The sequence below is a fragment of the Streptomyces sp. M41 genome (assembly GCF_043673425.1).
GTDB lineage: Bacteria > Actinomycetota > Actinomycetes > Streptomycetales > Streptomycetaceae > Streptomyces.
In genome coordinates this window covers 1-56,435 of sequence record NZ_JBIMKE010000038.1, presented here as the reverse complement: position 1 = coordinate 56,435, position 56,435 = coordinate 1, and the positions used below count along the sequence as shown (strand labels likewise).

Here is a 56,435-nt window from a genome sequence, read left to right as displayed (position 1 = left end):
GGAAGCCATTGGCACTGTGTGGCCTGACCTCAGAGAGCGTGGGACAGACAAGGAGCCCGGCGTTTCCGCGGCCCCTGGGATTCAACTCACCGAGCAGCAGGCGGAGCTGGTGTCAGTGGTTACTGAGCGAGTCGGGATCTCCTACGACCGGTCACAGAGGTTCGTCTCTGCTGCGCCGGCGTTCGCCGCCTGGGGACGCAGCGCTGAGCCTCGTGTCTAGTCACTCGTCATCTCGCGCGTCCTGAGCGCCTTGACCCTACGCTGGGAAGTGACACCACCGTCGCTGCGCGGAGGTTTCACGAGTGCCTGCGGATTTCCTGATCGGTACCGACGAGGCTGGTAAGCCCGTCCATCTTCCTGATGCCATCCGCCGCGAGCACGTAACGATCATCGGTGCCACCGGCACAGGTAAGACCACACTTCTCGAACGGCTCATTCTTGCTGACATCGAGAACCAGACGTCTTGTGTACTTATTGATGCCCACGGAGATCTCACCCGTGGAATTCTTTGCAAGGTTCCAGCCGCATCGACGGACAGAGTCCACGTCGTTGAGCCATGGTTTGATCGGCCTTTTGGCCTCAACCTTCTCGACGTTCCAGATAGAACAAACCCTCATGTGGTCGACAAGGCCGCATCCGAGTTGTTGCTTGTGTTTAAGCGAATGTTTGAGGGTGAGGCGGAGTTTCGTCCACAGCTTGACAACGACTTGGACTTGATACTACGGACGCTTCTCGTCAACGAGGAGTGCACGCTTGCCGAAGCTCCCTTGCTCCTCTGGGACGATCCGTTCTATCGCCGACGTCTTGCTGTGAAGCTTACAAACGAAGCACTGATCGATAGCATGCGTGATTTTGATACCGCTTTCGCTCGTCCTGTCGATAAGGCTCAGCGCATCGCACCTCTTCGCAATAGGCTGAATCCCTTTCTTGTTCCTGAGACCATACGTTCGATCGTTGGCCAAGCCAAGACAACGGTTCCCCTTCAAGAGACTATGGATACTCCTGGTCGGGCGTTGCTTATCAGCCTTCCTACAGGAAGTGGTGGGGGCTCGGAGTCTCAGAGCAAGTTTCTTGGCAACCTATTCACGTGTCTTCTGACGCGGATGATCTTTGATCGTGTCGGCACCTTGGAACCAATGCGCAATAGAGTGCACTTGTACCTAGATGAGTATGGCCGCTATGCCACACCTGCTACAGCTCGCCTCTTTGGTGAAGGCCGTAAATACAATTTCAGCTTGATTGTCGCCCATCAGGCCCGGGTTGACATAGAGGGTACGAGCAATGAGACGGCGGAACTCCAGGCCGGTAGCCTTATTTGCTTCCATCCATCGTCTGGCAAAGATGCAGAGGAGTTGGCAAGTTCAATGCCGGTCACTCCTCGGCCCGCAGAAGAAGCGCCTCGTGCTATTTCTCAAGCACCAGTTCAGCAGTTGCTAGAGGGCAAACACGAGTCTCGGTTCGCGCAGGGCTTTGCATTTAAATTTCTGCACTCTCTCACTGAAGACCCTAAAGGGTATATCGGGTCTCATGATAGGAAGCAGATGACTGAAGGTATGGAATTGCTCAATACTCTTTTGGTAGACGTCATGAAGGGCGACCTTGATATCGCTTCATCGGATTTCTCCACCAGGTCGGCCGAGGTTGCGTACAAGTGCAGGAGTTTTGTTGGATTGTCTTATCGTACATCCCTCCTTACTATCTGGAATTGGGACCAATGGGCAGCAGCACTCGTTCGCCGGATTGTCAGGCGTGATCCAGAGCCATGTCATGATCCGGATATACAGGATCGCATCAAGAAGCAGTATGAGACAGACTTGCGGGAGTTCCTATATGTGGAGGGAGCCCACGACTGGTATGCGGAGCGCAAGGAGATAATTCGAAACGAGACGAACCTCGCCTATCCATTCTTTGTCGATCTAATTCGATTGTGTGAGCTCTTGCAGCGAGAGCCTGTCTATGTTTCCATACCTGGTCACACAGGGCGCCCACAACAGACTTATGCTGATGCTCGGGCAGAACTAGCCGACCAGATTAAACGTCTACCGAAGTATCATGCCTACGTTCGACTGCGTACAGGCGACGGTATCTATGTTCATCGTGTTCGGATGGCAGAACCTGCTTCGGAGGTTCGGGATGACTTTATGGGTTTTGTCAGCGAAGATCCTATTGACTACGGCGACGAGATCGAGACGGCCATTAGTGTGTATCGTGCAGTTCCGGAATATATCAATGCTCGCAGTTTTCAGACGCTTGGTGTACCCCGCAAGGTTGTAGACCAACAGATAGCCCAGAGGCGCCGAGGCCATCTTGACGACGATGAGGATGGCTCTGGCCAGCCAGCTCGCAAACCCAACGGTGGTGGACAGCCGCCAGCGTCTTCCGCGTCATCACGACTTTCTGCCCCACCTCCCCCAAGACCGACGATCGGCCGGAGGTCGCCAAAGCGCGAATAAGCAGCTTCTCTTACGCAAGCCTTACGGTCAGGACCAGGAGTTCTCACACCTCTTTGGCAAAGTGTTGCAATGGAGAAACGTCCCCACATTAACCCACGGCTATCATCCGATCCGCTACGGATCGGTGAGGCTGATGGCGCCATTCTTCGGGCGGTCAACCGGCTTCAGTACATGACCGCCGCCCAGGTCAGCCGGCTCTTGTATCCCGATGCTCGTGACGAGAACCGCTATGTACAGCGTCGACTGCGTCGACTGGCCGAGGCCGGCTACCTCCTCAGATTGCGGGAGCTTCCCTCACCTCGTGTCGGTTCCGCCCCGCACGTCTTCACCCTGGCTGACCGAGGTCGTCAGTACCTCTCCGGCCGTGGTGTCGGACTCGCGAACATGTACTACCGCCCCTCTGAGGAACGCCGGAAGGCACAGGACAACCCGTTTATCGAGCACGCACTCGCCGCGGTTGACGTCCTGGTGGCCGCCGAGCGCCTTTGTCACGAGGCCTATGTCTCGATGCCTAACCTTCGCACGGAGCGCCAGCTCAAGAGGAATCCTCTTCGGGTCCAGCCAGTGGGCCGCCCTGATGCTCCACGTACAGCGGTGATCCCGGACGCCTGGTTTCAGCTCATTGTGGAGGGGCACCCCCCAGCTTCAATCGCACTGGAGTTGGACCGCAGTACCGAGCACCAGAAGCACTGGCGCCGCAAGGTCGCCTCGCTTGCGGCCTGGGCCATCGGGCCCTATCAAGAGGCATTCGAGACCGACAACCTCACCGTGGCCGTGGTCACGCCGACGGCCGCTCGTCGAGAGCAGCTCTCGCGCTGGACGTGCCAAGAGCTTGAGGTAGCCGGCCACCCCGATCTTGCTGGCATTTTCCTCTTCACCGCGGCTTCCCCCATCACGACACCACCCAAGCAGTTCTTCTTTGCTCCCCTGTGGTCTCCAGCCGGAGGAACCGAGCCGGTAAGCATGCTTGACGCTCCCTCGGTGGTCGTCAACGCAGGACCGGACGCGTCACCCTCGCCGCAGTGGCTGGACATTGATCTTCCATGGGGAGGAGGTGTGCAGCAAGAAGAGGCCCGTCATGACCGGCAGGAGAACAAGCCTCTTGTGAGAGGTCCTTCCGAAGCCCCAGCAGCTCCGAAACGAGATCGCTCGTATGTCACTTGGGAGGAGGTGCGGCAAGAGGCCGAATGACGCTCTTCCCTGCCCACCAGCCGCGCATCCCGCTTGGCACCTATTGGCGCTGGTTCATGCCGCGGACTCTGTACCTGCCACTTGAAGCGGCCCGCACCCACATGCACGTGCTCGGCAAGACCGGCTCAGGCAAGAGCTATTTCCTCGCCTCCCTCTTCCTCTCCTTGTATCTCGCCGGACAACCGGTGACGCTCATCGATCCTCACGGCGACCTCGCGCAGCTGGTCCTCTCTCACCTCGTCGCCCGAGGCCAGCTTGAGACGAAGGAGCAGCGGCAGCGGATGATCTATCTGGATCTTCCAGCAGCAGCCGCGGAGGCCCGGTACCTCCCTTTCAATTTCCTTGCCCAGCCCTACGACGACCATGCGATGGCCGAGCACGTCACCGAAGCAGCCAGACGAGCGTGGCCCGAGCTGGCCCATGGTGCCCCGACGTTCGAGAACATCCTCAAGCACTCAGTCGTGGCCCTGCGGGAGGCAGACCTTCCCCTCACGCGCCTCTCAGACCTTCTCACCGACAAGGACTTTCGCAACGAGCTGCTGCGCACCCGTGTTCGTGACCCCCAGGTCATCCGCTTCTTTCGACTGCGTATGGACCAGTGGGGACGAGACGCGCCCGTGATGAAGGAGTCCACCCTCAACAGGGCGGATCTGTTGACCCTTTCCCCCATCCTTCGCTATGCCCTCGGGCACCAGGACAACGTCCTGGACTTCCGGCGACTCATCGACTCGGGGACATCCCTGATCGTCAATCTGTCAGTCGCCTCGCCTGACACGCGCCGGCTCTTTGGGTGTCTGCTCACCGTTGGTATGGAGACAGCAGCCCTTAGCCGAGCCAACCTCCGCGCTACCGGTCGCCGCCGGCGCACGCCCCATGTCCTGATGATCGACGAGTTCTCGCAGTTCATGGCGCAGTCTGAGGAGAGCCTGACTCGGATGCTCTCTGAGACGCGCAAGTACAAACTGTTTTGTGTGATGGCGCACCAGAACTGGAGCCAGGCATCAGACCGGCTCAAGGGAGCCCTTCAGAACGTCGGCATCGAGGCCATCTTCAAGGCAGGCCGACCTGACGCGGAGTATTCGGCACGACTCTTCGGGACAGTCGACACTGAGGCCGTCAAGCACGTGGTCTCAGACGAGGCCGCCGAGAAGCGCACACACCCCGCCTTCTATCCCCTGCCAGAGCAGTGGGAGCACCAGACCCAGGAGATCCAACAGCTCGAGGTAGGCGAAGCCTTCATCCGTCTGCCAGACGACCGCCTCCAGCGCGTTCATACGCCAAGGCTCCCCGAGTTCCCTCCCATCCTTCACGGCCTGGACGAGATCGAGCGGTACTACCTTGATCACTACTTCGAGCCAGCGCCTCCCATCGAGGCCGCCGCTGTCCCCAGTGTGGAGCTCCGTGCCCACATCACTCGACGGCGAGGACCCCCGAAACCCAAGCCCACCGCTGCCTCCAAAACTCTTTTTGATTATTCAGACCGGAAAAGCGGACGTTGACTTTAGGGTGTCCAATTTGATATAAGCAAAGCATATGTTGCAATCGTCTCTAAATATCGAACATTCGGAGCAGCTACGCCGCGAGTTGAATGCTCCGATTGCCTCTCGCCAGAAATCACGGGAAACCGCTGGCGATGTGCTGCTGCGGTTGGCAAAGCTCGGCGAGGATTTGAAGGTCGCGGGACCAGCTGACCTTTCGTCCCGTATCGACGACTACTTGTATGGAGGAAAGTAGCCCCAGAATCATCATCGCCGATACCAGCGGACTCGTATCCCTTTTCCATCCGTCGGATAGCAACCACGCAAAGGCAGTGGAGGCCGCCAAGCGTCTCCGCAATAGCGACACCATAGTTCTCGTACCAGTCGCGGTCTATCTCGAACTACTCAACATCCTAGGAAGAATTATGGGACATGATACGGCGGTCCGCGTGGCCGAAGAGATGGCCGATCACTTCGTGATCCTCAACAACGTCAGCTCCTGGTCACTCAAGGCCTCGTTGGAACTCTTTGCCGAGGCGTCTGGGGGCATCAGTCATACAGACTGCGTAGTTATGGTGTCCTGCGATGAGTACCACACACATGAGATCTTTGGATTTGATAGGGCGTTTACACGCCTCGGCTACCGCATCATCGCTTAACCCAGCTCCCGCACTACCCGTCGAGCAGCAGATGAGCTGGGAAGTAGCAGTTCCCTGTCTCATTCGCGTGCCGCTTCTTACGAGCCAGCAAATCGTCGAGTCTTACTCGGTCATCCAAAACACAGAACAGATCAGTACCGTCCACAGTAAGGAAAGAGGTGCCTTCACGGAAGGCAGCGCGAGCCCCTGATGTGAAACCGTTGACGCTGATGAACAACCCAAGGGCGTTTTTCCCCTTGCGGCGGACCTTGTCATTAAACTCTCTCAACTGGCCAGCCTCTACAGCTTCTTTCCACCATTTAGCTTCCAGCACATAATCATCCGTGTCGAAAGTGAAGGAGCCATCGATCTGCTCGTAGTCGAGCTCATACCCCAGACGCGGTTGCATGTCGAACAACTGGAACAAGCTGTTGAGGAATGTTTCAAACTCGCGACCAGCTCGCTGTCGGTTCGGCTCCGCTTGAAGCCTCAGAAACTCTTCTTTTAGTTCAGAGAGCTTCTGAGAGAATCCGCGTCGATGCTGTTGCCGCTCCTCCTCTTGTGCTTGTTCCGCTTCCACTTTTGCTCGCTCTTCCAGCACCCCCTGAAGCCGCTCAATCCACCCCTTAAGTTCAACTACTGCCTCATTGGCCTGTGCTAGAAGTTTTTCCCCATCTGGCTGCCGCTTCAGACTCGGAAACGAAGTCATCTGCGCGATCTCAAGCATGAGGGCCAGCGTGATATCGCGGTATCGGTCTTCGTGTTCCATCAGCCGATCGACGAACTCGTCTGCGAAGACACGCTTATAGGCATCGAAGTCCAGTCCAGAGATAAGCTCCGGGTGCCCCGTCGACCGCCGTCGGATGAACTGGGCGAGATCCTGCTTATACCAGTAGATCGTTGCCAGCGCTTCTGTCAGAGCGCCATACGCTGCTGGATGAATCCGCTGTGCCCGCATGGACGTCACGCTTGTCCGGCCCCCTCCCTACATGTCAGCTCCCAAGCTGACCCTTCCTCATGATGCTACCCAGCGGCTCCCGTTCATTGCGCAACGTACAGACAGGAGGCAGGTCCAACGCAACGGGGATACCCGATGGGTGATATGTCTGATATTTTATTTTTCCTCCCTTAATTGACAGTTTTGTGCGGTCTTCCCTCTCGGGTCAAGGAACGGCGGAGCCGGCGTGCGCAGTCCTTGACGCGCAGGGAGGCAGCGGCATCCTCACGTCAAAAGGAGGGAAGGGCCTGTAGCCAGAGGCCTCACGAGAGTGCCATGTCGCAGAACAAATGTCTGGCGACGGGCTTGTGAGGCTGCGTAGGGTCATGGCTCATGATTTATGTCCTGTAGATATTTTGGCAGCCTTGAGTTGTCTTACATTAGGGCTCACCAAGCGTATATATTGGCTTACTTTGATCGAACCCTATAAGGTTATGGAGTGCCCGGTGCGTGCCGTATGGCTGCTCTATCACACAGAGCCAGATTTCCTGCAGCCTGCTGAGCTGCCAGCACAACTAGATTGTAGTGCTGCTTCTCCAAAGCTCCAGCAATGGGAGCGTCAGCTACCAGGACTCCATAAGCTCGCCCGGGAGCGCGGACCGGGAAGAATGCTAGAGTTTGGAAGTTTCTTGGCGTTGGCCAACGCAGTGCACTCTTCGAGCTTTTTAGGTTTCGCTCCAGCCCACCTACATTGTTACTAATGGCATCAAGAACGTAGTCAGCGTGTCTCGTGCCAGCGACTAGGTCGCTCAAGACGCCCCTAGGGCTTTCAGAGTGGTGGGCCACACTCAACCTATTCGCCCCTTCGAAGTGAAAAAAGGTGACCCGTAGGTCCGGGACGTCTATTGCACACTTTTCAACACTTCGAACAGCCCTTTCCTTGACGGCCTGTTCGAATCCACTGCGCCGTTCTGCCGGTAGTCCTGTCAGCCTTTGCGTGTACTCAGCCGCCTTGAACAAAGGGTCAAGGTACTGGTACATGCGCTGGAGCGCATACTCCTCTCTTTCCTGCTTCAGAGCAGCAACCTCTTGCTGTAGATCGTTAACCTGTTGAGCCTCGCGCTTTTCCCAATTCAGCGGGAGCCACACAGCGAAGAAGGCTCCTACAACGCCAGCTCCCGTGATGATCGCAAACAGAGCAATGCCTAGGGAGTCAAATCCCGCTATCGATTGAAGGGCGAATGCGGCTGCTGCTGCACCAGCAGGGATACCGAGCTTTATCCCTTTGGGCCAGGTCTTTGGTTTCAATAGAGCCATACCTCAAGCGTAGGGCTGGCCCATTGCTTGCGCTCGATGAAGTCTGAGTTAGCACCCGTCCAGCCCTTTCCCACTTGACACGATTATTTACCGATGTTATAAGTACCAAGGGCGGATATGCCCGAAATATGGGTAACCCCGAAAGACACCACAAACCCAGCGAAGATGAAGCTCCTCTCATCTTTGATGAACCACCGATCTCTTATGAGCACTTCCAGCATCTTCGCGAGTCCATCGATGATGACGCTGAATTTGTTGATACCTACTTAATCGCCGCAGGCATATCAGCTAACGACGAGCAGCGAGCTGCTCTCGTTGAATTTGCCCAATTTTCATCTAGCCTACGAGAGGCCTTGCTGCTTCAGGGCTCGGAGCCGGATTTGCAAACGCCGATTTTAACCCCGGATACAGACCGTCGAAAATCTCCACTCCGACGCGCGGTCCTCTTTGTCAGGCAGAAAATGTCCTACCGGAAGGCAGGGGCCTGAGGCTTTACCCACCTATTTCGCGCTGGGGCCCTACGCCAGGTCGACCACGTTCGGGCTTTAACGGGCAGGTGTGCTGCCCGTACGGCGGGATAAGCCTGCGGCCGACCTGGCTCCCAGCACGATACAGGCCACCGGCCAAACCCTCAGGGCGACAAGCCGGTTGAACGGAGCGGTCTCGTCATAGCGGGAGGCGCTTCGTGTACTCCACGAAGCGCGCCCAGCTGGCCGGCCGCAGGTCCATACGGCCGTACTCTCGGTGTTTGGTGTCACGGACCCTCACGATGGCGGGCTGGTTGTCGGCTACCTCGACACAACTGTCGTGTGACGTGTACGAGCTGGTTCGCCAGTTCGGCAGGATCTTCAAGACCACTATCTCCTAGTCGGTTGGCATCCGGTCGAAGTGTTGGATTGCAGTGAAGATGAGGTCTCGGACAGGCGTTCCGTAGACCGCCGACTGCTGCAAGAGGGCGAACGCCTTGGCGTACAGCTCGATTTCACGGGGTTGCGTGACGGAGAACTCCGCGGAGTACGTCTCAACCAGGACGAGCTTGTCATCGAACATCGAGAATGAGTTGCCGGGCCAGATATGTACGGGCGCTGACCTGGGGATGATGCCCAGGCTCAGTCGAGCAAGCCTCATCACGGCCAACAGCCGGTCGAGCTGCCCCTTCATCACCTCCGGACCGCCAAAGTTCGTGTAGAGGGCCTGCTCGGCGAGGAGTACGTTGAATATTCGGTTGCCCTGATAGAGGTACTGCTGTCGTTCGAGTCTCTTGGCCGTGGCCGCTTCCGTATCGTCGGGAATGTCAAAGAAGTCCACGACCTGTCTGAAGGTTGCTGCGGCGTACTCCGAGGTTTGAAGCGTTCCCCACACGAGCGTCGGGTGCCAGATCCGGAAGACCTTGGTCCTGGCGTAGACAGGTATGGCCTTGCTTTGTCGCTTCTCTGCTCCGCCCTGGAACTGCCGCCGCCATTCAAGCCACAGCTCGTCGATGTGACGCACCGTCGCGATCAGATCATCAGTCTGGTCCTGCCTGTTGGTCGCGATGCACCAGGTGCGGATGTCCTCCTCGCTGGCGTTCTGCTTCCCGTTCTCGATGCGGGAGACCTTGGACTCTGCCCACCTGGTGGCAAGAGCGAATGCCCGGCCGCTCACGAACCCCGCATCCTTACGGAACCCGCGAAGCCGGGCACCCAGTGCCTCTCGTGCTTCTTGTGCTTGGTTGCTCACGGATAGGTCAGGGCTTGTACTCGGTGTGTGGGATGGCGGTAGCCCAGAGGAGGTCACGCAGGCGGACGCACTCAGCCACAGCGCCGGGGTTTTCAACCAGCTCTGATCCCAACACCCGTCCCTCAGGGTCGAAATGACCCACCGCGAGAAGCCGATCGTCGTAGAGCCACCAGTCGTTCCCGCCGAGCGGGAACGTGATGCCCTCGGGCAGCTGGTGTCGCGGCAGCCACCTGATGTCTTCGCCGGCCTCAAGGTTGAGATGGGTCAGTGAGTGCTCCCATGTGACGTACTCGGAGTGGGGTTCATTGATCACCCGGACACGTCGCACCGTCTTTCCCTCGCCAGTGACCCGCTTCATGAGCGTCATCCAGGGGTCGAGCCAGGCATAGTCATCTGACTCACCCCGCTGCCAGCGGGCGTATGGAGTGTCCTCGACGGGCGAGCCGTAGTCGTCCCGCAGCTCCAGATGGAACGCGTCACGCTCGAAGCTGTTGAACAGCTCGTCACGCTGTGCGGGGGTGATCAGGTCCACTGTTCTCCTCCAATAGGGCCGTGATCGAGGACTTGGGAACCTCGATGCAATCTTCGTAGTCGGGCAAGCGCATCTGGCTCAGGGCCTCGTCGTCACGCATCATCGGACCCTGCACAACACACGTGCCCTGTTCGGTGACAAGCAGGATCGGAGCCTCGAACCTCTTGATCTCACCAGACGTGAGACCGTCTTTGGTCAGGTGCTCGAAGAGTTCGGTTGGTACCTCGATGGCCGTCTGACCCTCTGGCACGTCCAGCCGCATCAGCAAGTCTTGGGCATAGATCTTCCAGCCTTGGACGACGTAGCTGTCCTGATCGCTGGCGTACAGGGTGGGGCTGTCTCCAGGAGTGGAGTTCTTTCCAAGGAACCGTAGCTTCATGGTTGCTCTCCCGTCCGCTGCCTTGCACCGGATTGCGCGACCCTTTGATGGTCGGCGACGCGTTCAGGGCCGTCAAACAGCTTGCTGCAAACTGGCGCAATCTTCTTGGGACTTGGGCAACCACCGCTCTACGTTCGTGTTCGAACCCAAGCAATCAAGGCCGCTCACAGTAAGCCTTCATTGACCGGGTCATAGACAGCGAGGTGAGGAGCGTGGTGGTGAGTGTGACCAAGGACCGGGTAACCACAGAGGTCGAAGCCAGCGGTCTGCCCGTCCACGTGGAGACGATCTCTTCGACCATCGACACGGTCTGGGACATGCAGCTCAGTACGTCCACGCGCAAGGACATCGACACGAGAACCGGAGAGCTCGTCGGACACCTGCACGTTCTCATCGGACAGCCTCTCGGCGAAGACGATAGCTACGACACCTTGCGACTGCTCCGCATGGTGGAACGCCATGTGGCCATGAGCAATCGGCCGACAAGTCGCTCTCCCGCGCACGACGCGTACGCCTATATGCGTGACTCGGCCGTCCTCGCCAGCTCCTTGTTGTCGCTCTACCAGAAGATCGCTGGACGCACGCGGGGATGACTATCAACAGGTGGGCTGTCGGTCTCTGTTGGCTCTGCCGGAGTTCCGATCAGGCCGTGGTCTTCATCGGGCCTGTCACAGTCAACGGCGTCACTGCCCCTGGCTTTGCCTGCCGAGGGTGCTGCGACTGGTCCCGGCACTATGTCACCGCTTACAACACCCAGCGGGACGCGCGGCCCGCCTCATAGCTCCCATCCCGGCTCCGCTCCCCCGTAGAGCCGGGATGGGGTAAACCTCCGCCCGTCTGAACGTTCTAAGGCAGTCGGCCAGATGGCCAGGTGGGCGGGGTTCCACACCCTCACTACACGACGAGAGGGCACAACGATGACCGTTCTGCTTGAGACTCCCGAGGCCACCAAGGTCCGGGACCCCAAGGCCATCCTGGACAAGATCGGCGAGACCAACCCCTACCTGATTCCCGATCCCGGCATCGGCTTGTGGGAACGCGAGGTACAACTCCTCATGCGCGACATCGTGCGGGTCCGCAGCCTCGCCGAGCGCATCCTCGGCCAGGGCGTCGCCTATCTGATCACCGCCATGGAGAAGCCGGGCAACGACATGGGGCCGGGCTTCGAGGTCGACCAGGGCGTACACCAGATCATTCTCGACACCCCCGTGTACTTCGCCATCTGCGAGCAGTACAACGCCGGCCGGTACAAGCACCACGCACCGCTGATCCAACGCCGTCGCGACGGGATCGTCATGCGTACGGCGGAGATCATTCGAGGGAACGGCTTCGAGGTCGACACGGAGCTGTGGGAGGTCGACGCCTCGGACTGCGGCCCGTGCGACGACAAGGTCCCCGACTCTCACTGACCGCCCGGCCTCAATCCGGCTAGATTCGCCCCGCCCTCAACTACCACACCCCGAGGGCGGGGTCCCTGCATACCGAACCAGAAGGACGGCTCGTGCCTGCACGTCACGACTACGCCATGGAAACCGCGGTCTGGGACACCTACGCGGAATCGGCTTTCGAGCCCGAGGCTGAACCTGCGTTCCGCTGGACGCAGTACCAGGACCACGGCCCAGGATCAGAGGTCCTCGGCCAACCACAGAAGACGCTGGAGATCGGGTGTGGAACCGGCCGTGCGGTTGCCTACCTCGCCCAACGTGGGGTTGAAGCACACGGCCTCGACCTGTCTTCCATCATGGTCAAGAAGATCACGGACAGGTGGTCGGACACAGGGGCCGTCTTCCACCAGGGCGAGGCGTTGTCTTTCCTGGCCACCATCGGCGAGCGGTACGACGCCATCTACTCGATCTTCGGGTGTGCCTGGTTCGCCGACCCGACGAACCTGCTCCCGCTGGTGTTTGATCGCCTCAACCCCGGAGGCGTTTTCGCCTTCTCGCATCCGCCGGCCATCCCAGGTGCCTACGGACCCCAAGGCATGTACAAGGGCGGCTTCGCAGGACGGCCCGTCTATACCTATCGGTATAGCTACACCCCTCAGAAGTGGAGGCACCTCCTCCTGGAGTACGGCTTCCAGCGAGCAGGCGCCAAGATCATCGATGCTCCCACCGAGGGATATATCGGCACCCTCTTTGGTACCGCTGTCCGACCCCGATGAGTACCTTCGCGAGCGTTCTTCCACTGACCATCGAGAACAACTGAGACCCAGCCCCCTCATCGGGAGCCAGCCCCTATTTCCGCGAACTTTATTGCCATATTGACAAATTGCGCTAACTTTGCCATATTCATTAGTAGTTACGCAATATGGACATAAACGCAATTGTCAAATACTTTGGACTTATAGAGCATCCGTTCATTACAAGTCCTGACCCGCGCTTTTTATACTTCTCATCACAGGTGCGCGAAGCATTGGCCAAGTGTGAGTTCATGGCTCGCGACCGCATCGGCCCTATTTACATGTACGGTCCGATTGGCTCAGGCAAGACTTCACTCGTCCGACGACTGCATGAGAAACTGAGCCAAGATGAGCGCTTTAACGTCAAGCTACTCATCTCTCCTAACCTCAAAAGCAGTAACGCGTTCCTCCGTCTGGTCATGGAGAGCTTCGACGTGAAGACAGAACGCTCTTACGCCGCCTCTTTGGGAAACTTCGAGGCCTTCCTACTTCAGCAGTTCCACGAAGGCAAGATACCCGTACTCTTGGTCGATGAAGCTCAATACATGACCCGCGAGCAACTTAAGCTCGTTCATTATTTGCTCAACTTCGAGACCAACAAGACTAAGCTTTTACAGATCGTTCTCGTCGGACAGGAGGAGCTAGGAACCAAGATTGTGAACTACCGCGAGCTTGCCTCTCGTATGTTCCCCATTGCCATGAGCGCCATGTCGCTTGAAGATCTACGCGACATGATTCAGTTCCGCCTCACTGTCGCCGGCCGTCGAGATTCGCTTTTTGACGACGCGAACGCCGAGGAGGCGTATCACCTCCTATACGCCTACACCAAGGGCCTTCCCCGGGATGCCATCAAGGTGTGCTTTGAACTTCTTATCGACCTTGCTGTGCAGGGTCGTACTCACGCGATACCTCAGCAAGTCGAAGAGATTGCCAGAGCGCAGAACCTGCGCATCTAACACCATGGGACGATTCGACCAACTCACATCACTTTCAAATAGCCCAAGCCAAGCACCGGCTCCGGTATCGGTACTGGATCCGGTACCGGTACCGGTACCGGTACCTCTATTTAAGAAGCGTCTTATTGTTCGCCGATACCCTGTGGATCCCTATGAGGATCAAATTGTGGCTCTTGACGAACTTTCCAGTATCGAGAAAGAACAAGGGCTCACTGGCAGCCGAGCCGCCATGGTACGAGACGCGCTGGATTTATACTTTACACTTCGACCAGTCTTCGACTCTCAACGTGACAGTGGTTTCCGTGGCACCATTACAGAACTACTCAAGGACATGATTCAAACATCTCCACCGGCAACCCGGTAATGCCCCCCGGCTCCTCCTCTCTTGGATCATAAACTCTAAACTCTGTTTCTTTCCCTCCCTAATTGACAGTCTCTTGCGGTTTTCCCTCTCGGGTCAAGGAACGGCGGAGCCGGCGTGCGAAGTCCTTGACGCACAGGGAAACCGCGACATCCTTTCGTCATAGGGAGGGGAGGGTATTTTTGTTCTATGCGTACCGGTACTAGAACCGGTTCCGGTATCGGTACCGGTACCCGTCCCGGTGCCGGGCGGGTACCAGGGGCCGGCCCCGGTGCCGGGACTGTTCAAATGGTGTTTTGTTTTGCTTTCATCAAATAGCAGACAAGGCAGCCGCCGTCTCCCCCGTTTTGGGGTTTGCGACTAAAGACGGACTAGCCTGCCGTGATCAAGTGACCGAGTAACCGAAGCAACGGGATCAATCCATTGAGTAATGGATCGATCTAAGACGCTGGGTATCACCAGTTGATCCGAGTCACCTCATCGACTTCTGCTGACGTGTATGGCTTCTTTGAAAAGCGACGCGTCAGCGTCGATAGGAAAGGCGAAGGGAAACGAGGGAGCGAAGAGAGCGGGGAATAGGGGAGCCTCCAAGGGGGAACTGAGGGGGTTTCATTGCCGTGTCAAAAACGGCAGCGAGGCTGAATGTGAGTTCCAAGCACGGCCGGGCGATTCACTTTGTACCACCCGATGTTGTATGGGCGAGTACAGAAGTTGATCGCAAAAGGTGATCGAGTAGTTTCTGTACCCGTACCGGATGGTGGTCGGGTGTCGTACCGGTTCAGGCCGGTACACCAACCGGTACGAGTACCGGGGTTGTTCGAGGAGTGCGGTTGCACATTCATAGCTGGAAGGAACGGCACGCTGACCAGCGTGTCTGGGGGTGACGAAGACGGGGGGAGTCAGCCCCACCACAGGGTTGGATCGCGACTCCCGTGCGGTCGGTGGCGCGGCTGACTCCCCCCGTCCTCTCCGCCTGCACACACAGGTTCCCTGTGGCCCTTCGGGGTGTGCCGGCTCCGAGGCCACCCCCAAGGGGGGACATAGTGGCGACGCGGCGGCATTCCTTCCAGACCTTCCTTCCGCCGCGCCGCAATGGACCGCTCACGCGGTGAGTTGGAATCCTTCGGATCCAACGAGATGGAGGGCTTCGCCATGAGGACTGTGGCTTGGTATCCAAGCTGACGAGCTGGCGAGACAGGCCTGCCGGTCTTCTAGGTGGTCGGCACGGAGATCTACTCGTTGACCATGGAGATCTCGGAGTTCTTGATGGATGTTGATCTCGACTTTGTGTGGTGTGCATGAAGTTCGAGCAGATCTCCATGAAAAACGAGACGCCTCTGGCATGCCTCCTCGCGCTTTTGCAGCGTGTCACATGGCTTTCACAGCTGCGTCAAGATGCCGCCAGGTGGCGGCCCGCTGCGACGGCTCGCGATCTTGACTCGCCAGTGCGCCATGTGCTTGTGAGTTTCTGCGCGAAGAGGCGCAGAAAGGAGGTGAGATCAATGGAGTACACGATCATTCGTGTCTATCGGGTTCCGGCAGATACACAGCCGGAAGCCACAGACCGGTTCATGGAGGCTGTGGAATCAGGAGTTGAGCGTGACTTTCATGTCCGCGACTACGTGAAGGGTCCGGCGGGTCAAAGCCCGCGGATGTCTTCGCAACGTTCGTGGTGGGAGTTGGTTCGGCGCCAACTCGTGGGGAGATGATCTCTCCACACATGTCTGGTTCGACCGACTGAAGTCGGCTCGGAAATATCCTGTCCTTATTGCCTGGATCCGTAGCTTTTGATGCTTTTGCCTCTTAAAATGAGAGTACCCTCGCCGGTGAGCCTCTTCGTGCGAACCTGCGATCGTCTTTCAAAGTCCTCGGCCTCCGTCGTGATCCGACGCGGGCCGCCTTGGAGGATGATCCTTCATGAGACCCACCCTTGATGAGATCCGTTCATGGGCAGCCACCGTTGACGTCTGTCAGGCTGCTCACGCCTTGGGTATCTCCCGTTCCCACCTCTACGAGTTGATCAAGAGGGATCAAGCGCCCTTTCGAGTTGTTTCTTTCGGCACTAGGTATCGAGTGATCACGGCATCGTTGGTTCGATATCTCGAAGCAGAGTAGGAAGTAGAAGCAGTCATCTACACGGTGTGTTGTAATCCCGGAGGTGATACACGTCCAATGACTGATCCCATAAAGAAGCTGGTACTGCGGGACGGCACGGTGCGATATCGCTTCGTAACGGATGGCCCCCGCAAGGCCGACGGGAAACGTCGGCAGATCACTAAAACCTTTGACACACGTCGAGAAGCTCGGGACGAACTCGCTCGAATCCGTCACCAGTCCAAGACAGGTGAGTACGTCGCCCCGACCAAGTTGACTGTTAACGAGCTCCTGGATATCTGGTTGCGAGCAGCCACACGTGATGTCGAGGAGGCGACTGCGTCCAACTACGACAACGCGGTCCGTCCAGTTCGGAACCACCTTGGGTACAAGCGGGTACAGCAGCTCACCGAGGAGGACGTTGAGGAGTTCGTCGACTGGCTTGTCACGAGCGGACGCCGACGGGGAGGGAAACCCGGCACGGGTCTTGGTGCCCGCTCAGTTCAGCTGACGCTTGGCCGCTTTCGTTCGTCTCTGCATCTGGCCGTGCGCCGTGGTTGGGTGGTTCGTAACGTTGCGGAGCACGTGCGAATATCCCGAGACGCCCGTACCCGGGCCGCCCAGAATGCGCCGGAGCGTCGTCCATGGGACGAGTCTGAGGTGAAAGCCTTTATCGAGGCGAGCAAGGACCACCGGCTGTTTGGTGTCATGCTGCTTACCCTGATCGCCGAGCGTCCCGCAGAAGTCTGCGGTGCGCGCTGGCGTGAGGACGTCGACCTCTCAGGGGAGGGGACCATTGCCGTAGGCAATACCCGAACCATCGTCTACGACCGAGCCCAGGAGCGAGGACTACGAAACAAGGTCGTTGAGAAGCAGCCCAAAACCGTCAACGGCAAGCGCGTCTTGCCGCTGCCCAAGCCTGTTCATAGCGCGCTTGTAGCGCTGTCTGCTCTACAGGCGAAGGAGAAGGAGCAGGCGGGCGAGGCCTACGAGGACTCGGGCTACGTCGTGGTCGATGAGCTGGGGAGACCGTTTAAGACCGACAAGCTTCGGCGTGAAGCACAGAAGCTGATGGAGGCAGCAGGCGTCCGCAGGGTCCGTTTGTACGACGCCCGCCATGCCTGTCTGTCCTGGATGGCCAACAACGGTGTGCCCGACACCGTCGTCTCGGCCTGGGCCGGACACAGCGACCTGTCCTTCACCAAGCGGGTCTATGTCCATCCTGACCCGCAGAGCCTCAAGGCCGGCTCGGAGAAGCTGAGCGAGCTGCTCGGTTAGTGTGCTGACCGCATAGGTTCACCAGGTTGGTGATGCGGACAACCAGTCAATCACCACTCTTGACTGCCCGTCACACAGGCTCTCACACTGAGTAGCCAGTTGCTGGTCGATCGGGGAGTGGGTGTGCTGGTGAACGTGGTGTCTCTCACCGTCTCCATCCTCGCCCTGGCAATCTCTGGGTTTTTTGCGTTCCGGCAGCTGCACTCTGCCCAGAGCGCCAACGTTCTGGCGATGATTCTCAATGGCTTCAGCGAGACCAGGGATCCCGCGTACTCGGAGGCGATCGAGTACGTGCTGTATCACCTCCCGGCCGACTATCCGCAGCCGATCTCTTACCTGCACCTCGCCGAACCGCACAAGTCACACGTGCGTCGGGTGGGTTTCTTCTACGACGACCTCGGCAAGCTTGTCGCGCACGGCGTGGTTGACGAGAAGCTGATCATCGGTGCGTACGGGCGAAGTCTCCTCCGAGCGTGGACAATTCTTGCGCCGTTCATTTATTTCGAACGCCAGGAACACCAACGCATGCCGATGCGGTACTTCGAGGACCTTGCGTATCGGGTTAGCCGTACCTCTCCGGAAACGGTCTACGCCCACATCGGGCTGGGATTGCTCCCACCGCCAGCCATCCCGACGAGCTAGTGGTTAGCGCAGGGTGATGGAGCCACCTGTGTGACGAGATCATTCCAGTTTGTGAGAAATTGTGAGACGAGAGTCTCGGAGACGATCAAGGGCCTTGCCTCACCTGAGTGAAACAAGGCCCTGACCTGCAACGACGGAGCGGACTCCAGTCGGGACGACAGGATTTGAACCTGCGACCCCTTGACCCCCAGTCAAGTGCGCTACCAAGCTGCGCCACGTCCCGATGCGCGTCGTGCGGTGAACCGCGTGATCGCGCGAACAGCACTTTACCCCACGGCGGCGGTCGGGCCGAAGGCGGTGTCCGGCGCGGCGCAGGAGCGGGTCCGGGCCCTGGCGGGGCCGGAGCGACGGCGGCCGGTCGGGGGCGTGGACAATCGGTGTATGGGCAGCACATCGGCAGGACGGCAGGACGGCGCGCGGGACCGGGACAGCGAGGGGCGGGCACGCAACGCCCGGCCCCGGGACGGTCTCGGGCGGCCTCTCCCGTACGGCGCGGACGGCGTCGCCCGGCAGCCCGAGGGCGTCGTACGGACCCCGGAGCAGAGCGTCGCCGAGGCGCAGGAACTGCTGGACGAGGGCAAGCCGTTCCATGCGCACGAGGTCTTCGAGGACGCCTGGAAGTCGGGGCCGCAGGAGGAGCGCGCCCTGTGGCGAGGGCTGGCCCAGCTCGCGGTGGGGCTCACCCACGCGGCCCGGGGCAATGTGACGGGCGGGGCGCGGCTGCTGCGGCGCGGTGCGGGGGCCGTGGAGGACTGGGCGTCGTCGGGTGCCGGGCAGGCGCGGCCGTACGGGATCGATCTCGCGGGGGTCGTGGCTTGGGCGCGGGAGCTGGCCGGTGACGTGGAGGCGGGCGGTGAGCCCGTGGACGCTCGGGGGCGGGCCGTGAGGCTGCGGGGGGCGGCCTAGGCCCTGTCGTCAAATTCCCGCCTGCCGTGCGGGCGGACGACGGGAATTTGACGACAGGCCCTAGCGGGCCTCGGGGCCGGTGGGGGCTCGCGGGCCGCGTTGTCAGTGGGGTGCGGCAGACTCGGGGCGTGCGAAAGATTCATGTGATCGGGATCGGGGCGGGTGACCCCGAGCAGCTGACGTTGCAGGCGGTTCGGGCGCTGCGCGGTACGGATGTGTTCTTCATCCTCGACAAGGGCGAGGTGAAGTCGGATCTCACGCGGCTGCGCCGGGACATGCTGGACACCCACATACCGGAGGGGACCTATCGGGTGGTGGCGGTCCGGGATCCCGAGCGTGACCGGTCCGCGGAAGGCGCCGCCTACTCCCCGGCCGTCGGGGACTGGCGCAGTGCGCGTGCCCGGATCTACGAGCGGCTGATCGCCGAGGAGGTCGGCGAGAGCGGCACCGGCGCGTTTCTGGTGTGGGGTGATCCTGCGCTGTACGACAGCACGCTCGGGATCCTGGAGGAGGTCCTGGGCCGGGGCGCCGTGGAGTTCGCCTATGACGTCGTGCCCGGCATCAGCAGTGTCTCCGCCCTGGCCGCCCGGCATCGGACGGGGCTCAACCGGGTCGCCCGGCCCGTACAGATCACCACCGGGCGGCGGCTCGCCGAGGGGCTCCCGGAGGGCGTGGACGACGTGGTCGTCATGCTCGACGCCCACCAGACCTTCCTGCAGTACGCCGACCAGGACATCCACATCTACTGGGGCGCGTACATCGGCACCCCGGACGAGATCCTCGTCTCGGGTCCGATCGCCGAGGCCGCGCCCCGCATCGAGCGGCTGCGCGCTCAGGCCCGGGAGCGCAAGGGCTGGATCATGGACACCTATCTGCTGCGCCGGAATCCGGAGGGGGAGCAGCGGTAGGCGGGCGGCGGAGCAGCAGGAAGGGGCCCGGTGCGGATGGGCGCGAGCGCCGGCTGCCCGGTTCCTGCCGATGCCCCGGCCGGCACCCAGGCCCGCGAACACTATGAACACAACGATCAGACCCGTGGTTCCGCTCCCCGCCGCTCCCTAGCATCGCGGCGCACGGCTCGACGACGTGCCGACGACGACGAGGAGCAGCGTCTTGGACTGGACGAGAACGCATGGAGTGATCCGCAGGTCGGTCCCGGTGGCCTCGCGGCGGCGCAGGACGCTGGCCGCGGTGCTGGCGGGTGCTCTCACCGTCGGCATCCTCGTCGGTGCCTCGAACGCCCGGGGGGACGCGGCGGGTCCGGCGCCGGCCGACTGTCCCGCGGAGCTGGTCGGGAAGGCCAGTTGCTACACCGGCCGTGACGTGAGCGGCGCCTACTACGCGATGGCGGTGCCCGCCGACTGGAACGGCTCGCTGGTCGTGCACGCTCACGGCGGCCCCGACCTCGGTGCGGAGTCCGACCCGGCCCGCAGCCTCGACGATCTGGGCCGCTGGTCGGTGATGGTGAAGGAGGGCTACGCCTGGGCGGGCTCGTCGTACCGCCGGGGCGGCTACGGGACGCGGATGGCCGCCGCGGACACCGAGAGTGTGCGCCGGCTGTTCGTCGGGGAGTTCGGCAGGCCGAAGCGAACGTTCGTGCACGGCCAGTCGTGGGGCGGGAACGTCGCGGCGAAGGTCGTCGAGACCTACGGCGGACAGCGCGGTGCCTATGACGGGGCACTGCTCACCAACGGCGTCCTCGCCGGTGGCTCGCGCGGCTACGACCACCGGGTCGACCTGCGCGTCGTCTACCAGTACTACTGCGGCAACCACCCCCGCCCGACCGAGCCGCAGTACCCGCTGTGGCAGGGGCTGCGCGCCGGGTCCACCATGACCGGCGCCGGGCTGCGCGCCCGGCTTCAGGAGTGCACCGGTCACGCGTCGGCGCCCGAGGAGCGCACCGCGCTCCAGCAGCGCAATCTCGACGACATCCTGGCGGTCACGAAGATCCCTGAGCGCACCCTGGAGTCTCATCTGCGGTTCGCCACCTTTACGTTCCGGGATGTCGTGCACGACCGGCTCGGCGGCCGGAACCCCTTCGGCAACCAGGGCGTCCGGTACTCCGGGTCACATGACGACGCGGCGCTCAACGCCGGTGTCGAACGCTTCTCGCCCGACCCGACGGCCGTACGCGACCTGTCCTACGACAGCGATCTCACCGGCAAGGTGTCGATACCGGTGCTGACGCTGCACGCGATCGACGATCCGACGGCGTTCGTGGAGCACGAGGCGGCGTACCGGGCCGCCCTGCGGGGGGCCGGGCGGGACGGGCGCCTGGTGCAGACGTTCACGCGGGAGCACGAGCACAGTGAGCTGAGCGACGCCGAGTACGCGTCGTCCGTGGCGGCGCTGGACCGATGGGTGCGGACCGGTGCGCGGCCGACGGCCCGGGCGGTGGCGGCTTCCTGCGCTGCGTTCGACCGTACCTATGGCACCGGATGCTTCTACGACCCGGCGTTCCGCCCGGCGCCGTACGCCTCGCGGGTCGAGCCCCGGCCGGGTGGGCTGCGGTGGCCGGCCATGACCGCGGGTCAGGAGCGGGCGTGGAGCCGGATCGAGGGGGTCGGGATCGCTCCCTGAGCGGGCTCGGGGCGGGGCTCCTCGACGGTCTCCTGGAGGGGCCCCGCGACCGGCCCGGCGCGACGGCGGTCAGAGCAGCAGCTGTACGCCGCCCACGACCGTCGCCGCGATCACGAGTTGCTCGAACAGGCGCTGGTTGATGCGGTCCACCGCCCATTTGCCGAGCAGGGCGCCGGGCACGACGAAGGCCGCGAGTGCGGCGTCGAGCAGCAGTGACGAGCCGTCGATGAGGCCGAGGCCGGCGCTGAAGGGCACCTTGGAGACGTTGACGATCAGGAAGAAGAAGGCCGAGGTCCCGAGGAACCCGAGCTTGCGGAAGCCCGCCGACAGCAGGTAGAGCGACATCACCGGGCCGCCCGCGTTGGCGACCATCGTGGTGAAACCGCCCAGTACGCCGTAGGAACGCGCCTTGATCCGGCCGGCGCGGGTGGTGACCGAGTCCGGTTCCTCGTCCTTGTCCGCGCTGCGGCGGCGCCACACGGTCACCGCCGCCATCAGCAGCAGGATCGCGCCGATCGACGTACGGACGATGCCGTCGTCCGCCCACATCAGGAACAGCGTGCCGAGGACGACGCCGGCGGCGACGGCCGGGAACAGCCGCCACAGCGTGGGCCAGTGGGCGTGCCGTCGGTAGGTGAGGACGGCCAGGACGTCACCGGCGATCAGGATCGGCAGGAGGATGCCGGTGGAGGCGCGGGCGGGCAGTACGGCGGCGAAGATTGCGAGGCTGACCGTGTTGGCCCCGCTCACGGCTGTCTTGGAGAAGCCGACGAGCAGGGCCGCGAAGGCGAGCGCGGCGAACTCCCAACCGGTGAGATGCCAAAGATTCATCGTGTCCATGCGGGGACCGATGGTATGTGCAGACATCAGGTCCGGGCAGGACCGTCTCGCCAGTCGGGAGCCGCCCCGGGACGGGGGTGCGGCGAGGGCGCCGCGGGACGGGGGTGCAGCGAGGGCGCCGCGGGTGCGCCAGGTGCGGACACGGCCTAGTGCCGCTCGACCAGCACCGCGCTGCCCTGCCCCACGCCCACGCACATCGTCGCCAGACCCCGCTCCGCCCCCGTCCGCCGCATGCGGTGCAGCAGGGTGGTGAGGATGCGGGCGCCGGAGCAGCCCAGCGGGTGGCCCAGTGCGATGGCGCCGCCGCTCGCGTTGACCAGGTCGGGGTCGATGCCCAGTTCGTCCACGCAGGCCAGTGCCTGCGCCGCGAACGCCTCGTTGAACTCGGCCTCCTGGAGGTCGCCGATCGACCAGTCGGCGCGGGCCAGGACCTTGCGGGTGGCCGGGACCGGTCCGATCCCCATCACATCGGGGTGGACTCCGGCCGAGGCGCCGGCGACATAGCGGCCCAGGGACTCCAGGCCCAGGTCGTTCAGGGCCTCCTCGCTGACCAGGAGCAGTCCGGCGGCGCCGTCGTTCATCGGGGAGGCATTGCCGGCCGTGACGCTGCCGCCGGCCCGGAAGACGGGCTTCAGCCGGGCCAGCTTCTCGTACGACGTGTCCTCGCGGACGCATTCGTCGCTGTCGACCAGCACTCCGTCCGGGCGCTCGACGGGCAGCAGTTCGTCGTCGAAGTGACCGTTCTTGCGGGCCTCGGCGGCTCGTCGGTGGCTGCGCAGCGCGAACTCGTCCTGCCGTTCGCGCGCGATCCCGTACCGCTCGGCGACCTCCTCGGCGGTCTCGCCCATGGCGAGCAGGCCGTGCAGCTCCTTCATCGCCGGGTTGACCAGGCGCCAGCCGAGCCGGGTGTCCGCGGTCTCGATGCGGTGGGGCAGTGCCTCGTCGGGCCGGGGCAGCACGAAGGGGGCGCGGCTCATGGACTCCGAGCCGCCGGCCAGCACGATGTCGGCCTCGCCCGCGGCGATGGTGCGGGCGGCGGTGGTGACGGCTTCGAGGCCGGAGGCGCACAGGCGGTTGACGGTGGCGCCGGGGACCGACTCGGGCAGGCCGGCGAGGAGGGCGGCCATGCGGGCGACGTTGCGGTTGTCCTCGCCGGCCTGGTTGGCGGCGCCCCAGTAGACGTCGTCGATCCGGGCCGGGTCCAGTGCGGGCACATCGGCGACGAGGCCCCGGATCACGGTGGCGGCGAGATCGTCGGGGCGTACCGACGACAGCGCTCCGCGCAGCTTGCCGATGGGGGTGCGGCGGGCCGCCGCGAAGTGAACGGGACGCACGACAGGTTCTCCTGACCGGGCAGTATGGATCGGCACCCTCTTAATTAGCACCGCTAGTTTCGGACTATAGACCGACCCGTCCGGCCCTGGGAAGATCCCCGGGACCCTTCACCGACGCAGCCGGAGGAACCATGGCCGACACCCACGAGCATGTCCTCGACGGGAGCCGGGGATCCATCGTCGTACGCGAATGGCCGAATCGCCGACCCCGGTACCTCGCGCTCGTGGTGCACGGCTACGCGGAGCACGCCGGCCGGTACGCCGGGGTGGCCGAGGTGCTCCTCGCGCACGGCGCGGCCGTGTTCGGGCCGGATCACGTCGGCCACGGGCGATCGGCGGGCGAGCGGGTGGTGATCGAGGACTTCGAGGACGTGGTCGCCGATCTGCACGCCGTCGCGGGACTGGCCCGGGCCGCGCACCCCGGTCTGCCGCTCGTCCTGATCGGGCACTCCATGGGCGGACTGATCGCCGCCCGTTACGCACAGCTGCACGGCGCCGGGCTCGCCGCGCTGGTGCTGTCGGGGCCGGTGCTCGGCGACTGGGCACTGCCCCGGCGGCTGCTCGCCCTGGACGAGATCCCGGACACTCCGATCAGCCCGGCCGCGCTCTCCCGTGACCCCGCGGTGGGCGCGGCGTACGCGGCGGACCCGCTGGTCTGGCACGGCCCGATGAAGCGGCCGACGGTGGAGGCGTTCGCGCGGATGCTGGACACCGTGTCCGACGGCGGCGACATCGGGCCCGTACCGCTGCTGTGGCTGCACGGCGACGACGACCGGCTGGTACCGCTCGCCGGCAGCAGGGTCGGCATTCGGGCGCTGCGCGGGAAGGCGCTGACCGAGCGTGTCTACCCCGGGGCCCGGCACGAGGTGTTCCACGAGACGAACAGGGTGGACGTGCTCTCCGACCTCGTCCGATTCCTGGACGAGGTGTTCACATTCCGAGACGCGTGACGTTTTGCGGCTGTTCCGCCGGGGCACCCGCGCCGACATCGACCAAGCCATGGAATCGACCAAGCCATGAGGAGGAGCCCGGCATGACCGTGGTCAAGAGCACGCTCCCCGAACCGGCTCGCCGAGTCGCCGGGGACGCCTTGCAGAGCACTCTCGTAGATCTTCTCGGGCTGTCGCTGATCGGGAAGCAGGCGCACTGGAACATCGTGGGCCCGCGGTTCCGCTCGATCCACTTGCAGCTCGACGAGGTCGTGTCACTGGCCCGCGCACACGCCGACACCGTCGCCGAACGGTCCTCGGCGCTCGGCCTGCCCCCGGACGGCCGTCCGGAGACGATCGCCGCGGCGTACACCCTGCCCGGCCCCAAGGACGGCTGGGTGCGCGACACCGAGGTCGTCCAGGTGATCGCGGACGCGCTGGGGTCGGCCATCGAGCGGCTGCGCGAACGCATCGACGCGACCGCCGAGCCGGACCCGGTGACGCAGGATCTGCTGATCACCATCACCGGCGACCTGGAGAAGCAGCGCTGGATGTTCGACGCCGAGAACTGGCCGCCCGGCGACTGACCCGCCCGTGACCGCGGAGCCGTTCGGCGCAGAGCCGATCCGCGCAGAGCCGATCCGCGCAGAGCCCACCCCACAGAGAAAGGGGAGACACCGTGACCGACGCCCTCGAACTCGACGCGCTGTGGGAGAACTTCCATCGCGCCGTGAACATGACCTCGCAGGAACTGGCCGCCTGGCTGCGGGTCAGGGACGCGGACGAGAACACCGAGCCACTGCCGGACCAGGCCGGCTCACCCACCGGGCAGCACGTCCTCGCGATCCTCCAGAAGCGGCGCACGGACCTCACCGACGACGACCTCCAGGTGATGTATGACGTCGTGGACACCGTCGCCGCCGAGGCGGACGTGGAGAACGAGCCGGAGCCCGAACAGACCCGGCGCCGGCATCAGTTGATGACGATCGGCCACGATCCGCTGAAGCCGTGAGCGACAGCGGGGGTGGTACACGCGAGCACGAGGAGGTGGCCGACGACAGCCTCCGCAGCGCCGGTTGATCGTGAAAGACTGCTCGCTCGTCACGTCGTCGAGCAGAGGAGAGCCGCGTGACCGGGACCGAGCCGGCCGTACCCCGGATCGACACGAGCAGGCCCCATCCGGCCCGGGTGTACGACTGGTTCCTCGGCGGCAAGGACAACTACCCCGTGGACGAGGAACTCGGCCGGCAGATCGCCGCCATGCAGGGCGACGCCCCACGGCACGCGCGGGCCAACCGCCGCTTCATGCGCCGGGCCACCCGGGCCGTCGTCCGTGAGACGGGCATCCGGCAGTTCCTGGACATCGGTTCCGGCATCCCGACCGAGCCCAATCTGCATCAGATCGCCCAGTCCGTCGCCCCGGACGCCCGTGTGGTGTACGTCGACAACGACCCGATCGTGCTCGCCCACGCGGGCGCACTGCTGCGCGGCACGCCGGAGGGGGTGACCGAGTATGTGCAGGCCGACGCGCGCGAGCCGGAGCGGATTCTCGAACAGGCCGCGTCCGTCCTCGACTTCGACCGGCCCGTGGCCCTGTCGCTGATCGCGCTCCTGCACTTCATCGCGGACGACGACGGTGCCCACGAGCTGGTGGACACGCTGGTCGGCGCGCTGGCACCGGGCAGTTGCCTGGCGCTGTCGGCGATGACGGCCGACTTCGACCCGGTGAACGTGAACCGGGGCATCGCGGCGTACGCGGCCGGCGGGGTGACGCTCGTGGCCCGTTCGCACGCCGAGATGAGCCGGTTCTTCACGGGACTCGACGTGCTGGAACCGGGGATCGTCTCCCTGTCCGACTGGCGCCCGGCCATGGACGACGGGGAGGGCCGGGAGAGGGAGGAGGACCCGAACGACGCGGGCGGCGGGGCCGGTGACGCGGCCGGTGACGCGAAGAAGGCGGAGCCCGTCTCGCTGTACGGGGCGGTCGGCCTCAAGCGCTGAACCGCACCCGGCTCACCCCAGCAACCACCCCCCGTCCACGGCGAGTTCGACGGCGTTGACCGAGCGGTTGCGCAGCAGGAAGTCCACGGCGTCCACGACGTCGGCCATCGTGGCGAGCCGTCCGGTGGGTGTCCTGGCGCTCAGTGCCGCCCGCACTTCCTCGGGTCTGGCACGCCAGTGCGGGCTGTCGCCGACGACGCCCGGGTGCACGGCGTTGACCCGCACCGGCGCCAGTTCGACGGCGAGGGTGTTCATCAGGCCGCGCACCCCGGCGTTGACGGTCGCGACCGTCGTCGCCCCCGGGTACGGCCGCTCCTTGGCCTGCCCGCCGAACAGGACGATCGCGCTCTCGTCGTGCAGCCGGGGCCGCAGGGCGTGCACGACCTCGGTGTAGCCGACGAGTTTGAGCGTGACCAGACGCAGGGCGGCGTCGATGTCGTACTCGGCGACCCGGTTGTCGTCCCGGGAGACCCCCGCGATCACCAGATGGTCGAGGCGGCCGACCCCGGCCAGCGCGGCGGCGATCTCACTAGGCCGGGACAGGTCGAGGGCGATGCCGTCGACGGCGCCGGCCTCCTTCGCCACCGTGTCGGCGCGCCGTGCGTCTCGGCCGGTGAGGATCACCTGGTCGCCCCGCTCCGCGCGGAAGCGGGCGAACTCACGGCCGATCCCGGACGTCCCGCCCACGACGAGCACACTGCTCATGACCCCAGGGCCTCCCTCAGATACTCCCAGTCCCGGGTGAACCGGTACGAGTGGCGGGACGGCGGCTGCGGCGCCTGTGTCTCCAGCCAACGCAGCGTCCCCTCCCCCGCGTTGGCGAACCCGTGCACACAGCCGGCGCCCGCCCAGGCGACGTCACCGGGTCCGAGCCGGTACCGCTCGCCGTCGAAGGTGGCGTCGGTACGGCCCTCGAGGATCAGGTACGTCTCCTCGAAGGGGTGGTCGTGTGCGCCCGCGACGCCGTCGGGGGCATACCGCACCATGAACATGGTGGAGGAGACCGCACCGAGGTCGCCGTCGACCATCGGCTTCACGGTGATCCCGCTGTACACGAGCAGCGCCGTGCGCATGCTCGCCGACTCCGCGAGCAGGTCCTGGGACTGTTTGCCGGGGTCCATCCGGTCGGGTTCGATATGGCCGAAGCACCGGGTGCGCGGATCGCGGACGTCGATGCGCACGGGCTCGCGCGCGGGCAGCGCGGGCACCGCCTGGGTGTCGTGGCCGTAGCGGGCCCGGGGCACCGGGGCGAGCATGTCGGCCCAGCGCCCGCCGGTGCCGCCCGCGCCGCGCCAGGCGTGCGGGACGCCGACGGGAAGGAGCCCGTAGTCGCCTTCTTCGAGCAGGTACGACCCCTCGGGCACGTCCAGGATCACCGCCCCGTCGAGGAGGTGGAAGCTCTCCTCGTAGGAGTGCACATGCGCGGCGACCCGGCCGTCCGGCCGTATCTCGCACACCCCGAAGCCGGTGTGCACACTGCCGTCGCCCTCGCCGACCAACTCCCGCCGCCGGTGGCCGAGTTCGTCGTACGGCGGCTCCGGGACGGCGGCGGCCCGGCGCACCAGGTGTCGGGTCATGCCGCGCTCTTCGCCTCCTTCGCCGCGAGGAGCCGGGCCCGGGACTCCTCGACCAGGCGCCGGGCCCGTTCGAGGTCGGCGGTCAGCCTGCCGTCGCGCTTGCGGATCATGCCGTCGACGATGACCGTGTCGACGTTGGAGACATCGGCGGACAGGGTGACCGCGGCAGCGGCGTCGTGCACCGGGGCGACGTTCGGCGCGGTGGCGTCGATCGCCACGACGTCGGCGCGCTTGCCGGGCGTCAGGGTGCCGGTGCGGTCCTCCAGGCCCGCGACATGGGCGCCGTTGCGGGTGGCGATGTCCAGCATCTGACGTGCCGTCAACATGGTGTCCGGAACCGGCAGGTTCGCCTTCCAGCAGTCGGCGTTGACCCGGGCCCGTTCGGCACCGAAGGCCGCGCGGATCTGGGTGAACATGTCGCCGGGCACGGTGGTGACGACGTCGATGCTCAGGGAGGGCCGCAGCCCGTACTCGATGGCCTTCGTCACGGGCGGCCAGCCGTGCCCCATCTGCAACTCGACCTGCGGCGCGATCGACACCGTGCCGCCGCTGTCGGCGACCATCCGCCACTCCTCCTCACTGAAGTAGCAGCAGTGCACATAGGTGGTGTCGGAGCCGAGCAGCCCGAGGTCGGCGAGCTGTTTGACCATGCCGAAGCGGCCGGCCAGCCGGCCCATGGCCACATGCACGGTGATCGGGATGCCCAGCTCGCGGGCGAGGTTCCATTCGCCGGTGACGACCTCGTCGGTGCAGAAGCCGGGGCCGCGGGTGGCGAGGGCCATGGTCAGCAGGCCGCTGTCGGAGGAGAAGTAGGTGTCACGGATGCGGCGTACGTCGTCCGCGGGGATCGAGATCTTGCTCTCGAACCAGTAGTCGGCCAAGGAGGTGTTGGCGCTGCCGTACGCGTACTGGGCACGGATGCCGCTGTCGGTGAGCGCCTGGACCGCGGCGTCCGGATGTGCGGGGGTGTTGTTGATGTGCGACCAGTCGACGAGGGTCGTGATGCCGGCGTTCAGGCATTCCAGCGACCCCGCGAGGTTGCCCGCGTACACGTCCTCCGGCGTGTACAGCGGTGCGAAGGTGTCGAGGATGTCGACGAAGTAGTCGTCCAGGGTGGCGTCGGGGGCGACATTGCGGATCGGCGCCTCCCAGGTGTGCCGGTGGGTGTCCACGAAGCCGGGGATCACGATACGGCCGCTCATGTCGAGCACCTCGGCGTCGGCGCCGATCTCCCGGTCCACCGCCGTGATCGTGCCGTCCTCGATGAGGACGTCCCCCTTGGGCAGGTCCCCGATGCCGGGGTCCATCGACAGCACGTGGCCGCCGCGCAGGAGTATCCGATTGTTCATCGCCCTTCCTCCCTCGGGTGTTCAGTAGGCGGCGAGGCCGCGTACGACCGCCACGACCTTCTCGACGGTGGGGATCACCCGCTCCTCCAGCGCGTCGGCGAACGGCAGCGGGACGCACTCCCCCGCCACCCGCCGTACCGGCGCGTCCAGCAGGCCGAAGCCCTCGTCGGCGACGACCGAGACGAGTGTGGCGCCCCAGCCGCCCTGGTACGGGTTCTCCTCGACGGTGACGAGCCGCGAGGTGCGGCCCAGCGAGGCGAGCACGGTGCTCATGTCCAGCGGCACCAGACAGCGCAGATCGACGACCTCGGCCTCGATGCCCTCGCCGGCCAGGACCCCGGCGGCCTCGAGGGCGAGCGGCACCATGGAGGCAAGGGCCACGAGGGTGACGTCGGCGCCTTCGCGGACGACGGCGGCGCGGCCCAGCTCGACGACGTGGTCCGGCGGCGGGGGTGCGCTCTTGCCGGCGAGGAGCGCCTTGTGCTCGAAGAAGACCACGGGGTCGTCGCTGCGGATCGCCGCCGCCATCATGCCGATCACGTCGGCGGGGGTGGCGGGCGCGGCGATCTTCAGTCCGGGCACGGTGAACGCCCAGTTCTCGGTGGCCTGCGAGTGCTGGGCGCCGAAGCCGAGTCCGCCGCCGTTGGCGGTGCGCACGACGAGCGGGACGGTGACCTGACCGCCGGTCATGTACCGCACCTTGGGGATCTCGTTGGCGAGGTAGTCCCAGCAGCAGGCCAGGAAGTCGGAGAACATGATCTCGGCGACGGGCCGCATGCCCGTCATCGCCGCCCCCATCGCGGCCCCCACGATGGCCTGTTCGGCGATGGGCGTGTCCCACACGCGCTCCGGCCCGAACTCCGATCGCAGGCCGACGGTCGTCTTGAACACGCCCCCGGCCTCGCCGATGTCCTCGCCCAGGCACACGACGGACGGATCGCGGCGCATCTCCCGTGCGATGCCCTCGGCGACCGCCTCCCGGTAGGTGATCACGTCCGCCACGCCACACCTCCGTCGGCCCATACGTCGGTCAGCGCCTCGTCGGGATCGGGCGGCGGGGCCGCCTTGGCTGCTTCGACCGCCCGCTGGACGACAGCGGTCGCGCGCTCCTCGGCCTCGCGGAGCACGGCCTCGGCCACGCCCGCCTCGGCCAGCCGTCCGCGCGCCAGGTCCAGCGGGTCGTGCCGGAGCCAGCGTTCGACCTCCTCGGCCGGGCGGTAGGCGGCCGGGTCGGAGCGGCTGTGCCCGAAGTGCCGGTAGGTCTGCGCCTCCAGCAGCGCGGGCCCGTCTCCCGCCCGGGCCCGCCCCGCGTGCCTGGCCACGGCCTCCTGCACGGCGACCACGTCGTTGCCGTCGACCACTTCGCCGGGGATGCCGTAGGCGGGCGCCCGGTCGGCGGCAGGGCGGGCCACGGCCGTGACGTCGGCGATCGGCGTGTACTCCATGTACAGGTTGTTCTCGCAGACGAACAGCACGGGCAGCTTCCATACGGCGGCCAGGTTGAGCGTCTCGTGGAAGGCGCCGATGTTGGTGGCGCCGTCGCCGAAGAACGCGACGGCGATCCGGTCGGTGCCGCGCAGCCGTGCCGACCAGGCGGCGCCGGCGGCCATGGGGAGGTGGGCGCCGACGATGGCGTAGGAGCCGAGCATGCCGGTGGACGCCTTGGTCAGGTGCATGGATCCGCCCTTGGCCCCGCACAACCCGGTGGCCCGGCTCATGAGTTCGGCGAGACATTCCTCCGGGGTGGCGCCGCGGGCCATCGCGTGATGGTGGCCCCGGTAGGTGGCGAAGACGTAGTCGTCGGGGCGCAGGGCCGCGCTCGCGCCGACGGCGATGGCCTCGTGTCCGGCGGCGAGGTGGGTGGTGCCTTTGACGAGCCCTTGGAGGAACAGGTCGTGGGCGGCCTTCTCCGTGCGGCGGATGACGGTCATCTGCTCGTAGGCGCTGAGGAGTTCGGCCGGTTCCATCAGGGTGTCCCCTCGCCGCGGGAGGTGGGGGTGTTGAGATGGGACTGTGACTCGCGGCGGGTGTCGAGCTCGCCGCCGACCGTCCAGTACTTGCGGCCGGCCACCAGCAGTTCCTCCGCGGGGAACTTGGTGATGACCTCGCAGCCGTCGGCGGTGACGACCAGTTCCTCCTCGATGCGGGCGGCGGACCAGCCGTCGGTGGCGGGCCAGTAGGTCTCCAGGGCGAACACCATGCCCTCTTCGAGGACTTCGGGGTGGTCGAGGGAGACCAGCCTGCTGAAGATGGGCTTTTCCCAGATCGACAGGCCGACGCCATGGCCGTACTGGAGGGCGAAGGCGGCGGTCTCGTCGGCGAAGCCGAACTCGTCGGCGCGCGGCCACACCTGGACGATGTTGGCGGTCGTGGCACCGGGCCGGACGAGGGCGATGGCCTGGTCCATGTACGCGCGGCAGCGGACGTAGGCGTCGCGCTGGGCGCGGGAGGCGCTGCCGACCGCGAAGGTGCGGTAGTAGCAGGTGCGGTAGCCGAGGTGGCTGTGCAGGATGTCGAAGAACGCGGGGTCGCCGGGGCGGATCAGGCGGTCGCTGTAGACATGCGGGTGGGGTGAGCAGCGCTCGCCGGAGATGGCGTTGACGCCCTCGACGTACTCGCTGCCGAGGTCGTACAGCACCTTGCTGACCAGTCCGACGCACTCGTTCTCACGGACGCCGGGCCGCAGGTGGTCGTAGAGCTCCTCGTACGCCGCGTCGACCATGGCGCAGGCCTGGGTGAGCAGGGAGATCTCGTCCGGGGTCTTGATGCGGCGGGCCTCCAGGAAGACCTGTTGCCCGTCGACGACCTCGATGCCCTCGGCGCGCAGCGCGGTGAGGACCGGCATCTCGACGACGTCGATGCCGAGCGGCTCGTCGGCCAGACCGTGTGCGCGCAGTTCGGTGACGATCTTCGCGGCGACGTCCGCGGCGATGCCGGCCTGCGGGTGGAAGGCGCCGCGCAGGGTGGAGATGCCGGCGCGGGCGCCGGTGGGCGGGCCGCCCTCCTTGCCGTCGCTGTAGTCGAGCCACGGATTGTAGAGCTGGTGGTGGCGGGCCGCGGAGCCGAAGTCCCAGACGACCGGTTCGCCGCCGCGCACCAGCAGGGCGAAGCGGATCAGCTTGTCCATGGCCCAGGTGCCGATGTGCGTGGCCGTCATGTAGCGGATGTTGGCGAAGTCGAAGCTGAGAACCGCGCCGAGCTCTGAGCGGTTCAGGGTCTGGTGGAGGCGCGCCAGCCGCTGTCTGCGCAGGCGGTCCAGGTCGACGCGTTCTTCCCAGTCGACGGCATTGGGTCCGAAAGTGCGGATCGCCATGGCGACCACCCCCGCTTCGGAGTCAACGACTGTGAACGGCGGGTGTCAAGTCTCACTGAACGACGCTACTGAACGACGTCGGGGGACACGAACCAGATACCGGTGGCCGGTACGGCTCCATCATTGCGGTAGCGGTGCGGGGTCGTCGACTCGAAGCAGACGGTGTCGCCGGGACGCAGGGTGTGCTCGTCGAAACCGAGGGTGAGGATCAGCTCGCCCGAGGTCAGACAGCCGTACTCGGTGCCGGAGTGCCGCATGAGACCGCCCGAGCTGGAGGAGGCGCCGCCGGGCCGGTAGGTCACCTGGAGGAAGTCGACGTCCGTCCCCGGAACATGTCCGAGGCGCTCCCACACGACCCCCGAGTCCAGCTCCAGCACCTCGCGTTCGTCCGGCGTGACGACCGGGCCGATCCGGCGGCCGGGGTCGGCGGCGAAGGCGGCGAGGGCGTGCGGGGCGGTACCGGGGGGCGCCGCGGTGACCGGGGCCGCGGCAGCTGGTGTGCCCGCGTCGAAGAGGGACTCCACGGAGATGCCGAGGGCGGTGGTGATGGCGTACAGGGTGCTGACCGAGGGCTGGCTCCTGCCGTTCTCGATCTGCGAGACGAGGCTCGCCGAGACACCGATCTCCCGGGCGAGCGCCCGCAGACCGGTCCCCCGTTCGAGACGCGCCTGCCGGATGCGCGCACCGACGGCCGGTACGGCGGCGGGGGGCATGGGCGGCTCCTCTCGACTCTGCTGTTCGCTCTCATTGAACAGCGAGGGGAGCCGTCGGCGGTACCGGTTGCGGAAACCCGTGCCGGGTCAGGTTCTCGGTGCTCTCGGTGCTCTCGGTGCTCTCGGTGCCGGGAACGCCGCTCGCACCTCCCACCCCACGCTTCCACGCGGGCCCGCGTGGAGGTCGCCGTCCAGGGCCGTCACCCGTTCCTTCAGGCCGACGAGGCCGAAGCCGCCACCGTGGGCGGCTGGCGGGAGCTGGGTGCCGCCTCGGCCGTCGTCCGTCACCGAGACCTCCAGGCGTCCGGCGTCGGCGCACAGCCGGACCTGCACATGCGTGGCGTCGGCCGCGTGCCGGCGGATGTTGGTCAGCGCCTCCTGGACGACCCGGAAGGCCGCGGCCTGCACCTCGTGCGGCAGCTCGTCGGACACGGCCAGATCGCGCCGCAGGGTGACCCGCAGGCCCGGGGTCGCGAAACCCTCCGTCAGCTCGGCGACGCCCGCCAGGTCGCCGACCGGACGGCGCCCGGCCATCTCCTGTCCGGTGTCGCGCAGCACGCCCACCGTGCGGCGCATCGAGGCGAGGGCCTCGGTGGCGGCCCGCTCGATGCCGGCCAGGACCGGGTCGAGCTCCTGCTGACCGGACGCCGCCATCATGCGGGCGACCTGCGTCTGCACGAGGATCCCGGTGACATGGTGGGCGACGAAGTCGTGCAGGTCGGCGGCGATGGCCACCCGCTCGGCGCGCCGTGTCTCGCGAACGGCGGCGGCCCGTCGGTAGTCCAGGGTGCGCAGATAGCCGGCGAGTCCGGCGAAGACGCCGACCAGGAGCAGGCCGATCAGCATGAGCTGGAGCGCGCCCTCGTTCACGCTCCTGAGATACCGCACCGACAGCAGCAGCATGGCCGTCACGTCGAGCAGCGCGCAGATCAGGGCCCAGGGCTGCGGACAGTGCCGTATCGCGACGAAGAGCAGGCACAGCAGGAGCACGACCTCGCCGGGGCCGAAGGGTCCTCCCGTGCCGAGCAGCAGCGCGGCCGTCGAGTAGAGGGCCGAGGCGAGGGCGGGCCCCCCGGTGCGCACCTGCGGGGTGAGCCACCCGGGCCGGCGCCGGGCCGGCCACAGCACGGCGGCCAGGCCCATGAGCAGCACGGCCACGGTCGGCGGGACGGGGCCCACCACCGGCAGCGTGCGCGTCCCGTCCGCGTCGGCGATCACGACGTCCTGGGCGCAGGTGATGACGAGGACGCCGACGGCCACGCCGTGCGCGCAGCCTCGGAGGGAAGGGGACTTCATGCCGGTCACGGTAGGCGAGGCCGTGCGCCTCGGGATCGGCCGATCGGCCGAGGGGGCGTAGCGGACGTCGGCCTTCTGGCCGAGGCGGGCGCCCGCCCGCGCGGGCCCGGATGATGGCCCCGCCTGTCCGGTCTCATCGGATCCGATCCGGAACACCATCTGCCCGGCCCGACCCCACCGGTCGATCCGATCCGGAACGCATGCGCCCGACCGGCCGCGCACCCGGGACCGGACGCCGGCGACGGTGATCGTCTGACCGCTGAGCGTGCTGGAGCCGACGTCGCTCCCGGCACCGCTCCGAACTCCGTGATGCATGATCGAGCAATGACCGTCCCGACCCCGCGCGGTGCGCCGATCCGCGTTCTGATCGCCGACGACCAGGAAATGGTCCGCACCGGCTTCCGCTTCTTCCTCGACGCCCAGCCCGACATCACCGTCGTCGCGGAGGCCGCGGACGGCGAGGCGGCCGTGGCGTTGGCGCGGCGGGAGCGGCCGGACGTGTGTCTGCTGGACATCCGGATGCCGAAGCTGGACGGGCTGGAGGCGACCCGGCTGTTGGCGGGGCCCGAAGTCGCCGACCCGATGCGGGTGGTCGTGGTCACCACCTTCGATCTCGACGAGTACGTGTACGGCGCGCTGCGCGGCGGCGCGTGCGGGTTCCTGCTGAAGGACTCGGGGCCGACCTTGCTCGCCGAGGCGGTACGGGCCGCGGCGGCCGGCGACACGCTGGTCTCGCCGTCGGTCACGGTGCGCCTGCTCAAGCACCTCACCGCCCCGCGGAGCGAGTCCGCCACCGCCGTCGCCCCGCGGTCCGCCCCACTCCCGGAACCCCTGACCGACCGTGAGCGCGATGTCGTGAGGCTGGTCGCCCTCGGCCGTACGAACGCGGAGATCGCCGCCGAGCTGTACGTCTCCCTGAGCACGGTCAAGACGCACCTGTCCAGCGTCCAGCTCAAGCTGGCGGCGCGGAACCGCGTCGAGATCGCCGCCTGGGCCTGGCAGCACGGCCTCGCACTGCCCGGCTCCTGACAGGTCTCCGCCGACGGCCGGGCTCACTCGAACGGTCCGGTGCCGATGGTGGGCCGCGGGTTCCGATGGTGCGCTGGGGACACGCGTCACGTTCTCAGGAGGCACTTGCGATGACCCGTCGTCCGTCCCGACTTGCCCGCGTTCTCTCCTCGGCCCTGGCGACAGGTGCGCTGCTGGCCACCGCCGCCTGCTCGGACGACGGCGGAGACAAGGACGGCTCACGGGCCGCGGGCGTCACCGCCTCGCCCGCCGTCGCCGGGAAGCGGCAGACCACCTCCCCCGCTCCCTCCCCCACCGCCACGCTCACCGAGTCCGGCGCCCAGACCGCGCTGATCACCGAGGCGGACCTCGAGGACGACTGGACGCAGGTGAAGGACACCGAGGCGGAGAACTGGCACGACAGCCTGCTCATCGGCACGGTCGACGTCTCGGACTTCCTCAGTGCCAAGGCCGACGCCGCGGACTGCCAGCGGCTGATGGATTCGCTCTACGACGACGACCTGCTGGGCAGGCCGTCGGGAGCGAACGCGCTGCGCGGTTTCACGCAGGACGACTCGCGCCTGCTCTACCAGGTCGCCTCCTACGACCGCAGTGACCCGCAGGACTCCTTGAACTGGATGGCGAAACTGCCGGACGAGTGCGATCAGTTCACGATGACCGACAACGGCGAGCAGCGCACGGTCCAGGTCATCGAGACCTCGCTGCCGGATGTGGGCGACGCCCGTCAGGGTCTGCGGGTGACGGTGCAGGGCACGACCGGGGGCGAGCAGGCCACGCTCACCCTGGACGTGGCCGCGGTGCGGGTGGGCAACGACGCGATCACCGTCACGGCCGGCGGCCTCGACGGTGACGAGCACGACTCCGTGGAGCAGGCGGTGAAGCTGGGCACCCAGCGCCTCCAGGACGTTCTCGCCGGGAAGTCGCCGGCCGCGAGCCCCAGCGAGATCGAGTAGCCCGGGCGGCATCCCTCGCGCACGCCAACCGCCCTGCCCGCTCTGCCGATTCCGGGGACAGCGTGATCAACGCAGCGGCACAATGGCGGCGATGGCCGGTTTCGGTCGTGCGTGCGAGGAGAGGACGAGTCGTGAGTGATGGCCACACCCCGTCGGGCGGGTCGGCGAGGCTGAACACCGGTGTGGCGCACAACGCGCGCGTCTGGAACTACTGGATCGGCGGCAAGGACAACTACGAGATCGACCAGCAGGTCGGCGAGCAGGTCGCCGGGATGTTCCCGATCATCCGGGACATCGCCCGCGCGGACCGCGACTTCCTCGCCCGGGCCGTCCGGTTCGTGGCCGAGGAGCAGGGCGTGCGGCAGTTCCTGGACATCGGCACCGGACTGCCGACGGCTCAGAACACGCACGAGATCGCGCAGCGGATCGCGCCGGGCTCACGGATCGTGTACGTCGACAACGACCCGATCGTCCTCGTGCACGCCCGCACCCTGCTGACCGGCACCAGCGAGGGCGCCACCGCCTACATCGACGCCGATGTGCACGACCCGGCGGCCATCGTCGAACGCGCCGCGCGAACCCTGGACTTCGGCGAGCCGGTCGCGGTGATGATGCTGGGCATCCTCAACTTCGTGCTGGACCACGACCAGGCCCGCGAGATCGTGCGCAGCGTCATGGCCGCGGTCCCCTCCGGCAGCCATCTGGTCCTGACGCACCCGACCTTCGACGCCGAGCTCGGCGGAGAGGGCCAGATCCCGGCGATGAAGTTCTGGAACGAGAACGCCACGCCGCCGATCACCGCCCGCAGCGGCGAGGACATCGCCGCGTTCTTCGAGGGGCTGGAGCTGGTGGAGCCGGGCATGGTGTCCTGCTCCCGGTGGCGTGCCCCCCACGCGCCCGCCGCGGTACCGCAGTACGGCGCGGTGGCCGTGAAACCCTGACGGCCGGCAGGCATCCCAGGGACCGGTCGCCGACCGGCCGAGCTCGTCGAGGAGACCGTATGACCACCCTGGCCGATCCCGTCCCCGGCGGGCGTCCCGGCGATGTGGAGCGGGCCGGCGCGCTGAGCGGCGAGCTCGCGGGGCGGGATGTGCACGGGATCGTCCTGGCCTACGTCGACACGGCGGGCATCGGCCGGGTCAAGACGGTGCCGACGGCGAAGCTCCCCGCGGCGGCGGCCTGGGGCGTGGGGATGTCGCCGGTGTTCGACACGTTCCTCGCGAACGACTCCATCGTCACCACCGACGTCCTCGGCTCCCCGGACGGCGATCTGCGTCTCTACCCCGATCTGGACCAGCTGGTGGAGCTGTCCGGGCAGCCCGGCTGGGCCTGGGCGCCCGTCGACCGGATCACCCAGGAGGGCGAGCGGCATCCCGCGTGCAGCCGCACCTTTCTGCGGCGGACGGTGCGGGAGGCGGCCGAGCGTCACGGTCTGACGTTCCGGGCGAGCATCGAGATCGAGTGGGCGCTCGGCCGGCCGCCGGGACCCGACGGCGTGTTCGTGCCCGCGGTCACGGGTCCGGCGTACGGCGCCACCCGGCAGGTCGAGGCGAGCGACTGCGCCGCCGATCTGCTGGCGGCGCTCGCGCGGCAGGGTGTGGAGGTCGACCAGTTCCATCCCGAGTACGCGGCGGGGCAGTTCGAGCTGTCGGTGGGCGCGCTGGACCCGGTGGGCGCGGCCGACCGCAGTGTGCTGGTGCGGCAGACCGTCCGGGCGGTCGCGCAGCGGCACTCGCTCGCGGTGTCGTTCGCCCCGGCCGTGATCGGTCAGGGGGTCGGCAACGGCGGCCATGTGCATCTCTCCGCGTGGCGCGACGGCGTCAATCTGCACGCGGGCGGCGACCGCCGGCACGGCATGCGGCCGCAGGCCGAGTCCTTCACGGCCGGTGTCCTCGCCCATCTCCGCGCCCTCACGGCGGTGACCGCGCCGAGCCCGGCGAGCTATCTGCGGCTCAAACCCTCGCAGTGGGCCGGGGTGTTCACCGCGTGGGGGCGCGAGACACGGGAGGCGGGGCTGCGCGTGGTCACCGGCACGACCGGCCACCGCGACCAGGCCGCCAACCTGGAGATCAAGCCGGTGGACCTGGCCGCCAACCCGTATCTCGCCCTGGGCTGTGTGATCGCCGCCGGACTGGACGGTCTGACGTCAGGCGCCGGCCTGCCCGAGGAGATCACCGGCGATCCGGCGCAGCTCGGTGCCGAGGAGGCCGCCGCGCGCGGGGTCCGCAGGCTGCCGGTCTCGCTGGGTGAGGCCGTCGAGGAGTTCCGTGCGGACGAAACGCTGCGGGCCGCGCTCGGCCCGGTCCTCGCCGACGCCGTGATCGCCGTACGGCGGGGCGAGCTCGCCGCCGTCGCCGGACTGGACGACGAGCGGGTGGCGGCGGCGTACCGCTGGACGTACTGATGGGCGCCCCAGGGCCGGTCCACGAAGCGCTCGCGGCGCTGCCGCTGGTGGATCATCACTGCCACGGGGTGGCCGGTGCCGACCTCGACCGGGCCGGCTTCGAGTCGCTGCTCACCGAGGGCGAGCCGTGGCCCGGGGTCTCGTCCTTCGACACGCCGGTGGGCGTGGCCGTACGCCGGCACTGCGCGCCGCTGCTGGACCTGCCGCGGCACGCCGGGGCCGACGCCTATCTGGCCCGGCGTGCGGAGCTGGGCGGACGCGAGGTGAACCGGCGTTTCCTGGCCGCCGCCGGGACGCAGGTGCTCTGCGTCGACACCGGGTACGCCCCGCCGCACGGCATCACGCCCGAGGAGCTGGCCGAGGCGGCGGGCGCGCAGGCGTACGAGGTCGTGCGGCTGGAGACGGTCGCCGAGGCCGTGGTCGCCGAGGGGGTCGAGCCGGACGCGTACGCCGCCGCCTTCCGTACGGCCGCCGAGGAGGCCGTACGGCGGCCCGGGGTGGTGGCCGTGAAGTCGGTGGCCGCCTATCGCACCGGCTTCGCCCTGGACCCGGCCCGCCCCTCGGACGCCGAGGTCACCGAGGCGGCCCGGCAGTGGCTCGCGCACGGTGGCCGGCTGACCGATCCGGTGCTCGTACGGCAGCTGCTGTGGACCGCGGTCGACCTGGGGCTGCCGCTCCAGCTGCACACCGGGTTCGGCGACGACGACATCCGTCTGCACCGGGCGGACCCCAGCCTGCTGACGGACTGGCTGCACCTGACCAAGGGCACCATCGCCGTCCTGCTCCTGCACTGCTGGCCGTACCAGCGGCAGGCCGCCCAGCTGGCGGCGGTCTTCGAGCGGGTGTATCTGGACGTGGGTCTCACGCTGCACCATGTCGGCCCCGCCCGGTCCGGCGCGGTCCTCGCGGAGGCGCTGGAGATCACGCCGTTCCGCAAACTGCTGTACAGCTCCGACGCGTATGGTCTGGCCGAGTTCTACGCACTCGGCGCCCTGGTGTTCCGCCGGGGACTGGGCGATCTGCTCCAGGACCGAGTGGACGCCGACGAGCTGAGCCTGCCGGACGCGCTGCGCATCGCCGCGTGGACGGCCGGTGACAACGCCCGCCGCGTCTACGGACTCCCCGCGACCGACCCCGAACACGCCCCCGCCCACGATCCCCGTCCGCACCGCGACTGAGCGTTCGCCATTCCCGGAAAGTATGATCAAGCAATGTCTGACATGACCGAAACCACGCCGGGCTGGCTGACCTCCGACGAGCTGGAGCAGGCGCGTGCCCGTATGCCGATCCTGTACGTCGAAGCCGTACCCGTGCGCGTCGACGACAGCGGCGAGGTCAGCAGCATCGGCCTCCTGCTGCGCATCGGACCGGACGGAACGGTCAGCCGGACCCTGGTCTCCGGCCGTGTGATGCACCACGAGCGCGTCCGTGACGCCCTGCTGCGGCACCTGGAGAAGGACCTCGGTCCGGTGGCGCTCCCCCGGGTCCCGACGTCCCTCCAGCCGTTCACGGTCGCGGAGTACTTCCCGACCCACGGCATCACGCCGTACCACGACCCGCGTCAGCACGCGGTCTCCCTGGCCTACGTCGTCCCGGTCACGGGCGACTGCCGGCCTCGTCAGGACGCTCTCGACCTGGTCTGGTTCAGCCCCCAGGAGGCGCTGTCCCCGGCGGTGCAGAGCGAGATGCCGGGTGGGCACGGGGTGCTGCTGAAGCAGGCGCTGGCCCATGTGGGCTGTGTGGTCTGACGCCCTGAGGGTCTGCGACGCGGCGGACCGCGGGGCGGGCGGTGCCCTTCCGGCACGCCCGCACCGCGGTCTCGTCGGGGCGGTGGGGCTCAGCCCGGAGTGATACGCCCTCGCCAGGCTCCGGACTCGTCTCCCCGGTGCTCGATGTAGTCCTTGAATCGCCGCATGTCGCCCTTGACGCGCCGGTCGATCGTCCCGGTCATGTCCGCGGTCTTCTCGGCGGCTCCGCTCGGCTCGATGTCCATCACGAGTTCCACCCGGGTATGGGTGTCGTCGACGCGCTGGAAGCGGACCGAGCCCCTCTGCTGGGTGTCGCCGCTGGTGGTGCGCCAGGTGATGCGCTCGTCAGGGAGCTGGTCGACGATCTCGGTGTCGAACTCCCGCCGTACTCCGCCGATCTTGGTGGTCCAGTGGTTGTGGCGGTCGTCGAGCTGGGTGACCTCCTCGACGCCCTCCATGAAGTTTGGGAACTCCTCGAACTGGGTCCACTGGTTGTAGGCGGTGCGGACCGGAACCTCGACTTCCACTGCTTCCTTGACGGTGCCCATGTCGGACCTCCTTTCACGTTGCGGCGAGTACCCAGGTGTCGGGGGCCGCAACGCGCCGGGAGGGATCTTCTGCCGGCCGCTCATCCCCGCAGACGGGACATCGCCGGGTCGAACAGCGGCTCCTCGGCCACGACCGCCTCGACGCGCCGGTCGAAGTAGCCGATGTGCAGTGCGGTGCCTGGGGTGGTGAACTCGGTGGGCAGCCAGGCGTACGCGATGCCCTTGCCGATCGTGTAGCCGTACGCCGCACTGGTGACGTAGCCGACCGGCCGGTCCCCGGCGTACACCGGTTCCTTGCCCATGACGACCGAGCGGGGGTCGTCGATCGTGAGGCAGGTGAGCCTGCGCCGTACGTCGGCCTTGCGCCGCTCCAGCGCCGCCTTTCCGATGAAGTCGCCCTTGTCGAGCTTGACGGCGAAGCCGACGCCGGCCTCATAGGGGTCGTGTTCGTAGGTCATGTCGGTGCCGAAGGAGCGGTAACCCTTCTCCAGGCGGAGGCTGTTGAAGGCGCCGCGGCCGGCGATGACGCCGCCGAGCGGGCGGGCCGCCTGCCACAGGGTGTCCCAGAGCTTCAGGCCGAGGTCGGCGGTGGTGTACAGCTCCCAGCCGAGTTCGCCGACGTACGACAGGCGCATCGCGGTGACGGGGACCGAGCCGATGTGGGCGGGCTTGGCGCGGAAGTACTTCAGGCCCTCGTTGGAGAAGTCCTCGTCCGTGAGGGGCTGGAGGACCTCGCGGGCGAGCGGGCCCCACAGGCCGATGCAGCAGGTGCCGGGGGTGATGTCGCAGACCTGGACCGTGCCGTCGGCGGGGAGGTGGCGAGTGAACCAGTCGAGGTCGAGGTTGCCGTTGGCGCCGACCTGGAAGCGGCCCGGGGCGAGGCGGGCGACGGTGATGTCGCTGCGGATGCCGCCGTCGTGATCGAGGAGCAGGGTGTAGGTCACCGAGCCGACGGACTTGGCGACCTTGCCGGTGACCAGCCGCTCCAGGAAGCCGGCGGCGCCGGGCCCGGTCACCTCCAGCCGCTTGAGGGCCGTCATGTCGTACATCGCGACGGTCTCGCGGGTGACCTGTGCCTCGGCGCCGACGACGGGCGACCAGTATCGCGCGGCCCAGTCGTTCGGGGTGGGGATGGAACGGCCTTCCAGCAGGCCGGTGTTGGCCTCGTACCAGTGCGGGCGCTCCCAGCCGTTCGCCTCCAGGAAGAAGGCGCCGTGCTCCTGCTGGCGGGTGTGGAAGGGGCTGGTGCGCATCGGGCGCGGATGCCCGGACGGCTGGAGCGGGTGGAGGATGTCGTACACCTCGGCGAAGTTCTGGCAGTCGCGGGCCAGGACGTACTCCGGGGACAGCTGGTGCGGCTCGAAGCGGTTGACGTCGCACTCGTGCAGGTCGAAGGACGAGCAGTGGCCGTCGACCAGCCATTCGGCCATGGCCCGCCCCACGCCCGCGGAGTGGGTGACCCAGACGGCCTCGGCGACCCAGAAGCCTTCGACGTCCGGGGACTGGCCGAGCAGCGGGAAGTTGTCGGTGGTGAAGGAGAACAGGCCGTTGATGCCCTCCTCCACCTTGGCCTCCTGGGTGGCCGGGAGCAGGGACCGGGTCTCGGTCCAGGCGTCCTCGAAGTCCTCCTCGGTGAACTTCAGGACGGAGGGCATCGCGTCGGCCTCGTCGACGGAGAGGATGTCGTCGGCGGAGACGGGCATCGGGCGGTGGCCGTAGTAGCCGATGCCGATGGTGTCGAAGCGGTCGCGGTAGTAGAGGTCGGCGTCCTGGTGGCGCAGGATCGGGCGGACCGCCTCCTGCGACTGCCCGGCGAGCGCCGGTACCGGCCCGGTCCAGGCGAGTTGATGGGCGAGCGGGGTGAGCGGGAGGTTCATGCCGGCCATGCGGGCGATCCGCGGGCCCCAGATGCCGGCGCAGCACACGACGATGTCAGCCGGGAGCTCGCCCTGGTCGGTGAGGACGCCGGTGACGCGGCCGTCGGCCTGCTGGACGTCGAGGACCTCGTGGCGGGCCAGGAAGCGTACGCCGCGCCCGGTGGCCCGGCGGATCTGTGCCTCGACGGCGAGGACGGCCTTGGCGAGGCCGTCGGTGGGGATCAGCAGGCCGCCGAGGACCCGGTCGCGGTTGACCAGGGGGTGCTGCTCGACGCATTCGTCGGCGCTCAGCAGGCGGGCCTCGATGCCCCAGGCGGTGATCCAGCCGTGGCGGCGGCGCAGCTCGGTGAGGCGCTCGGGGGTGGTGGCCACTTCGAGGCCGCCGACCTGGAGGAAGCAGGGCTGTCCGTCGACGTCGAGGGAGCAGAACTTCTCGACGGTGTACCGGGCCAGTTCGGTCATGGTCTTGGAGGAGTTCGTCTGGAAGACCAGGCCCGGGGCGTGCGAGGAGGAGCCGCCGGTGGCGGGGAGCGCGCCCTGGTCGACCACGGTCACTTCGGTCCAGCCTCGCGCGGAGATCTCGTCCGCGAGTGCCGCGCCGACGACCCCCGCTCCGATGATGACCACTCGGGGTCCCGCCATCGCCGCACCTCCGGTCCAGTTGCTTTCTACGCAACATGATTCAGGCTGCGCAACTCAATGTGCCTGCCGTGCAGGTGGGTGTCAAGAGGGTCGATGACGTCGGCGAACGGCACGGAAAAGGTGCGCGAGGCGGTCCCGGAGACGGCAATGCCCGGTGGGCGGTGCGCACGGACGCGCACCGCCCACCGGGCGTTCACCAACGGCCTACTTGCTCCAGGCGTCGACCTTGTCGCGGTTGGCGTCGACCCATTTCTTCGCCGCCGCCTCAGGCGTCATCTTGTCCACGGCGATGTACTTGGCGACGGTGTTCTGGTCGCCGTTCGTCCAGGTGAAGTTCTTCACCAGGTCGTAGGCGGGACTGCCCGACTTGGCGAACTTCGCGCTGACGATCTTGTCGAGTTCGTACACGGGGTAGTCACAGGCGATCTTCTCCGCGTCGGCGTCACACCCCGTCTTGTACTCGGGCAGCTTGACCTTGACCAACGGCACCTCGGAGATGAACCACTGCGGCTCGTAGAAGTAGCCGATCACCCATTCCTTGTTCTTCTCCGCCTTGCGGAACGCCTGGATGAGCGCGGTCTCGCTGCCCGCGTACACCACCTTGAAGTCCAGCTTCAGGTTCTTCACCAGGGCCTCGTCATTGGTGACGAACGACGGGTCGCCGTCGAGCAACTGCCCCTTGCCGCCCGACTCGGAGGTCTTGAACCGGGCCGCGTACTTGTTCAGGTTCTCCCAATCGGTGATGTCCGGGTGGGCCTTCGCCAGCCACGGCGGCACATACCAGCCGATGAGGCCCTTGTTGCCGGTCTTTCCGGCGTCCACGGCCGTCTTCTGGTCGGTGATGTACTTCTTCTTCAGGTCGTCGTGGCCCCAGTTCTCGATGACGGCGTCGACCTCGCCCGTCCCGAAGCCCTGCCAGGCGATCTCCTCCTTGAGGTCCTTCTTGGTGACCGTGCAGCCGAGGTCGTGTTCCGCGACGTACGCGACGACCGCCGCGTTCGCCTCGTAGCCCACCCACGGGTTGACGGCGAGGTTGAAGGTGCCGCACTTGCCGGAGCCGCCCGAGCCGTCCGCGCCCGAGGAGTCCTCACCGACCTTCGCACCGCCGCAGGCGGTGAGGGTGAGTCCGAGAACGGCCAGGCCGGCCGCGCCGACTCTCCACTGTCGTACTTGAGTTGCCATGGGTCAGTGCTCCTTACGCACTCACGCGCCGCGCCGCGGCCTGAGTGATCCGGTCGAACATGACGCCGAGAAGGACGATGGCGAGGCCCGCCGCGAGGCCCTTCCCGTACAGCTGTCCCTGCGAGAAGCCGGCCACGACGTCGTAGCCGAGGGCGCCCGCTCCCACCAGGCCGCCCACCACGACCATCGACAGCACATAGATCAGGCCCTGGTTGGTCGCGAGCGTCAGGGCACTGCGTGACATCGGCAGTTGGACCTTGGTGATGATCTGCCAGGTGTTGCAGCCGGCGGAGGTGGCCGCCTCGACGGTGGTCGCCGGCACGGCCCGGACGCCATCCGCGATGATCTTGATGGCGACCGGGGCGGCGTAGACGATCGCGGCGACGATGGCCGTGAAGCGGGTCGCGCCGAACAGCGCGAGGAACGGCACGAGATAGACGAACGGCGGCATGACCTGCGCCGCGTCCAGGGTGGGGCGCAGCAGCCGGTCCACGAGGAGGCTGCGGCCCATCCATACGCCGAAGGCGATGCCGAGCAGCATGACGAGCACCGTCGCCACGACGGTCGACGCCAGCGTCGTCATGGCGTCCGACCATACGCCCGTGCCGACCAGCAGGCCCACGCAGACGGCCGTGGTGACGCCGGCGCGCGGGCCGCCGAGCACCGCGCCCAGGGCGATCAGCACCACGGCGACGAGCCACCACGGGGAGTCGGTGAGGAGGGTCTGGAACGGGTTGAGCAGACCGTTGGTGAGGGCGTCGCGGAAGGCGTTGGTGAGCGCGGAGAGGTTGTCCTGGGCCCAGGTGGTCGCGGCGTCCGCCGCACTCGCGATGGAGCTGCCGAGCCCGCCCTCGCCGGGGAACCGAGCCGCCCATACATAGGTGTGCGACAGATAGACCAGGACCGCCGTGACGGCCGCGCCCCCGGCCAGCAGTGGCCGCCGCCAGGTGAGCAGGCGGCCCCCCGAGCGTCGGGCGCTCTCCTCGCGGGTGCTCGCCGCGGTGGTGACCCGGTCGAGGACGATCGCCATGACGACGATGGCGAGGCCGGCGTTGAAGGCCGTGCCCACGTCCAGGGACTGAAGGGCCTGGACGACGGTCTTGCCGAGGCCGGGCGCGTCGATCAGGGCGGCGATCGTCACCATGGCGAGGGCGGCCATGATGGACTGGTTGACGCCCATCACCACGGTCCGCTTGGACATCGGCAGCAGGACCTTCAGCAGCGCCTGCCGCGGTGTCGCGCCCAGTGAGTCGGCGGCCTCGACGGTGGTCCTCGGTACGGAGCGGATGGCGTGGGCGGTGATGCGGATGGCGGGGGGTGCCGCGTAGATCACGGTGGCGATGGTGGCGGAGGCACCGCCGATGAGGAAGAACAGGGTGAGCGGGGCGAGGTAGACGAAGGTCGGCATCGTCTGCATGAAGTCCAGCAGGGGGGTCACGATCCGGTTGAACCGGTCCGACAGTCCGGCCCACACGCCGAGCGGGATCGCGAACAGCAGGGCCACGAACACCGCGGACAGCGTGAGGGCCAGGGTGTCCATGCTCTCCTGCCACAGCCCTTGCAGCCCCATGAAGGTGAAGCCCGCGACGGCCAGCAGGGCGACCCGCCAGTTGCCCACCGCCCAGGAGACATAGCCCGCGATGCCGACGACGCCGAGCCAGCCGATCTGCGGCAGCGGGCGGCCGGCGGAGGGCTGGGAGATCAGTTCCTGGACGAAGGTCACCAGGGTGTCGATGACCAGCCGGATCTCGTTGAAGAAGTAGAGGAAGAGCGGGTTGGAGTTGCGGTTCGCGCCGATGGAGTCGTTGGCTTCGTTGAACCACCGGTGCAGATCCGTGAGATCGGCCGCCGCCAGGGCGAGGGTGTGCCTGCCGCGCAGCAAGGCGAAGAGCAGCAGCCAGCCGAGCAGGACGGCGGCCACCACCATGCCGCGGCTCACCTTGCGCCGCCGGACCGCAGGCGTGGCGCCGGGTCCGGTGCCGGTGTCCCGCGGCGGCTCCGGCTTGCGCGGTTGCTCGGGTTTCTCCACGGCGACGGTCATCACACGCCGCCTTCCCGCCCGGCCATCACCGCGAGGATCTCCTCGTCTCCGACGATGCCGAGCAGCTTGCCGTCCTCGACGACCTTGACCGGTCCGTCGGCCGCGAGGACGGCCCGGGTGGCCTCCTTCACCACGACGTCCGGGCCGAGTTCGGGCCCGTCCAGGGCGTCGTCGGACGTCGCCGGGCGCATGATCCACCGCAGGGTGAGCACATCGCCGCGCGGCACGTCCTTGACGAACTCGCGTACGTAGTCGTCGGCGGGCGCGCCGACGAGTTCGTCGCCGGTGCCGCACTGGACGGTTCTGCCGTCGCGCATGATGAGGATGCGGTCGCCCAGTTTGAGTGCCTCGGAGAGGTCGTGGGTGATGAACACCATGGTCTTGCCGACCTCGTGGTGGAGTCGGATGACCTCGTTCTGCATGTCGCGGCGGATCAGCGGGTCGAGCGCGGAGAAGGGCTCGTCGAAGAAGAGGACGTCCGGGTCGCCCGCCAACGCCCGGGCGAGGCCCACGCGTTGCTGCATTCCGCCGGAGAGCTGGTCGGGGTAGGAGTTCTCGTAACCGGCGAGGCCCACCAGCTCCACGACCTCCTGGGCCCGTCGGGTGCGCTCGGCGCGGCTCAGACCGCGGATCTCCAGGCCGAAGGCGACATTGTCGACGACCCTGCGGTGCGGCAGCAGCCCGAAGTGCTGGAAGACCATGGAGAACTTGCTGCGGCGCAGTTCGCGCAGCCGCTTGCCGTCGGCCTGGCGGATGTCCTCGCCCTCGAAGAGGATTTCGCCCGCGGTGGGTTCGATCAGCCGGGTCAGACAGCGCACCAGGGTCGACTTGCCGGAGCCGGACAGGCCCATGACGACGAAGACCTCGCCCTTGCGCACATCGAAGTCGACGTCGCGCACGGCGGCGGTGCAGCCGGTGCGGTCCATGAGCTCACGCCGGCCGAGGCCGCACAGCTCCTCGGAGTCGGGCACCCGGTCGGCCTTGGGGCCGAACACCTTCCACAGCCGGCGCACGGATATGACCGGAAGTCCGTCCGGATCCTGGGGCGTGCCGCGCCGCTGCGGCACCTCGGTCTGCGTTGGGGTCACGGTCGGCCTCTCTTCGCCGTTCAGCCGCGGAACCAGTGCTGCGGCCGGGGTCGGATGTTCTGCCAGATGTGCTTGGCCTCTCGGTACTCATCCAGGCCGGCCGGTCCCAGCTCCCGGCCCACGCCCGAGTGTCCGAAGCCGCCCCATTCGGCCTGCGGCACATAGGGGTGGTAGTCGTTGATCCATACGGTGCCGTGGCGCAGCCGCCGCGCGACCCGCTGGGCCCGGCCGGCGTCCTGGGTCCAGACGGCTCCGGCGAGCCCGTACTCGGTGTCGTTGGCGATGCGTACGGCGTCGTCCTCGTCGGTGAAGCGCTCCACGGTGAGCACGGGCCCGAAGGACTCCTCGTGCACCACACGCATGTCCTGCCGGCACTCGTCGAGCACGGTCGGCGGGTAGTAGTGGCCGTCGGCGAGCGCCGGGTCGTCGGGGCGGACGCCGCCGCAGCGCAGTACGGCTCCCTCGGCGAGGCCGGCCGCGACGTAGGACTCCACCTTCGCGCGGTGCCCGGCGGAGATCAGCGGTCCGGTGTCGGCGTCGGGGTCGAAGGGGCCGCCGAGGCGGATCCGGCGGGCGCGGCGGACGACCTCGTCGACGAAGGCGTCGTGCAGGCGGTCCTCCACGACGAGCCGTGCGCCGGCCGAACAGACCTGCCCCGAATGCAGGAAGACGGCGGTGAGGGCGAAGTCCACGGCGGTCTCGAAGTCGGCGTCGGCGAACACGACGTTGGGGTTCTTGCCGCCGAGTTCCAGCGCGACCTTCTTCACCGTCGCGGCGGCGGTGGCCATGATGCGTCTGCCGGTGTCCAGGCCACCGGTGAAGGAGACCATGTCCACGGCCGGGTGCTCGGCGAGCGGTGCCCCGGCCTCCGGTCCGGTGCCCAGAACGAGATTGGCGGCACCGGCCGGCAGCCCGGCCTCCTCGAGCGCCCTCATCAGCAGGATGGATGTGGAGGGGGTGAGTTCGCTGGGTTTCAGTACGATCGTGTTGCCCGCGAGGAGGGCCGGGGCGACCTTCCAACTCGCTTGCAGCAGCGGGTAGTTCCACGGGGTGATGAGTCCGCAGACGCCGATCGGCTCATGGACCACGCGGCTGACGGCGTCGTCGCGGCCGGTGTCGATCACCCGTCCGGCGTCGGTGCCGCCGAGCCCGCCGTAGTAACGGAAGCAGGAGACGACGTCCGCGATGTCGTACTCGCTCTCCACCAGCCGCTTTCCGGTGTCCAGCGACTCGGCGCGGGCGAACTCCCCGGCGTCGCGCTCGATGAGGCCGGCCGCGCGCAGCAGCAGCGCGCCGCGTTCCCGCTCGGAGGTGCGCGGCCAGGGTCCCTCGTCGAAGGCGCTGCGGGCGGCGGCGATCGCTGCCTCCGTGTCGGCGCGGGTTCCCTCCGAGACGGTCGCGGCCGGCTTGCCGTCCGCGGGACAGCGGATCTCCCGGCGCCCGCCGGCCACCGCGTCCCGCCATTCGCCGGCCACATACAGGTCTGCCACGCGCCAAGCCCTTCAGCCGGAATGCGTTGCGCATCGTGCATTCAATTGCTTGTGGTGGAACACCCTGGCGAATGGCGGAGAGCTACGTCAAGGGGTCGGCAGAACACGATTCGAACGTGCGGGCGCCCGCGCGTCCACCCCTTGCCGGGCGCACGGCCCCCTCTACCCGGCCTGCTCACGGGCGTCGGGGTGACGGTAGTAGGCGGCCTTGGACGGCGCGAGCGGCTCCTTGCCGAGGATCAGGTCGGCGGCCTTCTCGGCGATCATCATCACCGGTGCGTAGATGTTGCCGTTGGTGACGTACGGCATCACCGACGCGTCCACCACGCGCAGCCCCTGAAGTCCGTGCACCCGCATGCTGCCCGGGTCGACGACGGACATCTCGTCGGTGCCCATCTTGCAGGTGCAGGACGGATGCAGGGCCGTCTCGCCCTCCTTCGCGACCCAGGCGAGGATCTCCTCGTCGGTCTCCACCGCAGGCCCGGGCGAGATCTCCCCGCCGTTGTAGGGGGCGAGGGCGTTCTGGCCGAGGATCGTGCGGGCCACCCGGATCGCCTCGACCCATTCACGGCGGTCCTGCTCGGTGGAGAGGTAGTTGAAGCGCAGCGCCGGGCGCTCGCGCGGATCCCTGCTCCTGATCTTCACCGAGCCGAGGGCGTCGGAGTACATGGGGCCCACGTGCACCTGGTAGCCATGACGGCCGGAGGGTGAGGAGCCGTCGTAGCGTACGGCGACCGGCAGGAAGTGGAACATCAGGTTGGGGTAGTCCACGTCGTCGTTGCTGCGGGCGAAGCCGCCGGCCTCGAAGTGGTTGGTGGCGGCGGGGCCCCTACGGAAGAGCCACTGCAACCCGATGAAGGGGGCTCGCCATTTCGCCATGTACGGCTGCATGGAGACCGGCTGCTTGCAGGCGTACTGGACGTAGACCTCCAGATGGTCCTGCATGTTCTCACCGACGCCCGGCAGGTCCTGGACGACATCGATGCCGAGGGCGCCCAGTTCGCCGGCGTTGCCGACGCCGGAGAGCTGGAGCAGCTGCGGGGAGTTGATGGCTCCGCCGCACAGGATGACCTCCTTGGCGCGGACCTGCTGTGCGGCACCCCTGCCCCGCCGGTACTCGACACCGACGGCGCGCTTGCCCTCGAACAGGACGCGGGTGACCAACGCGCGTGTCCTGACGGTGAGGTTGGGCCGCTTCCTCGCGGGTTTGAGGTATGCCTTGGAGGCGGAGAGGCGGCGTCCGCGGTGGACGTTGCGGTCGAACGCGGCGAAGCCTTCCTGCCGGTAGCCGTTGACGTCGTCGGTCGGGGCGTAGCCGGCCTCCTCGGTGGCCTTGAGGAAGGCGGTGAAGAGCGGGTTGGTGGCCGGTCCGCGTTCCAGGACGAGGGGGCCGTCGTGACCGCGGAACTCGTCGTCCGGGTCGGCCGCGAGACAGTTCTCCATGCGTCGGAAGTACGGCAGACAGTGCGCGTAGTCCCAGGTCTGCATGCCGGGGTCGGCCGCCCAGCGCTCGTAGTCCATCGGGTTGCCGCGCTGGAAGATCATGCCGTTGATGCTGCTGGAGCCGCCCAGGACCTTGCCGCGGGCGTGATAGACACGCCGGCCGCCCATGTGGGGTTCGGGCTCGGACTCGTACTTCCAGTCGTAGAACCGGCTGCCGATCGGGTAGGTCAGCGCCGCGGGCATGTGGATGAAGACATCCCACGGATAGTCGGAACGGCCCGCCTCCAGCACCAGCACCCGGTTCGCCGGGTCGGCGGAGAGTCTGTTCGCCAGTGCGCTGCCGGCCGATCCACCGCCGACGATGACGAAGTCGTACTGCCAGTCAGCCATGATGCCTCGTCTCGCTCGCGCCGTAGATACGCCCGGCATGCTAGCGCCGGTAGCGCAATGCGCACCAGGTTGCGAACGACGCAACTTAACAGGGTCCTCGCATACGACGTCGTTACTTGCAGTGGTGTTGTTTACTACGCGTATAGTTTTGCTGTGAGCAACCACAGCCAAGAAACCGAAACGTCAAACACGCAGGCCGGCGGAGTGCAGTCGGTCGATCGCGCCATCAGCGTCCTCGAGATCCTGGCCCAGCGCGGCGAGGCGGGCGTCAGCGAGGTGGCCGCCGAGATCGACGTACACAAGTCGACCGCCTTCCGGCTGCTCGGCGCCCTGGAGGCGCGTGGTCTCGTGGAGCAGGCGGGCGAGCGCGGCAAATACCGGCTCGGCTTCGGCATCGTCCGCCTGGCCGGCGCGGTCACCGGCCGTATCGACATCACCCAGCAGGGCCGCCCGGTGTGCGAGCGCCTCGCCGAGCAGATCGGCGAGACGGTGAACATCGCCGTGATGCAGGAGCACTACGCGATCAACCTGTACCAGGTGCGCGGGCCCGGTGCCGTCAGCGCCTACAACTGGGTCGGCCAGCTGACCCCGCTGCACGCCACGTCCAGCGGCAAGATCCTGCTGGCCCACCTGCCGGCCAAGCGGCGCGCCGCGCTGCTGAGCGAGACCGGCATGAAGAAGGTCACGCCGAACACCATCACGGCGAAGACGAAACTGGAGAAGAACCTCGCCGAGGCCCGCGAGCGCGGCTATGCGTGGACCCTGGAGGAGATGGAGCTCGGCCTGCACGCCATGGCCGCGCCGGTGCGCAACCGGGACGGCGAGGTCATCGCCGCCCTCAGCGCCTCCGGACCCGCCTACCGCCTGACCGAAGCGCGGCTGCACGAGCTGTCCCCGGTGCTGCTCAAGGGCGCGGAGGAGATCAGTCACCGCATGGGCTATCTGGGCTGAGTCACCCCTGGACAGTGCCCAGGCGCCCGCTCACCCAGTCGTGGAAGGCGCCGATGTGATGCTCGCTGGGCACCAGCACGCCGCCCTTGGCGTACATACGGGAGCCCATGGCGGGCTGGGTGCGCTCGCACGCCTCGAAGTCCTGTCGGTTGACCCGGTCGAAGAGCTCCACGGACCGGCTGACGTCCTTGCCGCCCTCGACGACGTGCGGCAGATACAGCCAGTCGCATTCGACGACCGTGCGGTCGACGGCCACCGGGAACATCCGGTGGAAGATCACATGATCCGGGACGAGGTTGATGAACACCTGCGGCCTGACGGTGATCGCGTAGTAGCGGCGGTCCTGCTCCTCCCTCACCCCGGGGATGCGGTCCAGCCCCGCGGAACCGTCGACGGTGAACCCCTGGGCCTCGGCGGCGAACTCGGCGCCGTGCCCGACGTAGTACTGGGCGGCGTAGCCGTCGGCGAACTCGGGGAGCACCTCGGTCAGCTCGGGGTGGATGGTGGCGCAGTGGTAGCACTCCATGAAGTTCTCGATGATGAGCTTCCAGTTGGCCCGGACGTCGTAGACGATCCGCTTGCCCAGCGACAGTCCCTCGATGTCGTACCCCTCGATCGACGCCACATCGCCGAGACGGCCGACGATCTCGCCGTGCACGTCCTCCTCGAAGGAGGGCGGGTTCTCCGCCAGGCAAACCCAGACGTAGCCGAGCCATTCCCGGACCGCCACCGGCGCCAGGCCGTACTCGGTGCGGCCGACGTCGGGCATCTTGGTGAGGTTGGGCGCGGCGACGAGCTTGCCGTCGAGGCCGTAGGTCCAGGCGTGGTACGGGCACTGGAAGGCACGCTTGACCTCGCCGGCCTCCTCGGTGCAGAGGCGGGCGCCACGGTGCCGGCAGACATTGAAGAAGGCCCGGATCGAGCCGTCGCGGGAGCGGGTGACGAGGATGCTCTCGCGGCCCACGTCGACGGTGCGGAAGGCGCCGGCCCTGGCCAGGTCCGAGGCGCGCGCGACGCAGAACCACATGGTCTCGAAGATGCGCTCCTGCTCCAGGGCGAAGATCGCCGGATCGGTGTAGGAGGAGCCGGGGAGGGTGGCGATCAGGCTGCCCGGCAGGCTGGTCGAGGTCACGGTGCACTCCTCGGGGACGTGGAGGGGTCATGCGGGGGGAGGCCGGGGGTACGGCGTCAGGAGGTCGCGGCGGCGAGCTGCTTGCGCCACCGCGTGAAGAGCCGGGGCTGGTTCATGCCGAGCACGGCCACGGGCGTGCCCGCGCGCCGGTAGACCGCGAGGACGTTCCGGTCGTCGGGGGTGCCTTCCTCGACCGTCACGCTGTCGGCACCGGCCGCGTGCCCCGCGAACTGGATCTTCACCCCGTACTGGTCGGACCAGAAGTACGGCGGCCGGGGCTGCCCCGGCTGTGCCGCGCCGCCCGCCAGCAGCGCGGCGACGGCGGCGTCCGGCCGCTCCCGCGCCCCGGTCCAGTGCTCGACGCGGTGGTGGGCGCCCGCGCGGGGGTCGTACCAGTTGGCGCAGTCGCCGACCGCGACCACCTCGGCGAGGCCGGTCCGGCCGTCGGCGCCGCACTTGACGCCGTTGTCGAGCTCCAGGCCGGATCCCGTCAGCCACTCGACGCAGGGGCGGGCCCCCACGCCCACGACGACGCTGTCGGCCGGGACGCAGCGGCCGTCCTCGAGCAGGACGGCGTCCACCCTGCGCTCCCCGCTCAGCCCCTTGACACCCACCCCGCACAACAGCCGTACGCCGTGGTCGAGATGGAGGCCGGAGACGACGGCGCCCATGGTCGCGCCGAGCGGTCCCGCGAGCGGCGTCGGGGCCGCCTCGACGACCGTCACGTCGAGCCCCAGGGCGTAGGCGGTGGAGGCGACCTCGGCGCCGATGAAGCCGCCGCCGATCACCACCAGCCGTCCGCCCGCGGCCAGTTCGTCGCGCAGGGCGCGGGCGTCGTCCAGGGTGCGCAGGGCGTGCACCCCGGCCAGGCCCTCGGTGCCGGGCAGCATGCGGGCGGCGGCCCCGGTGGCGACGACGACGCCGTCGGCCCTTACCTGGCGGCCGTCGGCGAGCCGGACGGTGCGCTCGCCGCGGTCCAGGCCGGTGGCGCGGGTGCCGAGCAGCCACTCGGCGCCCAGTTCCTCGCCGTCCGGCTCCAGCGCCAGATCCGCCTCACCGAGGGTGCCGGCCAGGAACTCCTTGGACAGCGGCGGCCGGTCGTACGGGCGGTGGAGTTCGTCACCGATGACGACGAGCCGCCCGTCGTAGCCCTGTTTGCGCAGCGAGCGCACCGCCGACAGGCCGGCCAGCGAGGCGCCGACCACGGCGACCGTCCTCACGCGGGACCACCGGCGAGCCGGGCGGCGACGCAGGGCGGCAGATTGGGGGCGTCGGTCGACACCCGGACGTAGACCATGCCGTCCTCGAGGAAGACCTCGTGGGTACGGACCGGAAGCCTGGCCGGCGGGGCGTCGACGGCACCGGTGCGCAGGTCGAACTTCGAGGCGTGCAGCGGGCATTCCACCTCGCAACCCTCCAGCCAGCCGTCGGCGAGCGAGGCGTCCTGGTGGGTGCAGGTGTCGTCGATGGCGAAGAGCTCGCCGTCGTCGGTGTGGAACACCGAGACCGGCGGGTCGATGTCGAGCCGGAGGGCCTCGCCTCGCGGGAGATCCGTGAGACGGCACGCGGGAATCATCATGACACCTCGGTGCGTATAGCGAAACGGATTGCGGTAAGCGCAACGTCAGTCTGGAGGCCGCTCCGAAGCGTTGTCAAGGCGTGCAAACGCCCCGTTCCGACCGGCGTTCCGGCCGGTCTCCGGGCAGCCCGAAACGCCCGAACCACCTGCAAGAACAGGTGGAACGGGCGCCGTGCGGGGACCATCGGGGGGCGGTCAGTGACCGCGGTCGAGCCACTCCTGGAGGTGGGGGGCCTCGGCCGCGATCGTGGTCGTCGGGCCGTGTCCGGTGTGGACGACCGTGTCACCGGGCAGCGTCAGCAGCCGGTCCCGGATCGAGTCGATGATGGTCGGGAAGTGGCTGTACGACCGTCCCGTCGCCCCCGGCCCGCCCGCGAAGAGCGTGTCGCCGCTGAAGAGCGCTGTCAGGGCCGGTGCGTACAGACAGACCGCACCCGGGGCGTGCCCGGGGGTGTGCAGCACGGTCATTTCGACGCCCGCGACGGCGAGGGTCTCGCCGTCGGCCAGCTCGCCGTCGGGCAGGCGGTCCGGGTGGGTCTGCTTCCACAGCGGCAGGTCGTCCGGATGGAGCAGGACCGGGGCTCGGGTGCGCAGGGCGAGATCCGGGGCGGCGGCGATGTGGTCGTCGTGGGCGTGGGTGCACACGATGGCCCGCAGGGTCCGGCCTCCGAGGGCCTCGACGACCGCCTGGGCGTCGTGTGCCGCGTCGATGACGATCGCCTCGTGGTCGTCGCCGACGAGCCACACGTTGTTGTCGACGTCCCAGGTGCCGCCGTCCAGCGAGAACGTCCCCGAGGTCACGAGGTGTTCGATGCGCACGCCCGCCCTCACAGGACCACCACCGAGCGCAGGACGTCGCCGTGATGCATCCACTCGAACGCCTTCTCCACCTCGTCCAGCGCGATGGTCTCGGTCACGAACGCGCCCAGATCCAGCCGGCCCTGCAGAT

The 56,435-nt window shown here is 67.1% G+C and carries 54 protein-coding genes, 1 tRNA gene and 1 pseudogene (1 of these 56 running past the window's edge); 27 read left to right on the top strand and 29 right to left on the bottom strand.

The features are described 5' to 3' along the window. The 5 genes from ACHBTE_RS32255 to ACHBTE_RS32235 all read left to right on the top strand — a co-directional run. On the top strand, positions 1-220 hold the 3' end of the coding sequence (locus ACHBTE_RS32255; protein WP_394728638.1) for a hypothetical protein. Its footprint begins 371 nt before the window's first position; the window shows 220 of its 591 coding nt (coding positions 372-591); its start codon lies beyond the left edge, outside the window; its stop codon occupies positions 218-220. Between the two features lie 82 nt (positions 221-302). Continuing rightward, a complete protein-coding gene (locus tag ACHBTE_RS32250) occupies positions 303-2,453 on the top strand; it encodes a type IV secretory system conjugative DNA transfer family protein (protein ID WP_394728636.1) in 2,151 nt (716 codons plus the stop codon). Positions 2,454-2,522: 69 nt separating this feature from the next. Beyond that, positions 2,523-3,644, top strand: a complete 1,122-nt coding sequence (locus tag ACHBTE_RS32245) for a replication-relaxation family protein (RefSeq protein ID WP_394728634.1) — start codon at positions 2,523-2,525, stop codon at positions 3,642-3,644. Next, positions 3,641-5,143, top strand: coding sequence for a type IV secretory system conjugative DNA transfer family protein (locus ACHBTE_RS32240; protein ID WP_394728632.1), 1,503 nt, complete (start codon positions 3,641-3,643; stop codon positions 5,141-5,143). Before ACHBTE_RS32245 ends, ACHBTE_RS32240 begins: the two co-directional genes overlap by 4 nt. A 221-nt stretch (positions 5,144-5,364) precedes the next feature. Next, positions 5,365-5,781, top strand: coding sequence for a type II toxin-antitoxin system VapC family toxin (locus tag ACHBTE_RS32235; RefSeq protein WP_394728630.1), 417 nt, complete (start codon positions 5,365-5,367; stop codon positions 5,779-5,781). Between the two features lie 13 nt (positions 5,782-5,794). Here ACHBTE_RS32235 and ACHBTE_RS32230 read toward each other — a convergent pair whose 3' ends face one another. Further along, a complete protein-coding gene (locus tag ACHBTE_RS32230; protein WP_394728658.1) occupies positions 5,795-6,718 on the bottom strand; it encodes a restriction endonuclease in 924 nt (307 codons plus the stop codon). 471 nt (positions 6,719-7,189) lie between these two features. Continuing rightward, positions 7,190-8,014, bottom strand: coding sequence for a hypothetical protein (locus tag ACHBTE_RS32225; protein ID WP_394728628.1), 825 nt, complete (start codon positions 8,012-8,014; stop codon positions 7,190-7,192). A gap of 128 nt (positions 8,015-8,142) precedes the next feature. Here ACHBTE_RS32225 and ACHBTE_RS32220 point away from each other — a divergent pair, with 128 nt between their 5' ends. Beyond that, the gene (locus tag ACHBTE_RS32220) at positions 8,143-8,502 is read left to right on the top strand and encodes a hypothetical protein (RefSeq protein ID WP_394728626.1); all 360 of its coding nucleotides are present in this window, start codon (positions 8,143-8,145) and stop codon (positions 8,500-8,502) included. Positions 8,503-8,680: 178 nt separating this feature from the next. Here the strand turns inward: ACHBTE_RS32220 and ACHBTE_RS32215 are convergent, their stop codons facing one another. The 4 genes from ACHBTE_RS32215 to ACHBTE_RS32200 are packed head-to-tail and all read right to left on the bottom strand — an operon-like array spanning position 8,681 to position 10,644. Further along, a complete protein-coding gene (locus ACHBTE_RS32215) occupies positions 8,681-8,872 on the bottom strand; it encodes a DUF397 domain-containing protein (RefSeq protein WP_394728624.1) in 192 nt (63 codons plus the stop codon). A 6-nt stretch (positions 8,873-8,878) separates the two neighbouring features. Beyond that, the gene (locus tag ACHBTE_RS32210) at positions 8,879-9,733 is read right to left on the bottom strand and encodes a helix-turn-helix domain-containing protein (RefSeq protein ID WP_394728621.1); all 855 of its coding nucleotides are present in this window, start codon (positions 9,731-9,733) and stop codon (positions 8,879-8,881) included. A 7-nt stretch (positions 9,734-9,740) separates the two neighbouring features. Then, positions 9,741-10,265: a DUF6879 family protein gene (locus tag ACHBTE_RS32205; protein WP_394728619.1), complete on the bottom strand. Its 525-nt coding sequence runs from the start codon at positions 10,263-10,265 to the stop codon at positions 9,741-9,743. Then, the gene (locus tag ACHBTE_RS32200; protein ID WP_394728617.1) at positions 10,237-10,644 is read right to left on the bottom strand and encodes a hypothetical protein; all 408 of its coding nucleotides are present in this window, start codon (positions 10,642-10,644) and stop codon (positions 10,237-10,239) included. The genes ACHBTE_RS32205 and ACHBTE_RS32200 overlap by 29 nt, the downstream gene beginning before the upstream one ends. Before the next feature lie 218 nt (positions 10,645-10,862). Here ACHBTE_RS32200 and ACHBTE_RS32195 point away from each other — a divergent pair, with 218 nt between their 5' ends. From ACHBTE_RS32195 to ACHBTE_RS32165, 7 genes are all read left to right on the top strand, one after another. Next, positions 10,863-11,237, top strand: coding sequence for a hypothetical protein (locus ACHBTE_RS32195; RefSeq protein WP_394728615.1), 375 nt, complete (start codon positions 10,863-10,865; stop codon positions 11,235-11,237). A gap of 324 nt (positions 11,238-11,561) precedes the next feature. Continuing rightward, positions 11,562-12,053, top strand: a complete 492-nt coding sequence (locus tag ACHBTE_RS32190) for a hypothetical protein (protein WP_394728613.1) — start codon at positions 11,562-11,564, stop codon at positions 12,051-12,053. Between the two features lie 92 nt (positions 12,054-12,145). Continuing rightward, the gene (locus ACHBTE_RS32185; RefSeq protein WP_394728611.1) at positions 12,146-12,805 is read left to right on the top strand and encodes a class I SAM-dependent methyltransferase; all 660 of its coding nucleotides are present in this window, start codon (positions 12,146-12,148) and stop codon (positions 12,803-12,805) included. 146 nt (positions 12,806-12,951) lie between these two features. Then, positions 12,952-13,779, top strand: a complete 828-nt coding sequence (locus tag ACHBTE_RS32180) for an ExeA family protein (protein ID WP_394728609.1) — start codon at positions 12,952-12,954, stop codon at positions 13,777-13,779. A gap of 2,278 nt (positions 13,780-16,057) precedes the next feature. Then, positions 16,058-16,255: a helix-turn-helix domain-containing protein gene (locus ACHBTE_RS32175; protein ID WP_394728607.1), complete on the top strand. Its 198-nt coding sequence runs from the start codon at positions 16,058-16,060 to the stop codon at positions 16,253-16,255. 57 nt (positions 16,256-16,312) lie between these two features. Then, positions 16,313-17,512: a tyrosine-type recombinase/integrase gene (locus ACHBTE_RS32170; RefSeq protein ID WP_394728605.1), complete on the top strand. Its 1,200-nt coding sequence runs from the start codon at positions 16,313-16,315 to the stop codon at positions 17,510-17,512. 123 nt (positions 17,513-17,635) lie between these two features. After that, positions 17,636-18,154: a hypothetical protein gene (locus ACHBTE_RS32165; RefSeq protein ID WP_394728603.1), complete on the top strand. Its 519-nt coding sequence runs from the start codon at positions 17,636-17,638 to the stop codon at positions 18,152-18,154. 149 nt (positions 18,155-18,303) lie between these two features. Here the strand turns inward: ACHBTE_RS32165 and ACHBTE_RS32160 are convergent. Then, positions 18,304-18,377, bottom strand: a tRNA-Pro gene (locus tag ACHBTE_RS32160). Between the two features lie 158 nt (positions 18,378-18,535). Between ACHBTE_RS32160 and ACHBTE_RS32155 the strand changes: the two genes are divergently transcribed. The 3 genes from ACHBTE_RS32155 (at position 18,536) to ACHBTE_RS32145 (ending at position 21,637) form a co-directional block, all read left to right on the top strand. Then, positions 18,536-19,060 carry a DUF309 domain-containing protein gene (locus ACHBTE_RS32155; protein ID WP_394728601.1) on the top strand — a complete coding sequence of 175 codons (525 nt, stop codon included), beginning with the start codon at positions 18,536-18,538 and terminating at the stop codon, positions 19,058-19,060. Between the two features lie 128 nt (positions 19,061-19,188). Continuing rightward, entirely contained in the window at positions 19,189-19,968 is a 780-nt protein-coding gene (gene cobF / locus ACHBTE_RS32150; RefSeq protein ID WP_394728599.1) for a precorrin-6A synthase (deacetylating), read from the top strand. Between the two features lie 202 nt (positions 19,969-20,170). Further along, positions 20,171-21,637 carry a hypothetical protein gene (locus ACHBTE_RS32145; RefSeq protein ID WP_394728597.1) on the top strand — a complete coding sequence of 489 codons (1,467 nt, stop codon included), beginning with the start codon at positions 20,171-20,173 and terminating at the stop codon, positions 21,635-21,637. A 69-nt stretch (positions 21,638-21,706) separates the two neighbouring features. Here the strand turns inward: ACHBTE_RS32145 and ACHBTE_RS32140 are convergent, their stop codons facing one another. Beyond that, positions 21,707-22,477: a sulfite exporter TauE/SafE family protein gene (locus ACHBTE_RS32140; protein WP_394728595.1), complete on the bottom strand. Its 771-nt coding sequence runs from the start codon at positions 22,475-22,477 to the stop codon at positions 21,707-21,709. 146 nt (positions 22,478-22,623) lie between these two features. Continuing rightward, positions 22,624-23,811: a thiolase family protein gene (locus ACHBTE_RS32135; protein ID WP_394728593.1), complete on the bottom strand. Its 1,188-nt coding sequence runs from the start codon at positions 23,809-23,811 to the stop codon at positions 22,624-22,626. Positions 23,812-23,942: 131 nt separating this feature from the next. Here ACHBTE_RS32135 and ACHBTE_RS32130 point away from each other — a divergent pair, with 131 nt between their 5' ends. The 4 genes from ACHBTE_RS32130 (at position 23,943) to ACHBTE_RS32115 (ending at position 26,741) form a co-directional block, all read left to right on the top strand. Continuing rightward, positions 23,943-24,761 carry an alpha/beta hydrolase gene (locus ACHBTE_RS32130; protein WP_394728591.1) on the top strand — a complete coding sequence of 273 codons (819 nt, stop codon included), beginning with the start codon at positions 23,943-23,945 and terminating at the stop codon, positions 24,759-24,761. A gap of 83 nt (positions 24,762-24,844) precedes the next feature. Continuing rightward, entirely contained in the window at positions 24,845-25,327 is a 483-nt protein-coding gene (locus ACHBTE_RS32125) for a Dps family protein (protein ID WP_394728589.1), read from the top strand. Between the two features lie 92 nt (positions 25,328-25,419). Continuing rightward, the gene (locus ACHBTE_RS32120; RefSeq protein WP_394728587.1) at positions 25,420-25,752 is read left to right on the top strand and encodes a DUF3140 domain-containing protein; all 333 of its coding nucleotides are present in this window, start codon (positions 25,420-25,422) and stop codon (positions 25,750-25,752) included. 116 nt (positions 25,753-25,868) lie between these two features. Beyond that, a complete protein-coding gene (locus ACHBTE_RS32115; protein WP_394728585.1) occupies positions 25,869-26,741 on the top strand; it encodes an SAM-dependent methyltransferase in 873 nt (290 codons plus the stop codon). Between the two features lie 12 nt (positions 26,742-26,753). Here the strand turns inward: ACHBTE_RS32115 and ACHBTE_RS32110 are convergent, their stop codons facing one another. The 8 genes from ACHBTE_RS32110 to ACHBTE_RS32075 all read right to left on the bottom strand — a co-directional run bounded on the left by ACHBTE_RS32110 (position 26,754) and on the right by ACHBTE_RS32075 (position 34,989). Continuing rightward, positions 26,754-27,446 (bottom strand): SDR family NAD(P)-dependent oxidoreductase, encoded by a 693-nt coding sequence (locus ACHBTE_RS32110; protein ID WP_394728583.1) that lies wholly within the window; start codon positions 27,444-27,446, stop codon positions 26,754-26,756. Beyond that, positions 27,443-28,318, bottom strand: a complete 876-nt coding sequence (locus tag ACHBTE_RS32105; RefSeq protein WP_394728581.1) for a cupin domain-containing protein — start codon at positions 28,316-28,318, stop codon at positions 27,443-27,445. Before ACHBTE_RS32105 ends, ACHBTE_RS32110 begins: the two co-directional genes overlap by 4 nt. Then, entirely contained in the window at positions 28,315-29,667 is a 1,353-nt protein-coding gene (locus tag ACHBTE_RS32100) for an amidohydrolase family protein (protein WP_394728579.1), read from the bottom strand. Before ACHBTE_RS32100 ends, ACHBTE_RS32105 begins: the two co-directional genes overlap by 4 nt. A 21-nt stretch (positions 29,668-29,688) precedes the next feature. Continuing rightward, complete coding sequence (locus ACHBTE_RS32095; protein ID WP_394728577.1) at positions 29,689-30,669, bottom strand: alpha-ketoacid dehydrogenase subunit beta; 981 nt, start codon at positions 30,667-30,669, stop codon at positions 29,689-29,691. After that, positions 30,657-31,634 (bottom strand): thiamine pyrophosphate-dependent dehydrogenase E1 component subunit alpha, encoded by a 978-nt coding sequence (locus tag ACHBTE_RS32090; protein WP_394728575.1) that lies wholly within the window; start codon positions 31,632-31,634, stop codon positions 30,657-30,659. Before ACHBTE_RS32090 ends, ACHBTE_RS32095 begins: the two co-directional genes overlap by 13 nt. Beyond that, positions 31,634-32,980, bottom strand: a complete 1,347-nt coding sequence (locus tag ACHBTE_RS32085) for a M24 family metallopeptidase (protein WP_394728573.1) — start codon at positions 32,978-32,980, stop codon at positions 31,634-31,636. Before ACHBTE_RS32085 ends, ACHBTE_RS32090 begins: the two co-directional genes overlap by 1 nt. A 65-nt stretch (positions 32,981-33,045) precedes the next feature. Then, a complete protein-coding gene (locus ACHBTE_RS32080; protein WP_394728571.1) occupies positions 33,046-33,693 on the bottom strand; it encodes a helix-turn-helix domain-containing protein in 648 nt (215 codons plus the stop codon). Between the two features lie 87 nt (positions 33,694-33,780). Next, positions 33,781-34,989 carry a sensor histidine kinase gene (locus ACHBTE_RS32075; protein WP_394728569.1) on the bottom strand — a complete coding sequence of 403 codons (1,209 nt, stop codon included), beginning with the start codon at positions 34,987-34,989 and terminating at the stop codon, positions 33,781-33,783. Between the two features lie 324 nt (positions 34,990-35,313). Between ACHBTE_RS32075 and ACHBTE_RS32070 the strand changes: the two genes are divergently transcribed. The 6 genes from ACHBTE_RS32070 (at position 35,314) to ACHBTE_RS32045 (ending at position 41,123) form a co-directional block, all read left to right on the top strand. Beyond that, the gene (locus ACHBTE_RS32070) at positions 35,314-36,018 is read left to right on the top strand and encodes a response regulator (protein WP_394728567.1); all 705 of its coding nucleotides are present in this window, start codon (positions 35,314-35,316) and stop codon (positions 36,016-36,018) included. A 110-nt stretch (positions 36,019-36,128) separates the two neighbouring features. After that, the gene (locus tag ACHBTE_RS32065) at positions 36,129-36,971 is read left to right on the top strand and encodes a hypothetical protein (RefSeq protein WP_394728565.1); all 843 of its coding nucleotides are present in this window, start codon (positions 36,129-36,131) and stop codon (positions 36,969-36,971) included. Between the two features lie 131 nt (positions 36,972-37,102). Further along, positions 37,103-37,912 (top strand): SAM-dependent methyltransferase, encoded by an 810-nt coding sequence (locus ACHBTE_RS32060; protein WP_394728563.1) that lies wholly within the window; start codon positions 37,103-37,105, stop codon positions 37,910-37,912. A 59-nt stretch (positions 37,913-37,971) separates the two neighbouring features. Continuing rightward, positions 37,972-39,375, top strand: a complete 1,404-nt coding sequence (locus ACHBTE_RS32055; RefSeq protein ID WP_394728561.1) for a glutamine synthetase — start codon at positions 37,972-37,974, stop codon at positions 39,373-39,375. Next, positions 39,375-40,553, top strand: coding sequence for an amidohydrolase family protein (locus ACHBTE_RS32050; protein WP_394728559.1), 1,179 nt, complete (start codon positions 39,375-39,377; stop codon positions 40,551-40,553). The genes ACHBTE_RS32055 and ACHBTE_RS32050 overlap by 1 nt, the downstream gene beginning before the upstream one ends. Positions 40,554-40,595: 42 nt before the next feature. Next, positions 40,596-41,123: an NUDIX hydrolase family protein gene (locus tag ACHBTE_RS32045; RefSeq protein WP_394728656.1), complete on the top strand. Its 528-nt coding sequence runs from the start codon at positions 40,596-40,598 to the stop codon at positions 41,121-41,123. 89 nt (positions 41,124-41,212) lie between these two features. Here ACHBTE_RS32045 and ACHBTE_RS32040 read toward each other — a convergent pair whose 3' ends face one another. The 7 genes from ACHBTE_RS32040 to betA all read right to left on the bottom strand — a co-directional run bounded on the left by ACHBTE_RS32040 (position 41,213) and on the right by betA (position 51,824). Then, complete coding sequence (locus ACHBTE_RS32040; protein WP_394728557.1) at positions 41,213-41,671, bottom strand: SRPBCC family protein; 459 nt, start codon at positions 41,669-41,671, stop codon at positions 41,213-41,215. Positions 41,672-41,751: 80 nt separating this feature from the next. Continuing rightward, positions 41,752-44,190 (bottom strand): FAD-dependent oxidoreductase, encoded by a 2,439-nt coding sequence (locus ACHBTE_RS32035; RefSeq protein ID WP_394728555.1) that lies wholly within the window; start codon positions 44,188-44,190, stop codon positions 41,752-41,754. Positions 44,191-44,394: 204 nt separating this feature from the next. Continuing rightward, complete coding sequence (locus tag ACHBTE_RS32030; protein WP_394728553.1) at positions 44,395-45,372, bottom strand: ABC transporter substrate-binding protein; 978 nt, start codon at positions 45,370-45,372, stop codon at positions 44,395-44,397. Positions 45,373-45,385: 13 nt separating this feature from the next. Continuing rightward, positions 45,386-47,413, bottom strand: coding sequence for an ABC transporter permease (locus tag ACHBTE_RS32025; protein WP_394728551.1), 2,028 nt, complete (start codon positions 47,411-47,413; stop codon positions 45,386-45,388). Next, positions 47,413-48,501 (bottom strand): glycine betaine/L-proline ABC transporter ATP-binding protein, encoded by a 1,089-nt coding sequence (locus ACHBTE_RS32020; RefSeq protein WP_394728549.1) that lies wholly within the window; start codon positions 48,499-48,501, stop codon positions 47,413-47,415. The genes ACHBTE_RS32025 and ACHBTE_RS32020 overlap by 1 nt, the downstream gene beginning before the upstream one ends. Before the next feature lie 20 nt (positions 48,502-48,521). Further along, positions 48,522-49,991 carry an aldehyde dehydrogenase family protein gene (locus ACHBTE_RS32015; protein ID WP_394728547.1) on the bottom strand — a complete coding sequence of 490 codons (1,470 nt, stop codon included), beginning with the start codon at positions 49,989-49,991 and terminating at the stop codon, positions 48,522-48,524. A gap of 162 nt (positions 49,992-50,153) precedes the next feature. Continuing rightward, complete coding sequence (gene betA, locus ACHBTE_RS32010; RefSeq protein ID WP_394728545.1) at positions 50,154-51,824, bottom strand: choline dehydrogenase; 1,671 nt, start codon at positions 51,822-51,824, stop codon at positions 50,154-50,156. Between the two features lie 204 nt (positions 51,825-52,028). On the opposite strand from betA, the gene ACHBTE_RS32005 reads away from it, so the two are divergent. After that, on the top strand, positions 52,029-52,775 hold the full coding sequence (locus tag ACHBTE_RS32005) for an IclR family transcriptional regulator (protein WP_394728654.1): 747 nt from the start codon (positions 52,029-52,031) through the stop codon (positions 52,773-52,775). Position 52,776: 1 nt separating this feature from the next. Here the strand turns inward: ACHBTE_RS32005 and ACHBTE_RS32000 are convergent, their stop codons facing one another. The 5 genes and pseudogenes from ACHBTE_RS32000 to ACHBTE_RS31980 form a co-directional block, all read right to left on the bottom strand. Then, positions 52,777-53,907: an aromatic ring-hydroxylating dioxygenase subunit alpha gene (locus ACHBTE_RS32000; protein ID WP_394728542.1), complete on the bottom strand. Its 1,131-nt coding sequence runs from the start codon at positions 53,905-53,907 to the stop codon at positions 52,777-52,779. Between the two features lie 56 nt (positions 53,908-53,963). After that, on the bottom strand, positions 53,964-55,127 hold the full coding sequence (locus ACHBTE_RS31995) for an NAD(P)/FAD-dependent oxidoreductase (protein ID WP_394728540.1): 1,164 nt from the start codon (positions 55,125-55,127) through the stop codon (positions 53,964-53,966). After that, entirely contained in the window at positions 55,124-55,486 is a 363-nt protein-coding gene (locus ACHBTE_RS31990; protein ID WP_394728538.1) for a bifunctional 3-phenylpropionate/cinnamic acid dioxygenase ferredoxin subunit, read from the bottom strand. Before ACHBTE_RS31990 ends, ACHBTE_RS31995 begins: the two co-directional genes overlap by 4 nt. A gap of 195 nt (positions 55,487-55,681) precedes the next feature. Next, positions 55,682-56,305 (bottom strand): MBL fold metallo-hydrolase, encoded by a 624-nt coding sequence (locus tag ACHBTE_RS31985; protein WP_394728536.1) that lies wholly within the window; start codon positions 56,303-56,305, stop codon positions 55,682-55,684. Positions 56,306-56,313: 8 nt separating this feature from the next. After that, a pseudogene (locus ACHBTE_RS31980) lies at positions 56,314-56,435 on the bottom strand (S-(hydroxymethyl)mycothiol dehydrogenase); the annotation flags it as partial.

Bases quoted from the DNA above. Each gene is read 5' to 3' on its own strand.
- ACHBTE_RS32190 (WP_394728613.1), top strand. From the start codon at position 11,562: ATGACCGTTCTGCTTGAGACTCCCGAGGCCACCAAGGTCCGGGACCCC.
- ACHBTE_RS32050 (WP_394728559.1), top strand. From the start codon at position 39,375: ATGGGCGCCCCAGGGCCGGTCCACGAAGCGCTCGCGGCGCTGCCGCTG.
- ACHBTE_RS32055 (WP_394728561.1), top strand. From the start codon at position 37,972: ATGACCACCCTGGCCGATCCCGTCCCCGGCGGGCGTCCCGGCGATGTG.
- ACHBTE_RS32245 (WP_394728634.1), top strand. From the start codon at position 2,523: ATGGAGAAACGTCCCCACATTAACCCACGGCTATCATCCGATCCGCTA.
- ACHBTE_RS32155 (WP_394728601.1), top strand. From the start codon at position 18,536: ATGGGCAGCACATCGGCAGGACGGCAGGACGGCGCGCGGGACCGGGAC.
- ACHBTE_RS32030 (WP_394728553.1), bottom strand. From the start codon at position 45,372: ATGGCAACTCAAGTACGACAGTGGAGAGTCGGCGCGGCCGGCCTGGCC.
- ACHBTE_RS32220 (WP_394728626.1), top strand. From the start codon at position 8,143: ATGGGTAACCCCGAAAGACACCACAAACCCAGCGAAGATGAAGCTCCT.
- ACHBTE_RS32125 (WP_394728589.1), top strand. From the start codon at position 24,845: ATGACCGTGGTCAAGAGCACGCTCCCCGAACCGGCTCGCCGAGTCGCC.
- ACHBTE_RS32240 (WP_394728632.1), top strand. From the start codon at position 3,641: ATGACGCTCTTCCCTGCCCACCAGCCGCGCATCCCGCTTGGCACCTAT.
- ACHBTE_RS32105 (WP_394728581.1), bottom strand. From the start codon at position 28,318: ATGACCCGACACCTGGTGCGCCGGGCCGCCGCCGTCCCGGAGCCGCCG.
- ACHBTE_RS32235 (WP_394728630.1), top strand. From the start codon at position 5,365: ATGGAGGAAAGTAGCCCCAGAATCATCATCGCCGATACCAGCGGACTC.
- ACHBTE_RS32180 (WP_394728609.1), top strand. From the start codon at position 12,952: ATGGACATAAACGCAATTGTCAAATACTTTGGACTTATAGAGCATCCG.
- ACHBTE_RS32070 (WP_394728567.1), top strand. From the start codon at position 35,314: ATGACCGTCCCGACCCCGCGCGGTGCGCCGATCCGCGTTCTGATCGCC.
- ACHBTE_RS32130 (WP_394728591.1), top strand. From the start codon at position 23,943: ATGGCCGACACCCACGAGCATGTCCTCGACGGGAGCCGGGGATCCATC.
- ACHBTE_RS32035 (WP_394728555.1), bottom strand. From the start codon at position 44,190: ATGGCGGGACCCCGAGTGGTCATCATCGGAGCGGGGGTCGTCGGCGCG.
- ACHBTE_RS31990 (WP_394728538.1), bottom strand. From the start codon at position 55,486: ATGATGATTCCCGCGTGCCGTCTCACGGATCTCCCGCGAGGCGAGGCC.
- ACHBTE_RS32230 (WP_394728658.1), bottom strand. From the start codon at position 6,718: ATGCGGGCACAGCGGATTCATCCAGCAGCGTATGGCGCTCTGACAGAA.
- ACHBTE_RS32140 (WP_394728595.1), bottom strand. From the start codon at position 22,477: ATGGACACGATGAATCTTTGGCATCTCACCGGTTGGGAGTTCGCCGCG.
- ACHBTE_RS32065 (WP_394728565.1), top strand. From the start codon at position 36,129: ATGACCCGTCGTCCGTCCCGACTTGCCCGCGTTCTCTCCTCGGCCCTG.
- ACHBTE_RS32045 (WP_394728656.1), top strand. From the start codon at position 40,596: ATGACCGAAACCACGCCGGGCTGGCTGACCTCCGACGAGCTGGAGCAG.
- betA (WP_394728545.1), bottom strand. From the start codon at position 51,824: ATGGCTGACTGGCAGTACGACTTCGTCATCGTCGGCGGTGGATCGGCC.
- ACHBTE_RS32085 (WP_394728573.1), bottom strand. From the start codon at position 32,980: ATGGCGATCCGCACTTTCGGACCCAATGCCGTCGACTGGGAAGAACGC.
- ACHBTE_RS32175 (WP_394728607.1), top strand. From the start codon at position 16,058: ATGAGACCCACCCTTGATGAGATCCGTTCATGGGCAGCCACCGTTGAC.
- ACHBTE_RS32025 (WP_394728551.1), bottom strand. From the start codon at position 47,413: ATGACCGTCGCCGTGGAGAAACCCGAGCAACCGCGCAAGCCGGAGCCG.
- ACHBTE_RS32040 (WP_394728557.1), bottom strand. From the start codon at position 41,671: ATGGGCACCGTCAAGGAAGCAGTGGAAGTCGAGGTTCCGGTCCGCACC.
- ACHBTE_RS32100 (WP_394728579.1), bottom strand. From the start codon at position 29,667: ATGAACAATCGGATACTCCTGCGCGGCGGCCACGTGCTGTCGATGGAC.
- ACHBTE_RS32090 (WP_394728575.1), bottom strand. From the start codon at position 31,634: ATGGAACCGGCCGAACTCCTCAGCGCCTACGAGCAGATGACCGTCATC.
- ACHBTE_RS32170 (WP_394728605.1), top strand. From the start codon at position 16,313: ATGACTGATCCCATAAAGAAGCTGGTACTGCGGGACGGCACGGTGCGA.
- ACHBTE_RS32110 (WP_394728583.1), bottom strand. From the start codon at position 27,446: ATGAGCAGTGTGCTCGTCGTGGGCGGGACGTCCGGGATCGGCCGTGAG.
- ACHBTE_RS32200 (WP_394728617.1), bottom strand. From the start codon at position 10,644: ATGAAGCTACGGTTCCTTGGAAAGAACTCCACTCCTGGAGACAGCCCC.
- ACHBTE_RS32225 (WP_394728628.1), bottom strand. From the start codon at position 8,014: ATGGCTCTATTGAAACCAAAGACCTGGCCCAAAGGGATAAAGCTCGGT.
- ACHBTE_RS32075 (WP_394728569.1), bottom strand. From the start codon at position 34,989: ATGAAGTCCCCTTCCCTCCGAGGCTGCGCGCACGGCGTGGCCGTCGGC.
- ACHBTE_RS32080 (WP_394728571.1), bottom strand. From the start codon at position 33,693: ATGCCCCCCGCCGCCGTACCGGCCGTCGGTGCGCGCATCCGGCAGGCG.